Annotated in this window: 51 protein-coding genes (2 of these 51 only partly in view); 25 read left to right on the plus strand and 26 right to left on the minus strand. The window is 64.5% G+C overall.

The window, feature by feature from the left end; all coding sequences use genetic code 11:
- Together alaS and ACTIEZ_RS03345 are read left to right on the plus strand one after the other, a co-directional pair.
- On the plus strand, positions 1-1951 hold the 3' portion of the coding sequence (gene alaS / locus ACTIEZ_RS03340; protein WP_439545229.1) for an alanine--tRNA ligase. 695 nt of this gene lie to the left of the window's left edge; only the last 1951 of its 2646 coding nucleotides appear in the window; its start codon lies off the left edge, out of view; the stop codon is at positions 1949-1951.
- Between the two features lie 70 nt (positions 1952-2021).
- Positions 2022-3773 (plus strand): SLC13 family permease, encoded by a 1752-nt coding sequence (locus ACTIEZ_RS03345; protein WP_439545230.1) that lies wholly within the window; start codon positions 2022-2024, stop codon positions 3771-3773.
- Position 3774: 1 nt separating this feature from the next.
- Here the strand turns inward: ACTIEZ_RS03345 and ACTIEZ_RS03350 are convergent, their stop codons facing one another.
- The 5 genes from ACTIEZ_RS03350 to ACTIEZ_RS03370 all read right to left on the minus strand — a co-directional run bounded on the left by ACTIEZ_RS03350 (position 3775) and on the right by ACTIEZ_RS03370 (position 11218).
- On the minus strand, positions 3775-5529 hold the full coding sequence (locus ACTIEZ_RS03350) for a cation:proton antiporter domain-containing protein (protein WP_439545231.1): 1755 nt from the start codon (positions 5527-5529) through the stop codon (positions 3775-3777).
- Positions 5530-5589: 60 nt separating this feature from the next.
- Entirely contained in the window at positions 5590-7413 is a 1824-nt protein-coding gene (locus ACTIEZ_RS03355) for a DUF885 domain-containing protein (RefSeq protein ID WP_439545232.1), read from the minus strand.
- Positions 7414-7483: 70 nt separating this feature from the next.
- Positions 7484-9313 carry a DUF885 domain-containing protein gene (locus tag ACTIEZ_RS03360; RefSeq protein ID WP_439545233.1) on the minus strand — a complete coding sequence of 610 codons (1830 nt, stop codon included), beginning with the start codon at positions 9311-9313 and terminating at the stop codon, positions 7484-7486.
- Positions 9314-9373: 60 nt separating this feature from the next.
- A complete protein-coding gene (locus ACTIEZ_RS03365) occupies positions 9374-10597 on the minus strand; it encodes an NADP-dependent isocitrate dehydrogenase (protein WP_439545234.1) in 1224 nt (407 codons plus the stop codon).
- A 63-nt stretch (positions 10598-10660) separates the two neighbouring features.
- Entirely contained in the window at positions 10661-11218 is a 558-nt protein-coding gene (locus ACTIEZ_RS03370) for a TIGR00730 family Rossman fold protein (protein ID WP_439545235.1), read from the minus strand.
- Positions 11219-11312: 94 nt separating this feature from the next.
- Between ACTIEZ_RS03370 and ACTIEZ_RS03375 the strand changes: the two genes are divergently transcribed.
- From ACTIEZ_RS03375 to ACTIEZ_RS03390, 4 genes are all read left to right on the plus strand, one after another.
- Positions 11313-12188 (plus strand): phosphatidylserine decarboxylase, encoded by an 876-nt coding sequence (locus tag ACTIEZ_RS03375; protein WP_439545236.1) that lies wholly within the window; start codon positions 11313-11315, stop codon positions 12186-12188.
- 40 nt (positions 12189-12228) lie between these two features.
- The gene (locus ACTIEZ_RS03380; protein WP_439545237.1) at positions 12229-13071 is read left to right on the plus strand and encodes a CDP-alcohol phosphatidyltransferase family protein; all 843 of its coding nucleotides are present in this window, start codon (positions 12229-12231) and stop codon (positions 13069-13071) included.
- Between the two features lie 288 nt (positions 13072-13359).
- The gene (locus tag ACTIEZ_RS03385) at positions 13360-14985 is read left to right on the plus strand and encodes a long-chain-fatty-acid--CoA ligase (protein WP_439545366.1); all 1626 of its coding nucleotides are present in this window, start codon (positions 13360-13362) and stop codon (positions 14983-14985) included.
- Positions 14982-15533, plus strand: coding sequence for an MOSC domain-containing protein (locus tag ACTIEZ_RS03390; RefSeq protein WP_439545238.1), 552 nt, complete (start codon positions 14982-14984; stop codon positions 15531-15533). The genes ACTIEZ_RS03385 and ACTIEZ_RS03390 overlap by 4 nt, the downstream gene beginning before the upstream one ends.
- Positions 15534-15548: 15 nt before the next feature.
- Here ACTIEZ_RS03390 and ACTIEZ_RS03395 read toward each other — a convergent pair whose 3' ends face one another.
- The 3 genes from ACTIEZ_RS03395 to moaB are packed head-to-tail and all read right to left on the minus strand — an operon-like array spanning position 15549 to position 17655.
- Positions 15549-16622 carry a PA0069 family radical SAM protein gene (locus tag ACTIEZ_RS03395; protein ID WP_439545239.1) on the minus strand — a complete coding sequence of 358 codons (1074 nt, stop codon included), beginning with the start codon at positions 16620-16622 and terminating at the stop codon, positions 15549-15551.
- 51 nt (positions 16623-16673) lie between these two features.
- Positions 16674-17123 carry a hypothetical protein gene (locus ACTIEZ_RS03400; protein WP_439545240.1) on the minus strand — a complete coding sequence of 150 codons (450 nt, stop codon included), beginning with the start codon at positions 17121-17123 and terminating at the stop codon, positions 16674-16676.
- A 4-nt stretch (positions 17124-17127) separates the two neighbouring features.
- A complete protein-coding gene (gene moaB, locus ACTIEZ_RS03405) occupies positions 17128-17655 on the minus strand; it encodes a molybdenum cofactor biosynthesis protein B (protein WP_439545241.1) in 528 nt (175 codons plus the stop codon).
- Positions 17656-17706: 51 nt separating this feature from the next.
- Between moaB and ACTIEZ_RS03410 the strand changes: the two genes are divergently transcribed.
- Positions 17707-18117 (plus strand): VOC family protein, encoded by a 411-nt coding sequence (locus ACTIEZ_RS03410; protein ID WP_439545242.1) that lies wholly within the window; start codon positions 17707-17709, stop codon positions 18115-18117.
- A 64-nt stretch (positions 18118-18181) separates the two neighbouring features.
- Positions 18182-18580 carry a GFA family protein gene (locus ACTIEZ_RS03415; RefSeq protein WP_439545243.1) on the plus strand — a complete coding sequence of 133 codons (399 nt, stop codon included), beginning with the start codon at positions 18182-18184 and terminating at the stop codon, positions 18578-18580.
- Between the two features lie 5 nt (positions 18581-18585).
- Here ACTIEZ_RS03415 and ACTIEZ_RS03420 read toward each other — a convergent pair whose 3' ends face one another.
- Positions 18586-20475 (minus strand): lytic transglycosylase domain-containing protein, encoded by a 1890-nt coding sequence (locus ACTIEZ_RS03420; protein ID WP_439545244.1) that lies wholly within the window; start codon positions 20473-20475, stop codon positions 18586-18588.
- Complete coding sequence (locus ACTIEZ_RS03425; RefSeq protein ID WP_439545245.1) at positions 20475-21200, minus strand: hypothetical protein; 726 nt, start codon at positions 21198-21200, stop codon at positions 20475-20477. The genes ACTIEZ_RS03420 and ACTIEZ_RS03425 overlap by 1 nt, the downstream gene beginning before the upstream one ends.
- A gap of 133 nt (positions 21201-21333) precedes the next feature.
- Here ACTIEZ_RS03425 and ACTIEZ_RS03430 point away from each other — a divergent pair, with 133 nt between their 5' ends.
- The 6 genes from ACTIEZ_RS03430 (at position 21334) to ilvD (ending at position 29062) form a co-directional block, all read left to right on the plus strand.
- On the plus strand, positions 21334-22983 hold the full coding sequence (locus tag ACTIEZ_RS03430) for an electron transfer flavoprotein-ubiquinone oxidoreductase (RefSeq protein ID WP_439545246.1): 1650 nt from the start codon (positions 21334-21336) through the stop codon (positions 22981-22983).
- A gap of 258 nt (positions 22984-23241) precedes the next feature.
- Positions 23242-24933, plus strand: coding sequence for a hypothetical protein (locus ACTIEZ_RS03435; RefSeq protein ID WP_439545247.1), 1692 nt, complete (start codon positions 23242-23244; stop codon positions 24931-24933).
- A 41-nt stretch (positions 24934-24974) separates the two neighbouring features.
- Complete coding sequence (locus ACTIEZ_RS03440) at positions 24975-25814, plus strand: 4-(cytidine 5'-diphospho)-2-C-methyl-D-erythritol kinase (protein WP_439545248.1); 840 nt, start codon at positions 24975-24977, stop codon at positions 25812-25814.
- A 302-nt stretch (positions 25815-26116) separates the two neighbouring features.
- Positions 26117-26401 (plus strand): hypothetical protein, encoded by a 285-nt coding sequence (locus ACTIEZ_RS03445; protein WP_439545249.1) that lies wholly within the window; start codon positions 26117-26119, stop codon positions 26399-26401.
- A gap of 171 nt (positions 26402-26572) precedes the next feature.
- A complete protein-coding gene (locus tag ACTIEZ_RS03450) occupies positions 26573-27292 on the plus strand; it encodes an N-formylglutamate amidohydrolase (RefSeq protein ID WP_439545250.1) in 720 nt (239 codons plus the stop codon).
- Between the two features lie 51 nt (positions 27293-27343).
- Positions 27344-29062, plus strand: coding sequence for a dihydroxy-acid dehydratase (ilvD, locus tag ACTIEZ_RS03455; RefSeq protein WP_439545251.1), 1719 nt, complete (start codon positions 27344-27346; stop codon positions 29060-29062).
- Here the strand turns inward: ilvD and ACTIEZ_RS03460 are convergent.
- On the minus strand, positions 29059-29559 hold the full coding sequence (locus ACTIEZ_RS03460) for a GNAT family N-acetyltransferase (RefSeq protein WP_439545252.1): 501 nt from the start codon (positions 29557-29559) through the stop codon (positions 29059-29061). The two genes, ilvD and ACTIEZ_RS03460, sit on opposite strands and share 4 nt — an antisense overlap.
- A 44-nt stretch (positions 29560-29603) precedes the next feature.
- Between ACTIEZ_RS03460 and ACTIEZ_RS03465 the strand changes: the two genes are divergently transcribed.
- Together ACTIEZ_RS03465 and ACTIEZ_RS03470 are read left to right on the plus strand one after the other, a co-directional pair.
- Positions 29604-30998 (plus strand): NAD(P)H-hydrate dehydratase, encoded by a 1395-nt coding sequence (locus ACTIEZ_RS03465; RefSeq protein ID WP_439545253.1) that lies wholly within the window; start codon positions 29604-29606, stop codon positions 30996-30998.
- 32 nt (positions 30999-31030) lie between these two features.
- Positions 31031-32218 carry a class I SAM-dependent RNA methyltransferase gene (locus ACTIEZ_RS03470; RefSeq protein WP_439545254.1) on the plus strand — a complete coding sequence of 396 codons (1188 nt, stop codon included), beginning with the start codon at positions 31031-31033 and terminating at the stop codon, positions 32216-32218.
- On the opposite strand, the gene ACTIEZ_RS03475 is transcribed toward ACTIEZ_RS03470, so the two are convergent.
- From ACTIEZ_RS03475 to ACTIEZ_RS03485, 3 genes are all read right to left on the minus strand, one after another.
- A complete protein-coding gene (locus ACTIEZ_RS03475) occupies positions 32209-32655 on the minus strand; it encodes an MAPEG family protein (RefSeq protein ID WP_439545255.1) in 447 nt (148 codons plus the stop codon). The two genes, ACTIEZ_RS03470 and ACTIEZ_RS03475, sit on opposite strands and share 10 nt — an antisense overlap.
- A gap of 131 nt (positions 32656-32786) precedes the next feature.
- Positions 32787-33866: a 1,9-bis(guanidino)-5-aza-nonane synthase gene (locus ACTIEZ_RS03480; RefSeq protein ID WP_439545256.1), complete on the minus strand. Its 1080-nt coding sequence runs from the start codon at positions 33864-33866 to the stop codon at positions 32787-32789.
- 125 nt (positions 33867-33991) lie between these two features.
- The gene (locus ACTIEZ_RS03485; RefSeq protein WP_439545257.1) at positions 33992-35194 is read right to left on the minus strand and encodes a type III PLP-dependent enzyme; all 1203 of its coding nucleotides are present in this window, start codon (positions 35192-35194) and stop codon (positions 33992-33994) included.
- 262 nt (positions 35195-35456) lie between these two features.
- On the opposite strand from ACTIEZ_RS03485, the gene ACTIEZ_RS03490 reads away from it, so the two are divergent.
- Positions 35457-36443, plus strand: coding sequence for a threonine ammonia-lyase (locus ACTIEZ_RS03490; RefSeq protein ID WP_439545258.1), 987 nt, complete (start codon positions 35457-35459; stop codon positions 36441-36443).
- 81 nt (positions 36444-36524) lie between these two features.
- Complete coding sequence (locus tag ACTIEZ_RS03495) at positions 36525-37310, plus strand: DUF2189 domain-containing protein (RefSeq protein WP_439545259.1); 786 nt, start codon at positions 36525-36527, stop codon at positions 37308-37310.
- A 39-nt stretch (positions 37311-37349) separates the two neighbouring features.
- Here the strand turns inward: ACTIEZ_RS03495 and ACTIEZ_RS03500 are convergent, their stop codons facing one another.
- Positions 37350-39440, minus strand: a complete 2091-nt coding sequence (locus ACTIEZ_RS03500) for a catalase (protein WP_439545367.1) — start codon at positions 39438-39440, stop codon at positions 37350-37352.
- 46 nt (positions 39441-39486) lie between these two features.
- On the opposite strand from ACTIEZ_RS03500, the gene ACTIEZ_RS03505 reads away from it, so the two are divergent.
- Together ACTIEZ_RS03505 and ACTIEZ_RS03510 are read left to right on the plus strand one after the other, a co-directional pair.
- Positions 39487-39696 (plus strand): hypothetical protein, encoded by a 210-nt coding sequence (locus ACTIEZ_RS03505; protein WP_439545260.1) that lies wholly within the window; start codon positions 39487-39489, stop codon positions 39694-39696.
- Positions 39696-40277: an SAM-dependent methyltransferase gene (locus tag ACTIEZ_RS03510; RefSeq protein WP_439545261.1), complete on the plus strand. Its 582-nt coding sequence runs from the start codon at positions 39696-39698 to the stop codon at positions 40275-40277. The genes ACTIEZ_RS03505 and ACTIEZ_RS03510 overlap by 1 nt, the downstream gene beginning before the upstream one ends.
- Positions 40278-40280: 3 nt before the next feature.
- On the opposite strand, the gene ACTIEZ_RS03515 is transcribed toward ACTIEZ_RS03510, so the two are convergent.
- The 6 genes from ACTIEZ_RS03515 to ACTIEZ_RS03540 form a co-directional block, all read right to left on the minus strand.
- A complete protein-coding gene (locus tag ACTIEZ_RS03515; protein ID WP_439545262.1) occupies positions 40281-41420 on the minus strand; it encodes a hypothetical protein in 1140 nt (379 codons plus the stop codon).
- A 5-nt stretch (positions 41421-41425) separates the two neighbouring features.
- The gene (glf, locus tag ACTIEZ_RS03520) at positions 41426-42544 is read right to left on the minus strand and encodes a UDP-galactopyranose mutase (RefSeq protein ID WP_439545263.1); all 1119 of its coding nucleotides are present in this window, start codon (positions 42542-42544) and stop codon (positions 41426-41428) included.
- On the minus strand, positions 42537-43703 hold the full coding sequence (locus ACTIEZ_RS03525) for a hypothetical protein (protein WP_439545264.1): 1167 nt from the start codon (positions 43701-43703) through the stop codon (positions 42537-42539). The genes glf and ACTIEZ_RS03525 overlap by 8 nt, the downstream gene beginning before the upstream one ends.
- 214 nt (positions 43704-43917) lie before the next feature.
- Positions 43918-45705 (minus strand): sensor histidine kinase, encoded by a 1788-nt coding sequence (locus tag ACTIEZ_RS03530; RefSeq protein ID WP_439545265.1) that lies wholly within the window; start codon positions 45703-45705, stop codon positions 43918-43920.
- Positions 45705-46343: a sigma-70 family RNA polymerase sigma factor gene (locus tag ACTIEZ_RS03535; protein WP_439545266.1), complete on the minus strand. Its 639-nt coding sequence runs from the start codon at positions 46341-46343 to the stop codon at positions 45705-45707. The genes ACTIEZ_RS03530 and ACTIEZ_RS03535 overlap by 1 nt, the downstream gene beginning before the upstream one ends.
- Positions 46344-46369: 26 nt before the next feature.
- Complete coding sequence (locus ACTIEZ_RS03540; RefSeq protein WP_439545267.1) at positions 46370-46513, minus strand: NepR family anti-sigma factor; 144 nt, start codon at positions 46511-46513, stop codon at positions 46370-46372.
- Positions 46514-46746: 233 nt separating this feature from the next.
- Between ACTIEZ_RS03540 and ACTIEZ_RS03545 the strand changes: the two genes are divergently transcribed.
- Both ACTIEZ_RS03545 and galE read left to right on the plus strand, forming a co-directional pair.
- Complete coding sequence (locus tag ACTIEZ_RS03545; RefSeq protein WP_439545368.1) at positions 46747-47511, plus strand: response regulator; 765 nt, start codon at positions 46747-46749, stop codon at positions 47509-47511.
- Positions 47508-48566, plus strand: coding sequence for a UDP-glucose 4-epimerase GalE (galE, locus tag ACTIEZ_RS03550; RefSeq protein ID WP_439545268.1), 1059 nt, complete (start codon positions 47508-47510; stop codon positions 48564-48566). The genes ACTIEZ_RS03545 and galE overlap by 4 nt, the downstream gene beginning before the upstream one ends.
- A 216-nt stretch (positions 48567-48782) precedes the next feature.
- Here the strand turns inward: galE and ACTIEZ_RS03555 are convergent, their stop codons facing one another.
- The gene (locus ACTIEZ_RS03555) at positions 48783-49484 is read right to left on the minus strand and encodes a PEPxxWA-CTERM sorting domain-containing protein (RefSeq protein ID WP_439545269.1); all 702 of its coding nucleotides are present in this window, start codon (positions 49482-49484) and stop codon (positions 48783-48785) included.
- A gap of 282 nt (positions 49485-49766) precedes the next feature.
- Positions 49767-50879, minus strand: a complete 1113-nt coding sequence (locus tag ACTIEZ_RS03560; protein ID WP_439545270.1) for a sensor histidine kinase — start codon at positions 50877-50879, stop codon at positions 49767-49769.
- A gap of 427 nt (positions 50880-51306) precedes the next feature.
- Between ACTIEZ_RS03560 and ACTIEZ_RS03565 the strand changes: the two genes are divergently transcribed.
- A complete protein-coding gene (locus ACTIEZ_RS03565; RefSeq protein WP_439545271.1) occupies positions 51307-52443 on the plus strand; it encodes an extracellular catalytic domain type 1 short-chain-length polyhydroxyalkanoate depolymerase in 1137 nt (378 codons plus the stop codon).
- A 44-nt stretch (positions 52444-52487) separates the two neighbouring features.
- Here the strand turns inward: ACTIEZ_RS03565 and ACTIEZ_RS03570 are convergent, their stop codons facing one another.
- Both ACTIEZ_RS03570 and ACTIEZ_RS03575 read right to left on the minus strand, forming a co-directional pair.
- Positions 52488-52985, minus strand: a complete 498-nt coding sequence (locus tag ACTIEZ_RS03570; RefSeq protein WP_439545272.1) for a YciE/YciF ferroxidase family protein — start codon at positions 52983-52985, stop codon at positions 52488-52490.
- 63 nt (positions 52986-53048) lie between these two features.
- Positions 53049-53438, minus strand: coding sequence for a hypothetical protein (locus tag ACTIEZ_RS03575; protein WP_439545273.1), 390 nt, complete (start codon positions 53436-53438; stop codon positions 53049-53051).
- 260 nt (positions 53439-53698) lie between these two features.
- On the opposite strand from ACTIEZ_RS03575, the gene ACTIEZ_RS03580 reads away from it, so the two are divergent.
- Positions 53699-54424 carry an alternative oxidase gene (locus tag ACTIEZ_RS03580; RefSeq protein WP_439545369.1) on the plus strand — a complete coding sequence of 242 codons (726 nt, stop codon included), beginning with the start codon at positions 53699-53701 and terminating at the stop codon, positions 54422-54424.
- Here ACTIEZ_RS03580 and glpD read toward each other — a convergent pair.
- Positions 54421-55938 carry a glycerol-3-phosphate dehydrogenase gene (gene glpD, locus ACTIEZ_RS03585; protein WP_439545274.1) on the minus strand — a complete coding sequence of 506 codons (1518 nt, stop codon included), beginning with the start codon at positions 55936-55938 and terminating at the stop codon, positions 54421-54423. The two genes, ACTIEZ_RS03580 and glpD, sit on opposite strands and share 4 nt — an antisense overlap.
- A 48-nt stretch (positions 55939-55986) precedes the next feature.
- Between glpD and glpK the strand changes: the two genes are divergently transcribed.
- Positions 55987-56777: the 5' portion of a glycerol kinase GlpK gene (gene glpK / locus ACTIEZ_RS03590; protein WP_439545275.1), read on the plus strand. The gene runs 676 nt beyond the window's last position; only the first 791 of its 1467 coding nucleotides appear in the window; its start codon is at positions 55987-55989; the stop codon falls past the right edge of the window.

Genomic DNA, 56777 nt, shown 5'->3' on the forward strand with positions numbered 1-56777 from the left:
GCGCATTGCTGCCGTGCTGCAGGGCGTACACGACAATTATGATACCGACACGTTCAAGACGCTGATTGCAGCCAGCGAAGACAAGGTTGGCCAGGCGCTGACCGCCGAAGCGCGCGCGTCGCATCGGGTGATTGCCGATCACTTGCGATCGTCGGGTTTTCTGGTCGCCGATGGTGTGCTGCCGGCCAACGAAGGCCGCGGCTATGTGCTGCGCCGCATCATGCGCCGCGCCATGCGCCACGCGCATCTTCTGGGCGCCAAAGAGCCGCTGATGCACCAGTTGGTGCCGGCGCTGCTTGGCACCATGGGCCAGGCCTATCCCGAACTCGGCCGTGCCAGCGCGTTGATCGAGGAGACGCTGAAGCTGGAAGAAACCCGCTTCCGGCAGACGCTGGAGCGCGGGCTCGGCTTGCTCGATGATGCCACGGCGCAATTGCCGAGCGGTGGCACCTTGCCCGGCGATGTGGCCTTCAAGCTCTATGACACATTCGGCTTCCCCTATGATCTGACCGAGGACGCGCTGCGGGCGCGCGGCATTGCGGTGGATCGCGCCGGTTTCGATGTTGCCATGGCCGAGCAGCGCCGCCAGGCCCGCGCCGCATGGACGGGTTCGGGCGAAGCCAAGGACGCGGCAGTGTGGTTCGACATTGCCGATGCCCATGGCGCCACCGAATTCGTTGGCTACACCAGCCTGACCGGCGAAGCCCAGGTGGTCGCGATGGTCAAGGATGGCAGCCAGGTGACCGAAGCCACGGCGGGCGACAGCCTGGTGGTGATCACCAACCAGACGCCTTTTTATGCCGAAAGCGGTGGGCAGGCCGGCGACAGCGGCATGATGCATTGGGGCACTGGCCATGCAGCGCGCGTTACCGACACGCGCAAGGCCCTGGGCAAATTGCATCTGCACGATGTCACGCTGGAAGCCGGTTCGCTGGCGGTGGGCGATGTCGTGCGCTTGAGTGTCGATGCCCCGGAACGTGCCGCGCATCGCCGTGCGCACAGCGCCACCCACTTGCTGCACGAAGCGCTGCGCCGCCGCCTGGGCACGCACGTGACGCAAAAGGGCAGCCATGTTGGCCCGGATTATCTGCGCTTCGATTTCTCGCACCAGAAGGCCGTCACGGCTGCTGAACTGGCGGCTGTTGAAGCTGATGTGAACGCGCAGGTGCTCGGCAATCGCGACGTGACCACCACGTTGATGACGCCCGAAGACGCCATTGCCGCCGGCGCCATGGCGCTGTTTGGCGAGAAATATGGCGACGAGGTGCGTGTGCTGGCGATGGGCGCCAATGATGGCAGCACCTATAGCGTTGAGCTGTGTGGCGGCACGCATGTCAATGCGCTCGGCGATATCGGCCTTTTGAAGATCACCAGCGAAAGCGCGGTGGCATCCGGCGTGCGCCGTGTCGAAGCCAGGACCGGCATCGCGGCCCGCGCATGGCTGAACGAGCGCGAGGCGCTGCTGCTGGAGGCCGCTGCCACCATCAAGGTACGCCCCGACGAACTGCCCGCCCGGGTCGCCACGCTGGTGGAGGAACGCAAGCGCCTGGAGCGCGAGCTGGCCGACGCCAAGAAGGCGCTGGCGCTGGCCGGCCCCGCCACTGGCAGCAAGGCCGGGCTGAGCCAAGTGAACGGCATTGCGTTCCAGGGCCAAGTGCTGAACGGGCTCGATCCCAAGGCGCTGCGCGGCTTGATCGACGAAGCCAAGGCCGCAATGGGCAGCGGCATCGCGGTGATGATCGCGGTGAACGATGGCCGTGCCAGTGTCGCGGTGGGCGTCACCGCCGGTTTGACGGGCCAGCACAGTGCGGTTGACCTGGTGCGCGTGGCGGCGGCAGCGCTGGGCGGGCAGGGCGGCGGCGGCCGGCCCGACATGGCACAGGCAGGTGGGCCCGATGGTGACAAGGCCGCCGAAGCGATCGCGGCGGTGAAGGCAGCATTGGCAGGCTGACATAATCGCTTCGCGGTGAGGCAATATTGCAGTCATTGTGCGCTCTGCCGGCTACGCTAAGGTAGCGGCGATGGTCTCCGATGGCGTCCTCGTGCTGATGATCTTTGCGGCGGGGCTGGTCGGCTTTGCCACAGAACGCGTGCGTCATGATCTGGTCGCTCTGTTGATGCTGGTGGCCAGCGTGCTGCTGGGCCTGGTGCCGGCGCGTGATGCCTTTGCCGGATTTGGGGATACCGCCGTGATCACGGTCGCGGCGGTGATGCTGCTCAGCGCGGCGGTATCACGATCCGGCATGCTGGAATGGTTGCTGCGGCCGCTGCAACCGGTGTTGGGCACGGTGACCGGCATCGGCATTGTCTATGCCGGTCTGGCTGGCGCGGCATCGGCGGTGATGAACAATGTCGGCGCGGTGGCGCTGTTCTTGCCGGCGGCGCTGACCAGTTGCCGGGCGGCGCGCGTGTCGCCCAGCCGGGTGTTGATGCCGATGGCCTTTGCCTCGCTACTGGGCGGTCTTGTCACGCTGATCGGCACACCGCCCAACATCCTGCTCGCTCGGCTGCGGGCGGATTATGGCGGCAAACCGTTTGAAATGTTCGATTTTGCCTGGGTGGGTCTGCCGCTTGCCGTGGTCGGCATCGCGCTGACGCTCCTGCTGGTGCGGCTGTTGCCAGTGCGCAATGAGCATACCGAGGAGCCGCTGAAGTTCCGGGTTGCCGATTATCTGTTCGAACTGCGCGTGCCGGCCGGTGTGTCGGCGGATCTGACGGTTGATCGGCTGGCGGCGACCGGCGCCGGCACGGATCGGCTGGCCGTACATGCCATTGATCGCGGCGGGTTGCTCGTCACCGTGCCGCGCGCGTCGCGCCGGTTGCTGCCGGGCGATATCGTGCAGGTGGAAGGCCGCACACCGATCGTGGAACAGGCGCTGCTGCGCTGGGGCCTGCAACTGGCCAGCGAAACCGAAGATGATCTGCTGGAGGCAGCCTTCAGCGAATATGTGATCACCGATGCCTCGCCGTTGATCGGCGCCTTCGATGCGACCGCAATGCTGGGCAAGCAAGGCGCGGCGCTGGTTGCCGTCAGCCGGCGCGGCAAGTCCATTGCCGAGGCGCTGTCGGCGCTCACGCTGGAGGCCGGCGATGTCGTTTTGCTGCAAATGGCGGCCGATCGCATTCCGGCGATTGCGGCCAATATGGCGCTGCTGCCGCTGGCCGAGCGGCCGTTGAACCTGCGGGAGGCGTCGCGCGATGTCCTGCCGTTGCTGGCACTGGGCGCGGCGATCATGGCAGCGGCGTTGGGCATCGCCGATCTCGGGCTGGCGCTGGTGCTGGCGGTGATTGCCCTGGTGCTTACCGGCCGGCTGAAGGGTGATGTCTATCGCGATATCGATTGGCCGGTGATCATGTTGCTGGCGGCGCTCATTCCGGTGGCGCAGGCGTTCGGCAACAGCAGCGCGGCCGCGGCGCTGTCCGGCATGATTTCCAGCGTGGGGCAGGGTCAGGCAACCTGGCTGCTGGTCGGGGTGGCGCTGGCGGCGACGATGGCCGTCACGCCGTTCCTCAACAATGCTGCCACGGTGCTGATCATGGGGCCGATTGCGGCACAGGCCGGCATTGCCAGTGGCGTGCCGGTGGATGCCATGTTGATGGCAGTGGGCGTGGGCGCCAGTTGCGATTTCCTGACCCCGATTGGCCATCAATCCAACGTGCTGGTGTGGGGGCCGGGCGGTTATCAATTCAGCGATTATGCCCGCATTGGCGCACCGATCAGCGTGTTGGTGCTGCTGATGGGCACGCCGCTGATTGTGTGGGCCTGGGGATGAATTAGTCCGGCTTGGGCACGCCGCGGCGCAGGGTGCGCAAGGGCTGCCGCTTTGGTGCAGCACCGGCACCGCGGATGCGCCCGCGCAGTTCGTCGCGCTTTTCGTGGATGGAGGCGATCACCGGCCCCATCGGCACGCCCAGATCGACAAGCACGGCTTCGGCCAACTGCAGGCTGCTTTCGACCGTTTCGGGCACGGCATCGGTTACACCCAACGCATAGAGCTGCCCGGCATGATCGGCATCGCGGGCGCGCACAACGATGCACAGATCGGGGTTGGCGATGCGGATGCGGCGGATCAGCATATCAAGCATGTGCATGTCGTCGATCGTCAGCACCACAGCCTTGGCACTGTCCAGTTTCAATTTGTCGACGAGTTCGGGTCGGCGGGCATCGCCATAGACCACCGGTTTGCCGGCGCGTTTCAGGCGCTGCACTTCATCGGGATCGCTGTCCACCGCCAGCCAGGGTTGATCGTGCATGTCGAGCATCTGCGCCACCAGCCGGCCGACCCGGCCATAGCCGATGATGATGGTGCGCGTGCCACCATCACTATTGTCCGGGATAGCGTCGCCGCGGCCGGGATCCGTCTTGTGTTCCAGCCGAGCACCGAGCAGCCCGAGCAGTGGCGCCAGCGCCAGGGTGAGGGACGCGATCGCCAGCACCATCTGCGCATCCGACCCACCGATCAGCCGTGCCGACACGGCAGCACCGAGCACGATAAGCCCGGTTTCCGACGGTGCAGCCAACAGTAGCGCAACATGGCGGGCAACCCCTTCGCGGGCCTTGCGCAGCCGCAGCAGGCCATAAATGGCAGCGGCCTTGACCGTGATGATGATTGCGGCGCCGCCGAGCACCGGCAGCGGATTGGCCGCCAGCGCGCCGAGATCGAGGCCACTGCCCACCCAGATCAGGAACACGCCAAGCAGCAGGCCTTCAAAGGGCTGCACGGCGGCCTCAATCTGGCGGCGATAGTCGCTGGTCGCCAGCATCAGCCCGGCAATCAGCGCGCCGACGGCGGGCGACATGCCAGCCAGCGCCGCTGTGGCGGCCGACCCGATCAGCACCACAAGGGCGGCTGCCAGAAACAATTCCGATCGCCGGGTGCGCGCTGCCTGCAAAAACAGCGGCGGCACCACATATCTGGCTGCCACAGCGACTGCAGCCAACGCCAAAATGCCTTTGGCCAGGCCACCCCAGAAGCTGCCGCCGGCCGCGGCGCCGATCAGCAGCAGCATCGGCGCGATGGCGATGTCCTGAAACAACAGGACGCCGATTGCCATGCGCCCGGCCTGGCTGTTGACCTTGCCCGATGCCGACAGCAATTGCAGGCCAACCGCAGTGGATGACAAGGCCAGCGCACCGGCCATCGCCAGCACCGGCACCAGCGCCAGGCCAAACCCGAGCAGCACCAGCGCAATCAACGCGGTGCACAACAGCATCTGCAAGCTGCCAAGGCCCAGGATATACTCACGCATGGTGCGGATGCGATCGGGGCTGAGTTCCAGGCCCAGCGCAAACAGCAGCAACGAGACACCCAATTCGGCCGGTGCCGCCAGTGAATCCGGATTGGAAAGCGCCAGCCAATCCAGCCAGGGCAATTGCCCAAGGCCGAAGGGCCCGGCCGCGATGCCGATCAGAATGAAGCCGATGACCGGCGAGATGCGGAGCGCGGCAAAGGCCGGAATCACCAGCCCGGTGGCACCCAGCACCAGCGCCATGTCCTTGAAGGCTGAAGATTCCAACGGGAGCGCCATGCCCACACCATGGCGGGTCATGGCCGGGGAGTCACGCCGCGATAAGCCCCTACGCCCCCCTCAGGCGCGGCGCAGCACCTCGCGCTCCAGCAGCACCAGCGGCATGGCGCCCAGCCGCAGTATCTCGTGGAACTGGCGCACGTCAAACGCGGCGCCCTGCTTGGCCTTTACGCGATCGCGCAGCTCCACCCATTTGGTGTGGCCGATCTTGTAGCTGAGGGCCTGGCCCGGCGATGCGCAATAGCGCACGATCTCGCGGGTGGCGCGGCCTTTGGCGAAGCCGATGGTGTCGACCATGTACTGAATGGCCTGATCCTTGCCCCAGCGCTTGTGGTGGATGCCGGTATCGACGACCAGCCGCGTGGCGCGGAACAGCAGGCTTTGCAGATAGCCGATGCGGCCCAACGGGTTGCCGTCGTAATAGCCGATCTCGTCGGCCAGCGTTTCGGCATAGAGCGCCCAGCCTTCGGTATAGGCGCTGTAGCCGGCGCGGCGGCGGATCGGCGGCACGTCCGGGCTTTCCAGCGCCAGCATCACCTGGAAATGATGGCCGGGCACGCCTTCGTGGAAGGTGACGGTGGGCAGGCCGAACCTGGGCCGATCGAAACTGTCGGTCAGGTTGATGAAATAGGTGCCGTTGCGGGCGCCATCGGGGGTGCCGGCGCTGTAATAGGCGCCGGCGCCGCCTTCCTGGATGGCGACCGGCACGCGGCTGACATCCAGCTTGGCGCGCGGCTGCGTGATGAACAATTTATCCAGCCGCGGGTACATGGCGGCGACATGCCCACGCAGTTCGATGAGCAAATCCTCTTTGCCGGCATCGGTATTGGGGTAGGTTTGATCCGGCCGTTCATTCAGCGCCACCAGCCGTTGGCCGACCGTGCCTTGGGTGAGGCCCTGGCCCTTCAGCAGCACATCGAGTTGCGCGGAAAGGTCCGCAACCTGAGCGAGGCCAAGCTGATGCACTTCCTCGGCGCTGTAGTTGGTGGTGGTGGAGGATTTGACCGCGGCGTCATAATAAGCGGCGCCTTCCGGCAGTTTCCACACACCGGCATCCATCGTGGCGGTCTGGCGCAGGGCGGTGAGGGCGGCGATCTGCCGGTCGAGCGCCGGGAACACGCGCTGTTCAACCAATGAAGTCGCCTGGGCCGCCCAGTCGCCTTCTACATGGGCGGCCCGGGCCTTGCGGACCAGCGTGGTGACGAGAACATTCTCTGCGGCTGGCGTGGTGCGCAGACGGGTGATCTGCGGCAAGGCCAGATCGAACAGGAAGGCCGGCAGCACGACGCCCATGGCGGCTTCCTCCTGCATGCGGCCGGTTTCCTGATCGAGCGCGGTCGCGAAGGCGGCCACGCGCGCCAACCAGGCTTGCGCATCGGTGGTATTGGTGATGCGATGCTGATTTTCGAGGACGCTCGGCACCGAACGATAGGCGCCGTCGCTGTGGGTCAGCACATAGGGGCTGAAATTGCCGCCCGCGCTGCCAAAACCAAAGCGGCGTTCGTTGGCAACGCGGCGGGCAAGATCATATTCGACCACATCGCGATCGAGCTGGCGCGGGGCCGTCAGTGCGTCGCGATCGATGGCCTGCAGTCGCTGCAACTGGCTGGCGGCGCGCGCCAGATCGGCATCACGCCCGGCGCGGCTGTAATCGGAAAGCTGCGATTTCAGGCCAGCGTTGGCACCTGTGTCCTGCCCCAGCGTCGTGGCGCGTTCCGGGGAGGCGGCGATGCCCTCGGCGTACATCGCTTCGAACAGCTTCAGCAGGCGATCATCTGCGCTGCCTGCGGCGGGGGCGGCTATCTGGGCGATTGCAGGCGTAGTGGCGGCGAGGGCCGCGGTGCCGGCGAGGAGCTGGCGGCGGTTCATCGTTTCGGTGCGCATGGCAAATCCTTGGCAATTCAAGCAATATCGCAGGCTGGCGGTATTGAGGGGCGATCAGCGCCCCTCAACGTCATGCGCGCCGCATCACCTCGCGCTCCAGCAGCACCAGCGGCATCGCGCCGGCGCGCAGAATTTCGTGGAACTTGCGGGGATCGAAGTCCGCCCCCTGCTTGGCGCGCACCGCGTCGCGCAGCTTGGCCCACTGCATGTGACCGATCTTGTAGCTCAAGGCCTGACCGGGGTTGACGCAATAACGCTCGATCTCGCGCTGGCTGCGGCCCTTGGCATAGCCCAACGTATCGACGAAATATTGTGTCGCCTTGTCCCGGCTCCAGCGTTTGTGGTGCAAGCCGGTGTCGGCCACCAGTCGCGCGGCGCGGAACAGGAAGCTTTGCAGATAACCGATGCGGCCCAGCGGATCCTGCGCATATACGCCGAGTTCGTCGGCAACCTGTTCGGCATAGAGCGCCCAGCCTTCGGAATAGGCGCTATAGCCGCCGCGACGGCGCAGCATCGGGATGTCCGGGCTTTCCTGGGCGATCGCCACCTGCATATGATGGCCTGGCACGGCTTCGTGATAGGTCAGCGTAGCCAGGGTGAAGCGTGGCCATTCGGCGGTGTCTTTGAGGTTGATGTAGAAGGCACCCGGACGGCTGCCATCCGGCGCTGGGCCCTGATAATAGCCATTGGCGGCGCCATCCTGGATGAAGGCCGGCACGCGGCGTACTTCGATATCGGCCTTGGGCAGGGTGATGAACAGATTTTGCAGGCGCGGCATCGCGTCTTTCACTTGTTCGTTCAGCAGCTTGATCACATCGGCGCGGCCGGCGTCGGTGTTGGGGAAGACCTGATCCGGCCGCTCGCTCAATGCCACCAGACGGGCGCCGACGCTGCCCTGGGTCAGGCCCTGCGCCTTCAACATCGTGTCGAGCTGCGCCGTGATGTCCGCAACCTGCGCAAGCCCAAGCTGATGCACTTCTTCGGGGGTCAGATTGGTGGTCGTGGCGGATTTGACCGCGGCGTCATAATAGGCGGCGCTGTCGGGCAATTTCCACACGCCAGCATCGCTGCTGGCCTTGGCGCGCAGTGCCCGCACGCCGGCAATATAGCGATCATAGGCCGGAAACACGGTCTTTTCGACAAGTGTGTTGGCGCGCTGGCCCCATTCGTCGCCCAGACCGGCGGCTTTTGCCTTGCGCACCATGCTGGTCACCAGCACCGTGTCGGCCGCCGCGGTGCCACGGATGGCTTCAAGCTGCGACAGCGCCAGATCGAGCGCGAAATCCGGCGCGATCACGCCCTTTGCGGCATCGGCATTGGCCCAGGCCAGATTATCGTCCAGCGCCGTGGCATAGGCCGACAGGCGGGACAGATAGGCTTCGGCGTCGTCGGTATTGGTGATGCGGTGCTGCGCGTCGAGGAAATCCGGCACGCGCGTATAAGGGCCGTTCTGCTGGCTGATCACATAGGGCTGGAAATTGCCGCGCGCCGAACCGAAGCGGAAGCGTTCGCTGCTGGCGACGGCGCGCTTCAGATCAAATTCGACAACATCATAATCAAGCTGGCGGCTGGCCGACAGCGCCGCGCGATCCACACCGTTCAGCCGCTTGAGCTGATCGGCGGTGCGCGCCAGACGCCGGGCCTGGCCGGCCTGGGATTGGTCGGAAAGTTGGCCCTTCAGCGCCGCGCGCGCGCCCTTGTCCAGGCCAAGCGACGTCGCCTGCTCCGGGCTTTCATCAACGCCTTCGTTGAAAAACGCATCGAACAGCGCCAGCAGCTTGCCGTCTTCGCCGCTGGCGGTCGGATTGGCCATTTGCGCGAAGGCGGGCAGGGCGGTGGTCGCCGCAATTGCGGCTGAGCCGGCCAGCAGATGGCGGCGGCTCAAGGTCATTTCGGTCATTACATTCTCCCTTGCGCGCCCTTCTGGCGAGGGCGACGAGGGAGCGCAAGGGGTTGACGATCAAAGCCCCTTGGCGATCTCGGCATCCAGATTGGCGCGCACGGCCTCGAAAAATTGCTCCGTGGTCATCCAGGCCTGCTCCGGGCCGATCAGCAGCGCCAGATCCTTGGTCATGGCGCCCGATTCCACGGTTTCCACGCAGATCCGCTCCAGGGCGGCGGCGAACTTGGTCACTTCGGGCGTGCCATCGAGCTTGCCGCGATGCTTCAGCCCGCCGGTCCAGGCAAAGATGCTGGCGATCGGGTTGGTGCTGGTCGGCTTGCCTTCCTGGTGCATGCGATAATGGCGCGTAACCGTGCCGTGGGCGGCTTCGGCTTCCACGGTCTTGCCGTCGGGCGTCATCAGGATACTGGTCATCAGGCCCAGGCTGCCATAGCCCTGCGCGACCATGTCGGATTGCACGTCGCCATCATAATTCTTGCAAGCCCAGATGAACTTGCCCGACCATTTCAGTGCAGAGGCCACCAGATCGTCGATCAGGCGATGTTCGTAGACGATGCCGGCCTTGCGGAAGCGTGCCTTGAATTCCTCGTCATACACCTCCTGGAACAGATCCTTGAAGCGGCCGTCATAGGCCTTCAGGATGGTGTTCTTGGTGGAGAGATACACCGGCCAACCGCGATCGAGGCCATAATTGAGGCTGGCGCGGGCGAAATCGCGGATGCTGTCGTCCAGATTATACATGCCCATCGCAACGCCGGCGGACGGATATTCGAACACTTCATGTTCGATCACCTGGCTGCCGTCCTGCGCTTCCCAGCGCATGGTCAGCTTGCCGGGGCCGGGCACCTTGAAATCGGTGGCGCGATATTGGTCGCCAAAGGCATGGCGGCCGATCACGATCGGATCGGTCCAGCCCGGCACCAGGCGCGGCACCGATTTGATCACGATGGGTTCGCGGAACACCACGCCGCCCAATATGTTGCGGATGGTGCCGTTCGGCGATTTCCACATCCGCTTCAGGCCGAATTCCTTCACCCGGTCTTCGTCCGGGGTGATGGTGGCGCATTTCACGCCCACACCGAATTCGCGGATGGCGTTGGCCGATTCCACCGTCACCTTGTCGTTGGTGTCGTCGCGGTTCTCGATGCCGAGATCAAAATAGCGCAGATCGATGTCGAGATAGGGCAGGATAAGCTGTTCGCGAATCCACTGCCAGATGATCCGGGTCATCTCGTCGCCATCGAGTTCCACGACGGGGTTTTCGACCTTGATTTTCGGCATTTTTGAACTTCCTGCAGTGCTGCGACCGTATGCAGCAGTCTTAGGGGTGCGCGCCCGCGCTGGTCAATGGCTGCATGCCTCATCGCCCACCAGCTTTTCCGTCAGGGCAGCCAGATCGGCCAAGGGTTCGGCCAGCGTATCGAGGTGCGGCGGCCCAAAGCCGGACTGAGCGATATGGCCCAGCAAGGCGGTGAGCGGTTGCCAATAGTCTTTGCTGCCCAGCAGCCAGATCGGCTTGTCGTGAATGCCGAGCTCGCGCCAGGTGAGGCTTTCGAACAGTTCGTCCAGCGTGCCGATACTGCCAGGCAGGGCGATGATGGCGTCTGCCCTGCGGTGCATCAGTGCCTTGCGCTCATGCAGGGTCTCGACGACATGCAGTTCATCCAGGCCGTCCTGGGCGATTTCGGTGGTCATCAGCAGGCGAGGGATGATGCCCACCACACGCCCGCCGGATGCCTTGGCGGCGCGCGCCGCCATGCCCATCAGGCCAACCCGGCCACCGCCATAGACCAGGGTGACGCCAAGCGTTGCGCACAATCGGCCCAGCCCGGCGGCCAGTTCGGCATGGGCCGGATCATGGCCTGGGCGCGACCCGCAGAACAGCAGCAACGATGTGATCATCGCGTGGCTTTGGCGCAAAGCCCGGCGGCGCGCAATCGCATGGGCGCTCCGTGCGAATTGCCAAGCGGCGTATCACGGGCGTAAAGCGGCGAACATGAATGATCCCGACGACAAGACCCCGCCAGCCGATCCCGTCACGCCGCCGGTAATGCTCGACAAGCGACCAGCGCAGCCGGCGCCGGCGCCGGCCGAGCAACCCTTGGCGTCCGTTGTGCCACCGGAGCTGCCGCCCGCACCAACTGGCCCATTGCCGCTGGTGCCAGGCGAATCGGCCAAGTATCGCTTGCCCGACATGCATCCCGAAGGCCGCAAGTTCTTGGGGATTGCGCTGCTGGCCGTGCTGCTGAGCGGCTTGTGGCTGGAATGGACGGCGCTCAGTTTCGTGCTTTTGGGCATCGCCATCTGGGTGGCGGCATTTTTCCGCGATCCGGTGCGGGTGACGCCGGTCGGCGAGGCGCTGCTGGTGTCACCGGCCGACGGTCTGATCAGCCTGATCACCAATGTCGAGGTGCCGCGGCAGTTGCTGGGGGAAGGCGGATTGGCGCCGGGGCAGATGACGCGCATCTCGGTATTCATGAATGTGTTCGATGTGCACATCAACCGCGCGCCGATCCCCGGCCGTTTGACCCGCATCGTCTATGTGCCCGGCAAGTTTCTGAATGCCGATCTCGACAAGGCGAGCGACGAGAATGAGCGGCAATATTTCGTGATGGAGGATGCGGCCGGTGTTCGCGTCGGCTTCACCCAGATCGCCGGCCTGGTGGCGCGGCGCATCATGAAGTGGGTCGAAGTCGGCCAGATGCTGAAGGTGGGGGAGCGTTTCGGCCTGATCCGCTTCGGCAGCCGCGTCGATGTGTTCCTGCCTGCCGGTTATGTGCCGGCCGTTGCCGTGGGGCAGCGGGCGGTGGCCGGTGAGACCATCCTTGCCGTGAAGGGCACGCCATTCATGCAGGGTGCGCAGGCGCAGTGAGCGGCATGGTCACCGGGGTCGGCATGGCCATGGACTGCCGATGATCGAACCGGGGATACCCCCCTCCCGTCTGCCGCGCCGCCGCGGCATTCCCCTGCGGGCGCTGGTGCCCAATGCCGTCACCGTGCTGGCGCTGTGCTTTGGCCTGACCGGCGTGCGCTTTGCCATCGGCGGCGAATGGGAGAAGGCGGTGGGCGCGATCCTGATGGCCGGCGTGCTCGATGGCATCGATGGCCGCATTGCCCGCCTGCTGAAAGGCGCCAGCCGCTTTGGCGCGGAGCTGGATTCGCTTGCTGATGTGACGGCGTTCGGTGTGGCGCCGGCGCTGGTGCTTTATTTGTGGTCGCTGCAGCATCTGCCAGGCAATATGGGTTGGGTGATTGCGCTGTCGCACGCCATTGCCTGTGCGCTGCGGCTGGCGCGGTTCAATGCGCAGATCGATGCTGCCGAAGGGCCACACAAAAAAATGGGCTTCCTTACCGGCGTACCAGCCCCGATGGCCGCCGCGCTGACACTCAGCCCGATGTTCGTGCAGTTCTGGCTGGCGCCGGCTTTCATGGACGATCTTGCCGTGCGCGCGACATTGGTCGCGGTCACCACACTCCTCGTGGCCTTTACGATGGTGTCCAGCCTGCCGAGCTATAGCTGGGGTGCAATCCGGCTGCGGCCAGCCTGGCGGTTCCCGGCGCTGGCCGGCGTTGGCCTGTTTGCCGGCGCGTTGTTCACCAACCCCTGGGCAACACTTGCCGTGGTAACCGCGCTTTATGCTGGCGGGTTACCGTTCGCCGTGCGGAGTTATCGCCGGCGGGTTACGCGCGATGGGGGAGGGGCCGCACGTACCGGGGCCATCGGCAGTGGCGACGGCACCCAGCCACCAGTCTGAACCTCGCCGTCAATCGCCGAGCGCAACGCCTGGCGCGCATCACCCAGCATCAGCCCGACCAGCGCCCAGGCGGCCAGGCAGGCCAGCAACATCAGCATCATCGTCATATCGTGTACCCTTCCGGCCGATTCGGCCAATCATGTTCCACATATGTTCGCATACTTATGTTCCATACTTGTTCCTTTCGTCAAGCGCCTCTTTCGCACCTGAAACTTGGGCGGTAAGAAGGGGGAGAAGGATGCGCCGCCGTCGGAGTGTGGTGCGCCGCCATGTCTGGGGAGACGCATGATGTTGGGAACGATGCAGGATTGGCCGCTGTTGGTGTGGAAGCTGATCGACCATGCGGCGATCTATCATCCGACCCGCGAGATTGTTTCGCTGAGTTGTGAAGGCCCCAAGCATCGTACCAATTGGGCCGAAGTGCGCGGTCGGGCGCGGCAGGTGGCTGGCGCGCTCCGCCGGCTTGGCATGCAGCCGGGGGATCGGGTGGCGACCCTGGCGTGGAACACGTGGCGCCATGTCGAAAGCTGGTACGGCATCAGCGGCATGGGCGGGGTGGCGCACACCATCAACCCGCGCCTGTTCGAAGAGCAGATCATCTACATCGCCAACCATGCCGAAGACCGGGTGCTGTTCTTCGATCTGACGTTTATCAAGCTGGTGGAAAAACTGGCGCCAAGCCTCTCCACGATCGAACATTTCGTGCTGCTCACCGATCGTGCGCACATGCCCGCGGACAGCAGCCTGAACCTGCTGTGCTATGAAGATCTGCTGGCGGGCGAAAGCGTGGATGAACCCTGGACCGAGCTGCCGGAAACGGCCCCAGCCGGCCTGTGTTACACCAGCGGCACCACCGGCAACCCGAAGGGCGTGCAATACAGCCATCGTTCCAACGTGCTGCACGCCATGGCCGCCAGTGCCACCGACACGTTCGGGATGAGCGCCAAGACCACGGTGCTGCCGATTGCGCCCATGTATCACGCAAACGCCTGGTCCATCCCCTACACGGCCGCCTGTTGCGGCGCGAAGCTGGTGATGGGTGGGCCGAATTTCGATCCGCCGACCCTGCACAAGCTGATCGTGGAGGAAGAGGTCGATCTGGCGCTGGCGGTACCGACGATTTGGCTGGGCATGATGCAGTATCTTGAGAAGAGCGGCGAAACGCTTGGAAAACTGAACCGAACGGCCATCGGCGGTTCGGCGGTGCCGCGCGCGATGATCGAGCATTATGACAAGATGGGTGTGCGCGTGTTGCAATTGTGGGGCATGACCGAAATGTCGCCACTGGGCACGGTTGGCGCTGGGGTTCCAGAAACTGATTCAATGAGTTATGAGGCAGAGCTTGATATCCGTATCAAGCAGGGACGCGGCGTGTTTGGCGTCGAGATGAAGATCGTCGATGATGCTGGCCAGGAACTGCCGCGCGACGGTGTCGCCTTTGGTCGCCTGCTGGTGCGCGGGCCGTGGACGGTGGGCAGCTATTTCAAGGGCGACGGGCAGAATGCCTTCACGCCCGATGGCTGGTTCGACACCGGCGATGTCGCGACGCTTGATCCGCTGGGGTATATGCAGATCGTCGACCGCGCCAAGGATGTGATCAAGTCCGGCGGCGAATGGGTATCGTCGATAGACCTGGAAAATGTTGCCGTCGGCGCGCCAGGCGTCGCGGAAGCCTGCGTGATCGGCGTTTACCATCCGAAATGGGATGAACGTCCGCTGTTGCTGGTGGTGCCAAAAGAAGGTGCTGCCGTGACCAAGGACAGCGTGCTGGCCTATCTGGACGGCAAAATCGCCAAATGGTGGACGCCGGACGATGTCATAGTGGTGCCCAGCCTGCCGCACACGGCGACGGGCAAATTGCTGAAGGTGGCGCTGCGCGAGCAGTACAAGGACTACAAGCTGCCGACCGCATGATTGGCGCTCAGCCCTGCGTCGCCGCCCTGTCGCGCAGCCCCGTGCATGGCTTTTCGAAGCAGCCGGTGCAGGCGATCAAGCTGATCGCTGGCATTGGCATTGCCGGCGATGCCCACGCCGGTGTGACGGTGAAGCATCGGTCCCGGGTGGCGGTTGATCCTGCCCAGCCCAATCTGCGCCAGGTATCGCTTCTGTCGCTTGAACTGATCGCCGACTATGCGGCTGCCGGATTCGAAATTGCGCCAGGCCAGCTTGGTGAGAATGTCACCACCGCCGGCATTGATCTGCACGCACTGCCGCGCGGCACCAAATTGCAGTTCGGGCGCACCGCAACGATCGAACTCACCGGGCTGCGCAATCCCTGTGTCCAGATCGAAAATTTCCGTCCGGGCCTGCTGAGCAAGGTTGTAAAAAAGGGCGCTGGCGGTGAAATCGCGCGCCGGGCCGGCGTCATGGCCATTGTGATTTCGGGCGGCGATGTGGCGGTGGGTGACGCTGTTGCCGTTTTGCTGCCGCCGAAGCCATGGGCGGTGATGGAGCGGGTCTAGTCGCCCAACTGTCAGCTAGAACAGGCTGAACTGATGGCTGGGGCTGCGAAACTGCGTGCAGTCGAGCACGATACGTTCGCGGCGCAGGCCGTGGGTGGCGCATGCCTTGTGAAAGCGCTGGCGCATAAGGGCCGCATAAGGGCCTTGCGCCTGAAAGCGCGCGAAGAAGCGCGGGTCATTGTCCTTGCCGCCGCGCATGGTGGTGATGTGGTGCATCACGCGGGCGGCGCGGTCGGGGAAGTGGGTGGCCAGCCAGTCGCGGAACAAGGGCGCCACTTCGTGGGGCAGGCGGATCGGGATGCTGGTGGCACCAACGGCACCGGCTGCGGCGCCGGCGGCGACGATGGCTTCGATTTCGTGATCGTTGATCGCCGGGATCATCGGTGACAGGGAAATCCACACCGGGACGCCGGCGGCGCTTAGCTTGGCAATGGTGGCGATGCGGCGTGGCGGGGTGGCGGCGCGCGGCTCCATGATGCGGGCAAGGTGGGGATCAAGAGTCGTTACGCTGATCATCACCGCCGCCAGGCCGCGTTCCGCCATGGGGCCGAGAATGTCGAGATCGCGGCATACCCGGTCCGATTTGGTGGTGATGGTGACGGGGTGATGGCAGTCGTGAAGTATCTCAAGCACTTGCCTGGTGATCTTCCAGTCGCGTTCGATGGGCTGATAGGGATCGGTGTTGGTCCCCAGCGCGATCGGCTGGCAGACATAACCATTTTTGGCGAGTTCGGCCTGCAGCAGCGCCGGTGCATCGGGTTTGGCGAACAGCCGGCTTTCGAAATCCAGGCCCGGCGACAGATCGTGGAAGGCATGTGTCGGCCGCGCGAAGCAATAGACGCAGCCATGTTCGCAGCCGCGATAGGCGTTGATGGACCGGTCGAATGGCACATCGGGGGACTGGTTGCGGGTGATGATGCTGCGCGGGCGCTCAATGGTGACAGTGGTGCGCAACGGCGGCGGCGCGCCGTCCACCATGGTTTTGTCGTCCAGCCAATCGCCATCTGCCGCGCGCGCGGCAAGGCCGAAGCGTGCCGTTACGTTGTTGTGCGTGGCGCCGCGGCCGGACGGGGCAGGAGGACTGGCCATGCACGGACCATAGCGTGTTCGCGAGAACATAAAAAGAACAAACTATCCGTTTCAGGCCGGTGCACCACCTGAGTGCGCCTCCCTTGCCAGTACCTCAGTGCGCAAAGCGCGCGCATCAGCCAGGGCATTGTGGGGCAGGCTGCTTGCCGTGGCGGCATCAAAACCGGGGAGATTGAGCAGATTGAAGCGCACATGCGGAACCAGGCAGCGGCCCTGAAAGGCGAGCAGGCTGGCGGCGTGAGCGATATCTTCTGGCCAGTCGGCGACAATCAGCGGATCGGGATCGAGCAACAGATAGGCGCTGAGCGCTGCCACCACATCGGCGCGGGGATGCGGCGCTGCGCCCAGCACCGGCATGACATGATCGGCCACCCAGCGCCGCGGCCGATGGCAGGGCAGCACGGCGTAGAAATCGGGGCGGATCTCGGCCTCCGGCACCAGCGCAATCGAGATCAGCGGGCCATCGAAGCCATTGAATTCGCAATCGAGGAAATAGCGCACGCCCTTATCGTTCCTGCAGGCGCGGGATCAGATCAGCAAAGTTGCAGGGGCGGTGGCGGCTGTCGAGCTGGCTTGCCAATATGCCGTCCCACCCGTCCTTCACGGCGCCGGTGGAGCCGGGCAGGCAGAAGATATAGGTGCCGCGCGCCACGCCGGCACAGGCGCGTGACTGGATGGTGCTGGTGCCGATGGTCTGGAAGCTGAGCCAGCGGAACAGTTCGCCGAAACCTGGAATGGATTTTTCGATGACCTGATCGAGCGCTTCGGGGGTGACGTCGCGCCCGGTGACGCCGGTGCCGCCGGTGGTGATGATCACATCAATGGCCGGATCGTCGATCCATTGAGTCAGTTGCGCGACCAGGATCGGTGCTTCGTCCTTGCAGATGGTGCGGGCGGCCAGCGTGTGGCCGGCACTGGTCAGGCGATCGACCAGGGTGTCGCCACTGCGATCGGTGGCGGCCTCGCGCGTGTCGCTCACCGTCAGCACGGCGATGTTGAGCGGAACAATGGCAAGCGACTCGTCAATGGGCATGCAGGCAGGCTAAACTGTGTCGCGGCACAAAGTCATGGTGGAAGAACAGCCATGCGCTCCGCCGCAGCGGAGGCTGTGGTGGCAGCAAGGTTGATGGCGATGATCAACGTGGTCGATCAGCTGCGCGCCCGGGCGTTTTATGGCGATGTGCTGGGGCCGGTGTTTGGTCTGGGGCCGGCGCAAATCGATCATTTCGGCGATCAATTTGCGTGTGGCGATGGTTTCATCCGGCTGACTGCGCTTCCCGACATTGCACCGGGGCCGCATCCGGTGCTGGGCTGGCAAGTCGATGATGCTGCCGCCTGTGCGACTGGGCTGGCGGCGCACGGTGTATCGCTGATCATCTATCCCGGCATGGGGCAGGGCGAGGATGGTTTGTGGGCTTCGCCCGGTGGGCAAGCCCGCATCGGTTGGTTAAATGATAGCGAGGGCAATCTGCTCAGCTTCACACAAATTTGTTGACCCAAAGCACTTGCCAGGCGAGAATGTTCCTTATACGTTCTCTGCGGCAGTCGAGGAGGCGGGCGTGACTCAAGCAGGCGGATGCCATTGCGGGGCGGTGCGGTATGAAGTCGAGGGCGCGCCGATGCATGTCGTGCTGTGCCATTGCGCCGATTGCCGAAAATGCGCGGGCGCGCCGATGGTGGCGTGGGCGATGTTTGCTGACGATGCCTTTCGGGTGACCCGCGGTGAGGCCAAGACCCGCAATTCGTCGGGCGCAGCGCTACGCAGCTTTTGCGGCGATTGCGGGACCGGTCTCACTTATCGCAATGCCGAAATGCTGCCGGGCATTGTCGATGTCCAGGCCGTCACGTTGGATGATCCGGAAGCCTTTCCGGTCGGCGCGCATATCCAGACCGCGGAGCGCGTCGGCTGGATGGCAAGCGCGCACGAACTGCCGGCATTCGAGCGGTTTCCGGACTAGCCAGGCTATTTCCCGCCGGCAACAGCGCGGTCGTCATCCGGCCAGGCTTCCGGGGCAAAGCTGCCGGGCAATGGCCGCGGACGGATGGCGAGTGCTTCGCGCTTGATGGCCGCCGGCCCGCCGATGCCAGGCAGGCGTGGCCACAGCCCTTGCGCTACCGCTTCCAGCGAAGCCGGCGCGCCATGCTCGCGCAATTCGTACATCCACAGGTTGCGCATCACCACGCGCACATAATGGCGGGTTTCGCGGTAGGGGATGGATTCGATGAACAGCAGCGGATCGCCTTGATCGTCCAGCGTCGTGTTCCATTTCAGCACGGCACCCGGCCCGGCATTATAGGCCGCCATCACCTTGGGCAGCAGGCCATCGGTGATGCCCATCCGGCCCAGCATTTCCAGATAGGTTTGCCCGAGTTCGAAATTATAGGCGGGATCGGTGATGTCACCCACCACGCTGGCCGCGTCGGGTGTTTCGCGGCGGATGCGGTTGTGCACCAGGTCGCGCGTATCGGGCATCAATTGCATCAGGCCGCGGGCGCCGACCCGGCTGCCGGCGGTGGTGATGAACGCCGATTCCTGCAGGGCATGCGCAAAGATCAGCGCGCGCGGCAGCCGCCAGCCACGAAATGGCACCCAGTCCGGCGCGGGATAGCGCGCCGACAAGGGCGCCTCCAGCCCGACCGGCGACCGCACCGCAAGGCTGTATTGCGTGGCCGGCAGATCGAGCCGCGCCGCCAGCCGCAGGATCGCCGGATAGGCATCGGCCGGCGCCGTGGCGGCCAGGTGGCGCAATTCGCGATCAGCCAGGCCCAATTGGCCGATTTCCACCAGCGCGGCAGCGCGGCGGGCGCCGGGCACGTCCTTCAGATAATTCCAGTCGGCGGTGATGAAATCCGGTTCGGCCCAATCAAGCCCCTGGTCCACGCCCAGGGTCCGGCGCGCCAGAATGCCATAAAATGTGTTGGGTGAGGTGGCGGCGCGTTCCAGCCGGTCGCGCTGCGCCATGATATCGCCGGTGCGTTCCCAACTGCGCGCAGCCCAGAAATTGGCGGCAGCCCGGCTATCCTCGGGGCCTTCCTTGACCAGATCGAAGGCAGCGGCGGCATCGCGCCAGCGGCCCAGCCGGAATGCCGCCAGCCCGGCAGCCCAGGCGCCATCGGCGGCGCCCTGGCCCAAGCCCGCCGCCGCATCGAGCCCGATGCGCCACGCCGCCAGATCATCGCCCATGCGATAATGATTCCAGGCGATGCGCGCAGCCCATTCGCTGCGTGCCCAGGGGGACAATTGGCCGGAACCGGCCAGCCACAGTCGCTCGGCTTCGTCGTTGCGATCGGCGGCGAGCAGCGGCTTCAGTCGGGTTGCCAGATCGGCATCCCCCGGTCCACGCTCAATGGTATATCCAGGCGCGCTGGCGGTACGGAAGGGCCGTGCTTCCGGCAGCAATGGCATCGGCGCAGAATCAGCAGCGGGCAGGGCGGCGGCCCGCGCCGCGACCTTGTTGGCCAGCGGCTGATCGGCATTGGCCGCCAGCCAGGCCGCAAGATCGGCTCGGGTCAGGCGCCCCGGGCCGCGCGCCGCGATCAATGCCGCGCGCAGGCTTTCGCTCAGCAGCCCGGCCGGGTGGGCCGCCAGCGCGGCTTCGGCCTTGCTATACCGGCCGGCGTCGAGATCGCGGAACATGGTGCGGAAGGCCATGCGTTCGGCTTCGGTCAATTGTGGCGGCACCAGACGCTGGCGCGGGGTGATGCCGGCACGCTGCCCGTTCACGACCATCATGGGCGTGGCAGGGGGCGGCAGCGGCTGCAGCAACGCCGGCGGTTGCAGTTCAGGCGGGACGCTGATGGCAGTGGCCGGCGCGGCCAGCAGGCAGGCCAGAACGGGAAACAGGGTACGCATCAACCAACAACCGATCGAAAAAGCTTAAGATGGACAAAGGCTTGCTCGCGCAACTCCTTGCTGCCCCGCATGGTACGTGGGTGGATGGATGGCAGCAATTGCGCGCCAGCCCAATCGAACCAGTGGCCGCGACTGCTCGCCAGACGGGCCTTGCTGCCAGCCAATTCCGCGGCAACCTGGCCCAGCGCCAGCACATGGGTTGGCGGTGCCAGCATGGCCAGCCGCTCCAGAACCGGCGCAAAGCGCGCCAGCAGATCGGGCGTCGGGTCGCTGTCCCCAGGGGTCGGGAAGGCGAGACGACTGACCAGGGCAGCCCGGGACCAGTCGAGATCGATGGCCGCCATCATGCGATCGATGGTGTCGCGGTGGGTCGGATCAAGATCGGGCCGATCGATGAGCACCCACAGCCGGCTGTCGAGATTGCCATGGAACAGCAGCGGCGGATGCTGGCGCGCGGCCGGGAAACGGCCGAGCAAGGCGAGCAGCGCCGGAATGTCATCACAGGCGAGGGCAGGGTGGGGCGCTGCAGGATCACGGGCCGGTGCTTTGGCCTGCGCACCTGCCGGTTCGGCACGTGGTTCGGACATTGGTGCTGGCGGTGCCGGCGCCGGTTCCAGCCAGCGCCGCGGCGCCGGGTCCACCGGCACATCGCAACCGGCCGCAATCAGGAAGGCCAGCGCATCGCGGGCAGCGAGCAGATCGGGGGGAGCGACATTTGGTGGCACAAGCCAAGTACAAGCCTCAGGGTACTGAGTCTGGTCAAGCTCTGTCGGCATCGCTATCTGTCTATTCATGTCGTAATTGCGCCAGCCGGAGCGCCGGCAGCGCGGGATGGGGCCATAAGATGGGAACTGACACGTGAGCGAACGGGAATCCATGCCCTATGATCTGGTGATCGTGGGTGGCGGGCCGGCCGGCCTGTCGGCAGCGATCCGCGCCAAACAGGAGGCGCAGCGGCTGGGACTCGAGCTTTCGGTCTGCATCCTGGAAAAGGGCAGCGAGATCGGCGCGCATATCCTGTCGGGCGCTGTGGTCGACCCGCGTGCGCTTGATGAACTGCTGCCGGATTGGCGGAACATGGATTCGCCGATGACGGTGCCGGTGACGGAAAATCACCATTGGATCCTCAGCGAAACCGGCAAGACCGAATTTCCGCACGCGTTGCTGCCGCCGTTCATGCACAATGTCGGTTGCTACACGGTCAGCCTGGGCAATCTCACGCGCTGGCTGGCGACGCAGGCCGAAGGATTGGGGGTGGAGATTTTCCCCGGCTTTGCCGCCGCCGAAGTGCTGTACAATGATGATGGCAGCGTGAAGGGCGTGGCCACCGGTGACATGGGGATTGCCAAGGATGGCAGCCGCAAGCCGAGCTGGACACCGGGCCTGGAAATCCATGCCAAATACACCTTCTTTGCCGAAGGGGTGCGCGGGCACCTGTCGAAGCAGGTCATCGCGCGCTATGACCTGCGCAAGGACAGTCAGCCGCAGATCTATGGCATCGGCATGAAGGAATTGTGGGACATACCGGCCGAAAAGCATGTGCCGGGCCGGGTCATTCACAGCCAGGGCTGGCCATTGAGCGATGCCAATGGCGGCGGGTTCCTGTATCATCAGGCCAACGGTCAGGTGGCGCTCGGCTTCTCCGTGTGGCTGAACTACGACAATCCGCATCTGTCGCCGTTCGAGGAGTTTCAGCGTTGGAAGACGCATCCATCGATCCGCGCGATATTGGAAGGCGGCCGCCGCGTGTCCTATGGCGCGCGGGCGATCAATGATGGCGGCTGGCAGGCGGTGCCGAAGCTGACGTTCCCGGGCGGCGTGCTGATCGGCTGTGCGGCCGGTTTCCTGAACGTGCCGCGCATCAAGGGCAGCCACACCGCCATGAAGTCCGGCATGATGGCTGCCGAAGCCGCCGTGGCGGCGATCGCGGCGCAGCGCGGCGGTGATGAACTGACGGCCTATGAAGCGGCCTACAAGAAGAGCTGGGTGTATGAAGAGCTGAAAATGGTGCGCAACGTGCTGCCGGCGGTCGAGAAATTCGGCAACACGGTGGGCACGGTGCTGGGCGGCGTGATGATGTGGATGGAATATCTGGGCTACACGCTGCCCTTCACGTTCAAGCTGACGCCCGACAACACGCACATGCGCAAGAAGGACCAGGCGCCCAAGATCGCCTATCCCAAGCCCGATGGCGTCATCAGCTTCGACCGGCTGACCAGCGTGTTTCTTTCCAACACCAACCATGAAGAAGACCAGCCCTGCCACCTGACACTGAAGGACCCGTCAGTGCCGGTCGAGGTCAATTACGCGCTCTATGACGAGCCGGCGCAGCGTTACTGCCCGGCCGGCGTCTATGAGATTGTTGGTGTTGAAGAAGGCACGCCGCGCCTGCAGATCAACGCGCAGAACTGCGTGCACTGCAAGACCTGCGATATCAAGGACATGACGCAGAATATCAATTGGGTGGTGCCGGAGGGCGGCGGCGGGCCGAATTATCCGAATATGTAATGCGCAGCGCGGCCAGCGACCATCGCGCAGCGATGGGCGCGGACTCGCGCCAGCTCGGCCGGGCTGGCGGTTGGCCCTCAGGCCAACCGAACAGCTTCGACGGCGCGGCTCCGCCGCGTACTTCCCTTTCTTCCTTTACCTCCACCAAAACGGACTCGGCGGCTCTGCCGCCGGCCGTGCCCCGGCAGCGACCACCCCGTCGCACACGCCCGCATCCCCCCTCGACAACCCCCACCCACCACGCCACACTCGGCACACATGCGCATCACGCCCCTCCTCATTGCCCTCGCCCTGACGGCCCCCGCGCACGCCGCGCGTCCCACGAAAGCACCCGAGCCGGCGCTGCACGCCTACGTCATCGGCCGCTATGCCGCGCTCGACAATGAACTCGGCCTGGCGTCGCGCCTTATGGAGGAAGCCCGGGTGGCTGACCCGACCGCAGCCACGGTGACGCGGCGCGCCTGGGATCTGGCCGTGGCGGCCGGCGATCAGCAACGCGCCTTCAAGCTGGCGAAGAGCCTGGCGGCTGCCGGCAGTACCGATGCGGAAATCACCATGACCCGGCTGGCCGAAGCCGCTGCGCGCAAGGATTGGACCGAGGTGGCGGCGCTGCGGGCCAAGCTGGGCGGGCAGGGGTGGCCGCTGGTGGCTGGGCCGATCATCGATGCATGGACGGCGGCGGCACGCGGCGATCACGCGGCGGCACTGGCCATGCTCGATCCGCAGCGCAGCCAGGGTTTCATGCGCTCTTATGTTATCGAACAGCGCGCGCATATGCTGGCTTGGCTGGGCCGTTGGGATGAAGCCGCGGCAGCCTATCGCCAGGCACGCATGGTGGGCGGTGTGGCGGCGATGTTCCTGAAGCAGGGCCAGGCCGATGCGCTGGTGATGGCTGGCCGCCGCGATGAAGCGCTGTCGGTGCTGTTCCCCAGCGATCAACCCACTGCTGCGGCGCGGGAACGGCTGCTGGCCGGCAAGCGATTGGGGTTGATGGCGGCGGAGCCGCGCCACGCCCTAGCGTGGCTGTCGGTGCGTCTCGCCGGCGATCTGACGCGCGAACGCGCCGAGCCGCTGGCGCTGCTGTTTGCCCGCCTGTCCAGCTTCATGGCGCCCGATCTGCCGGCGAGCTGGCTGACGTTGGGTGATGTGCTGGGCCGGTCAGGCCGGAGCGAGGCCGCACTGGCCGCCTTGGCGCGCGTGCCAACGGGGCTGGGGTTGGGTGAAGCGGTGCGGGCCCGCCGGGCCAACGTGCTGGAGGCAGCCGGCGACGCAGCGGCCGCTGGGCAGTTGTTGAAGGCGGCGGCAGACGCGCCGGGTGCATCGGCGGAAGATTGGTCGAGCCTGGCGGCCTGGCACCAGCGCGCGGAACGCTATGCAGACGCTGCGGCGGCTTATGGCGTCGCCATTGATCGGTTCGGGGCAGGCCTGGGGGCGACGGCCTGGAACCTGCATTATCTGCGCGGCATGATGCGCGACCGTGCCGGCGACTGGCCGGGCGCCGAGGCGGATTTCCGGGCGGCGCTGGTGCTGGTTCCGGATGAGCCGAGCGTGCTGAATTATCTGGGCTATACATTGCTGGAGCGTCATCAGCAGGCCGGGCCGCGGGCCCGTGAAGCGCGGGCGTTTATCGAAAAAGCGGCATCGCTGCGCCCCGGCGACGGCGGCATCATCGATTCACTGGGCTGGATGCAGTTGCGGCTGGGTGATGTCGACAAGGCGGTAATCTCGCTGGAGCGCGCGGTCAGCCTGGAGCCGCAGGACCCGGCGATCATGGGCCATTTGGGAGACGCGCTGTGGCAGCAGGGTCGCCGCATCGAAGCGCGCTTCCGCTGGCGGCAGGCGCTGACGCTGACAGCTTTGGGTACAGCGGCTGCCGACGAACGGCGCCAGTTGCAGGCGCGGCTGGATTATGGCCTGGATGCGGCCAGCGCGATGCTGGCGCTCCGTTAGGGCCTTGCGCCGCAGCTCAGGCCGCGCCAATCGCAGCCGTTATGATCAGCGAACATGCCCCGGCCAAGATCAACCTGGCGCTGCACCTGCGGCGGCGGCGGCCGGATGGTTATCATGATCTGGAGAGCATCTTTGCCTTCACGGCGTTCGGCGACACGCTTTCGGCCGATGCCGCTGACGGGCTGAACCTGACGCTGGCCGGGCCAACTGCAGCGTCGGCCGATGTGGGGGACGATAATTTGGTGCTGCGTGCGGCGCGGGCCTTGGCGGCGGCGGCTGGCGTCACTGCTGGCGCGCGATTGCATCTCGACAAGCAGATCCCGGTTGCCGCCGGCCTTGGCGGCGGCTCGGCCGATGCGGCGGCGGCGCTGCGCCTGCTCAATCGATTGTGGGGGCTGAACTGGCCGCTGGAACGCCTGGCGACCCTTGCCGAACCGCTTGGTGCGGATGTGCCGGTGTGCGTGCACAGCCGGACCATGTTTGGCGCCGGCAAGGGGGAGGCGCTGTCGGAATGGCCGTACAACCAGGCCGGTACGCCGGTGCTGCTGGTCAATCCGCGGGTGGCGGTGCCGACGGGGCCGGTGTTTGCCGGGTGGGACCAGCAGGATCGTGGCGGCATATCCGCAGGGATCGGTTTGGACCGGCTGCGCAACGACATGACGGCAGCGGCAGTGGCGATCCAGCCCGTGATCGCAGACGTGCTGGCCGCGCTGACGGCGGCTGGCGAGGCCGAATTGGTGCGGATGAGCGGTTCGGGTGCCACCTGCCTCGCGCTTTATGCAGATGATGCGGCGCGGGATCGGGCCGCTGCGGGCTTGGCGGGTCGCGGCTGGTGGCTATGTCCGACGCGGATCATCGGACCCGACTCGGGGTTGCGCTGAGTCGCGCTCACAAGATTGAAGTACGACTCGAAAATCGGGGTGTGCAACTTGGGTGCAGTGCCGAAATCATAGGTACGTCATTTGCACAAAGCATTGAAAATACGATGCTGCAACGCACCAAGCTGATTTGCACTCAAAATTGCTGTTGACGACGAACTGAGCGCCGCTTAATCCGGTGACAGTTGATTTGAGCACTGCTCAGTCAGCGCTCAACCCTCCCCCCTCGGGCCGGCGGGCGGCGCTCAAGTCAGCCCGTTTTACGAACCGCCACCGGCGATGCTCGCCGACTGAGGAGACACACGATGTTCAAGCGCCTGATCGCCCTTCCGTTCGCCATTCTCGCTTTTGCCGCTGTGCCCGCCACGGCCGGCGCCCAGGTGAGCTGCACCGAAACCCCCGCTCAGATCCGCACCCTGGCTGATGCCAAGGGTGGCGAAGAAGCCGTCAAGGCGCTGAAGCTGGTCGCCGTTGGCGAGAAGCTGTGCGCCGCTGATGCCAAGTTCGAAGCTGGCAAGAAGTTCGCGTCGGCCGCCAAGCTGCTCGGCACCGAACTCGCGGCACTGTCGACCGGCACCACCGGCTACTGATCTTGCCGGGGGCGTCTGCCCCGACTTTCCCTCTCCATCCTGACCCAGGATGAACCTGAACGCCCGGTGGCCCCCACCGGGCGTTTTTTTGCTCACGACGCGGGTGGTTGCCGCCCGCCGGGTGATTTTTGCCTTCTTTAACTCGTTGGGCACCCCGGCTATGTCTGGTGGATGCATCGGCCCGAAATCCTGCCCGGCACTGCCGATATTCTGCTGGTCGCCGATCATGCGGCGGCGCATGTGCCGCCCGGCATCGACCTTGGCGTGCCAGCGGCGCTGATGGGCGATCATGTGGCCGTGGATATCGGCACCGATGCATTGACGCGGCGCCTGGCGCGCACGCTGGCGGCACCGGCGATCATTGCCACCGTGTCGCGCCTGGTGGTCGATCTGAACCGGGAGCCCGACGATGCGGGCGCCGTGCCGGCCAGCAGCGATGGGCATATCATTCCCGGCAATTGGGATTTGCCCGCCGCCGAACGCGAGCTGCGCATTGCGGCCATTCATCGGCCCTATCACGAGTGCGTCGCGGCCCAGATTGCCAGCCAGCGTCCGGCGCTGATCATTGCAGTGCACAGCTTCACCCCGAAGCTGGCGACCCGGCCGAGTGAAGACCGGCCGTGGCCGGTGGGGATCCTGTATAATCAGGATGATCGCGCCGCCAGCGCCGCCATCGTGGCGCTGGCCACGCGCGGCCTCCATGTGGGCGACAATCAACCCTATTCGGGCCGCACGCTCAATTACACCCTAGACCATCACGCTGAGGCAGCCGGGATTGCCTATGTCGGGATCGAAGTGCGCAACGACGGCCTAGCGGGCAAGGAAGGCATCGCGCGCTGGACCCATATCTTGGCCGATTGCATCGTCAGCGTGCGGCGCAGTCTGGCTTGACGGGAGCCAAACACTGAGGCACGGCAATTTTATTATCTCTTGAGGCTATTCATGATAAGATTCGAAAAGTCACGCCTGCCGTCACGCCACGTTTCGGTCGGTCCGGAGCGCGCGCCGCATCGCAGCTATTATTACGCGATGGGGTTGAGTGAAGAGGAGATCGCCCGGCCGTTCGTCGGCATTGCGTCGGCCGGCAATGACAGCGCACCGTGCAACACGACGCTGGATGCGCAGGCCGATGCGGCGCGGATCGGGGTGAATGATGCGGGCGGCATGCCGCGTCGGTTCAACACCATCACCGTGACCGACGGCATCGCCATGGGCCACCAGGGCATGAAGGCCAGCCTGGTCAGCCGGGATTGCATTGCCGACAGTGTCGAATTGTCCATGCGTGGCCATTGTTATGATGCGCTGATCGGCTTTGCCGGTTGCGACAAGAGCCTGCCCGGCATGATGATGGCGATGCTGCGGCTGAACGTGCCGAGCATCTTTGTGTATGGTGGTTCGATCCTGCCCGGTCGGTTCGAAAACAACGACGTTACTGTGGTGGACGTGTTCGAAGCGGTGGGCGGGTTTGCGGCCGGCAGTTGTCCGCTTGCGCGGCTGACAGCGCTGGAAAAGGTCGCGTGCCCCGGCCATGGCGCCTGTGGGGGGCAGTTCACGGCCAACACCATGGCCTGTGTGGGCGAAGCCATCGGGCTGAGCCTGCCCAACAGCAACATGACACCGGCGCCCTATACCAGCCGCGCCGACATCGCGATTGCGGCGGGCAAGCAGATCATGACCCTGATCGAACGCAACTTGCGGCCGCGTGACATCTGCACGCGCGAAGCTTTTGAAAATGCAGCGCGCATTGTCGCAGCGACCGGCGGTTCCACCAATGCTGCGCTGCACCTGCCGGCCATGGCCAATGAATGCGGCGTGGCGTTCGATCTGTTCGACATGGCCGAGATCTTCAAGACAACGCCCTACATTGCCGACCTGAAACCGGGTGGCCGATATGTTGCCAAGGACATGTATGATGCTGGCGGTGTCTATATGGCCTTGAAGGCGCTGTTCGATGCCGGGTTCCTGCATGGCGATTGTCTGACGGTGACCGGCAAGACGCTTGCCGAAAACATCGACGAGGTGACGTGGAACCCGGACCAGAAGGTGATCTATCCGGTGTCGAGTCCGCTGTCGCCCACGGGCGGTGTGGTCGGCCTGAAAGGCAGCCTCGCCCCGGACGGCGCCATCGTGAAGGTGGCGGGCATGAAGACGCTGCAGTTCAGCGGCCCGGCGCGGGTGTTCGATTGTGAGGAAGATGCCTTTAAGGTGGTGGAACAGCGCGGCATTGTGCCGGGCTGCGTGATCGTCATCCGCTATGAAGGGCCAAAGGGCGGGCCGGGCATGCGCGAAATGCTGTCCACCACGGCGGCGCTTTATGGCCTCGGCCTGGGTGAACATGTCGCGCTGATCACCGATGGCCGCTTTTCAGGCGCCACGCGCGGCTTCTGCATCGGCCATGTCGGCCCCGAAGCGGCCGAAGGCGGCCCGATCGCATTGGTGCAGGATGGCGACATAATCAGCATCGATGCCGAAGCCGGCACCATTGATCTGGAAGTGGACGCCGAAACCCTGGCCGCCCGCCGCGCCGTGTGGCAACCGCGCGCCACCAATTATCAATCCGGCGCGATCTGGAAATTCGCACAGACGGTCGGCCCGGCGCGGCACGGGGCGGTGACCCATCCCGGTGCAAATGCCGAAACCCATGTGTTTGCCGATATCTAGAGCCGATAGCGCTTGATGATGCGATCCACCGGAGTGCCGTCCTGCAGCGGCACTGCCGGCAGGATATCGTGATCGACGAAGCCCTGCCGCGAATAAAAGGCGAGGCCGCCTATATTGTCCGCCCGGATCACGGCATTCAGCGCGAACAGGCCGAGCGCACGCGTACGCGCCACCGTGGCCGCAAACAACGCGCTGCCGACGCCGCGCTGGGTGCCGCCCATCCGCGCGAACGTGCCGATGTCGCCGATATTGTCAGGCAGCGACGGCAATCGACCCACCGTTTGAAAGCCCTCGATCCGGCCTGACGCTGTGTGGACGGCGACAAGGCAGCAAAAGACATTGGGGCCATTCAGATAAGTATCGGCCAAATTCTCCGGGCTGAATGATTGCTGCAAGGCGGTGGTGCAACCTGCCGCAATGATGGCGTTGAGCAGTTCCGCCAGTTCGGTGGCATCACTGGCCGCCACCGGGCGCACGGAGATCAAAGCATTCACCATCGCAGGCACTTGTGCCGCCGGTCCGGCTTTGTGACAACGTCGGGATGTTCGTAATCGATTCGGGTCAGCCGCTGCTGACCGCCGCGGCCATGCGTACGGCCGAATCCACAGCCATCGCGGCGGGCACAGCCGCGATGACGCTGATGGAGCGCGCGGCGGCGGGGGCGGCAAGGGCGATTCTGGCCTATGCCCCGGCGCGGCGGGCGACCATCCTGTGCGGGCCGGGCAACAACGGCGGCGATGGCTATGGCATCGCGCTGCTGCTGGCGCAGGCCGGCGTGACCGTGACCGTGGCCGCCGACGCGCCGCCTGCCGCTGAGCCCGCCGCCACGATGGCGCAGCGGTGGCGGGCGCACGGCGGCGCGGTGGTGCCGTTGATCGAAGCGCCGCCGGCGCCGCTGATCATCGACGCTCTGTACGGCATCGGCCTGTCACGTCCCGTGCCCGAAGCAGTGCAGGCCGCGCTGGATCGGCTGCGCGGCGTCGGTCGGGTGGTGGCCATCGATATCGCATCGGGCCTGCATGCCGACACTGGCCAGTTGCTCGGCCAGCCATTGGCTGCGGAACTGACGGTGGCGTTCGGCGCAGCCAAGCCTGGCCATGTGCTGGGCGAAGGCGCGTCGGTGAGTGGGCGGCTGGCAGTGATCGACATCGGCGTGCCGCTGGCGAGCAGCTTGCGACTGACCGCGCCGCCGCGCCTGATTGGCCCGGCACCGGACGCGCACAAATATTCGCGTGGCTGGGTGATGATGGTGGAGGGCACCAGCGGCCATGGCGGCGCCGCGGGCCTGTCCGGGCTGGCGGCGCTGCGATCGGGCGCCGGGCTTGTGACACTGGCAGGGGAAGCCGGCGGACGAGCGCCGGCGATGGCACTGATGCGGCGCAGCGATGATGAGGCTGCTGCACTGCTTGCCGATCCGCGCATGGGCGCGGTGGTGATCGGCCCCGGCATGGAGTCCGGGCCGCGGGCGCGGGGCTGGCTGCGCCGCCTGCAATGGGCGGGCCGGCCTACGGTGATCGATGCCGGCGCACTGCGGCTGCTCGATCCCGCGATCTTGGGCATGCCGGCCGTGCTGACGCCGCATGAAGGCGAATTTGCGCAATTGTTCGGCCCAGTGGGTGATGATCGGCTGGGCGCTGTGCTCCGCGCGTCCGCCAAGACGGGTGCAGTGGTGCTGCTGAAAGGCCGCGCGACGATCATCGCGGCACCTGACGGCCGTGCTGCGATCAACGCCCATGCCGCGCCGTGGCTGGCCACGGCCGGTTCGGGTGATGTGCTCGCCGGGATGATTGCCGCGCTGTTGGCGCAGGGCCATCCCTTGTTCGAAGCGGCTTGTGCAGCCACCTGGTTGCATGGCGAGGCCGGGCGTCGGCTTGGCCCGGGCGGCATTGCCGATGATCTGATCGCCAGCCTGCCGGCGGTGCTGTCCAGCTTGTGAGTGACCTGCGGGTGCCAGATTTGCAGCCTATCGTGCGGCTGGCAGCACGCGGCGACGGCATCACGGCCGATGGCCGCTTTGTGCCGCTGGCCGCGATCGGCGACAGCGTGGATTTTGCGGTCGATCCGCCGCGCATCATTCCTGGCCCACATCATGCCGATGCCGCGTGCGCGCATTATCCAGCGTGTGGCGGCTGCCAGTTGCAGCATCTGAACGACGGCGCCTACACGGATTTTGTCATGGATCGGCTGCTACGCGTGCTGCCGGCCGGGTTGCCGGCGCAGACGCATCCCGTCGCCCTGTCGCCGCCGCGCAGCCGGCGCCGCGCCAGCCTGAAAGCCCTTAAACGCAATGGTCGGCTGAGCCTGGGCTTTCACAGCGAGGGCACCCATGCGCTGGTCGATATTGCCGATTGCCCACTGCTGGTGCCGGAATTGATGGCGCTGCTGCCGCCGCTGCGGGCCTTGCTTAAGGCGCGTTTGAAGGACGGGCAGGGGGCCGGCATCGCCATGACGTTGTGCGATGATGGCGTTGATCTGCTGCTCGCCAATGTCTCGGCCGAAGGGCTGGCCGCTATCGAGGCGCTGAGCGAGTTCGCGGCGACGCATGATCTGGCGCGGCTGAGCGTGGAAGGGCCGGGCGGCATCGACACGCTGGTGGAACGCCGTGCGCCGACATTGATCATGGGCGGGGTGGCAGTCCCGATGCCGGTGGCGCCATTCCTGCAGGCGACGCGCGAAGGCGAAGCGGCGCTGGTGGCGGCGGTGCTGGCGGCGGTGGGCGATACCGCGCGAGTCGCCGATCTGTTCTGCGGGTTGGGTACCTTTGCGTTGCCGCTGTCGCAGCACGCTGCGGTGCTGGCGGTCGATGCCGCCGGGCCGGCCGTGATGGCGCTGGGCGTCGCGGCGCGCCGCGCCGGCCGCCGGGTGGAGGTGCAGCACCGCGATCTCTTCCGCCGGCCGCTGGCGGGCAAGGAACTGTCGGGATTTGACGCCATTGTGTTCGATCCACCACGGGCCGGCGCCGAAGCACAGGCCCGCGCACTGGCGGCATCTGCGGTGCCGCTGGTGGTCGCCGTCTCGTGCAATCCCAACAGCTTCGGACGTGATGCGAAGATATTGGTGGAGGGCGGCTACACGCTCACCTCGCTATGGCCGGTGGCACAGTTCCGCTGGTCCAGCCATGTCGAACTGGTGGCGCGTTTTGACCGTCAGCCCTGAGTGGTGGCGATCGACAGCGCCAGCAGCACCAGGGCGATCAGGCACAGGCTGGCACCGGCGAACAGTGCAAAACGGATCACAACGCGGTTGACCAGAATCTGCACCATGCTGTGGGCGATGCGCAAGCCGGTGTAGGCCCAGGCCAGATTGACGGCGAGGCTGCCGGCGTCCCCCATGACCGCCAGCGCCAGCGCGGTCGCATAGAAGATGGTCGGCTGTTCCATCAGATGATTGTAATTGTCGGCCACCCAGCTTGCGCGTTCCTCCCCGGCCGCAACCATTTGATCGCGCAGGCCCTTGCCGGTGGAACCGACCAGCTTAGTGCCATCGATGCCGGCGCGGCTCATGGCGGGCAGGCGGGTGGCGTACATCCAGACCCAGACGATCATCGTCCAGCCGGCCAGCACCAGCATCGGCAGCAATATGGCGTTTGCCATGAAAAACCCTCCCCGTGTGTGACGGGGAGGGTTCTTTCGTTTGGGGCGGTTTGTCAAACGGGGAGAGGCAACCCCTCACCCCGCTCGCCTGCGGCGAGTCGTCCTCACCCGCAAGGGGAGAGGGGACCTTGTCAGGCGAACAAGGAAGCCCATTTGCGCTTGGCGCGGGTCTGCCAGTGGCCGCGATGGTAGGCGTCGCTGGCCAGCAGCGGCATGACCGAACCGGCTTCGGCGAACACCATCTGCTCGATGCCGGTGTTGACCTTGCCCCAGCTCGCCGCTTCCTGCAGCGTCGAGGAGGAACAGGCGCCATCGCGCACGTCCGCCACGGTGATCTGCACGGCATATTTGTGCACTTCCACGTCGTGATGGCCCAGGATTTCGGCGCAAACGACCGTATCCTGGATGAAGTTCTTCGGCACGCCGCCGCCGATCATCAAAAGGCCGGTGGTGCCGGCCTTGATCTTGATTTCGGTCAGTTCGCGGAAATCGGCGATGGCATCCAGCATCATGTAGGGCTGGCCGGTCTTGGCGCGATCGACCTGATGCTTGACCAGGCCGAACCCGGCCGAGCTGTCGACGAAGGCCGGGCAGAAGATCGGCACATCATGTTCATAGGCCAGCTTGACCAGGCTGTTGTCCTTCTTGCCATGCTCGGCCAAGTATTTCCCCATCTCGCGGATGAAGGCGCGGCTGGAATAGCCACGCGGTTCCAGCGTGTTGGCGATTTCATAAATGGTGTGATCGGTCTGCTGCAGCGCTTCTTCGTCGATATAGGTATCGTAGATGCGATCGATCAGCAGCGACCGCAGCGTGTCGTCATCCGGCACTTCCAGGGCCTGATAATGTTTGTGGCCCAGGCCTTCGAAGAAATCCATGTCCACGATGCTGGCGCCGGTGGCGACGATGCCGTCCACCATGTTGTTGCGCACCAGTTCGGCATAGAGATCCATGCAGCCGCCGGCGCTGGTCGAACCGGCGATGACCAGGAAGATGGTGCAATCGGGATCGGCCAGCATCTGGTTGTAGATGGCGGTGGCGCGGGCGAGATCGCGCGAGGTGAAGCTCATCTTGGCCATGCCGTCGATGATCGGGCGGGCGTCGAAGCTCTTGATGTCGATATGTTCGACCAGCGTGGACAGAAGTTCGGCCTTGCGCTGGCGCTCGGCCGGCGTGAGCTCGGTGACAACAGCGTTCAATGTATCGGTCATGGATTGCTCCCGGTGTCAGACTATGGCCCGGCATGCCCAAACGGCAATGCCGCCCGCGGCCGGGGGAGTCCGGCGCCGAGCGGGGGAAATCATGCCCCCACTGCGAACAGTGGGGGCATGGGAAATCAGATCGACCGCAGCTGGATAACCTTGTCCGGCGACTCTTCCGTGACACCATAGAGCGTGTCCATCGGCTCGTCGGTCATGAACACCGTTTCGCCGGCGGTGAAGCCATTGAAGCCGGTGCGCATGGCCTGGCCATAGGCGCCCAGCATGCCGATCTCGATATAGTCACCGGCCTTGATATCGGCCGGCAGGGCGAACGGCCCGCGCATGTAATCCATGTCGTCGCAGGTCGGGCCCCAGAAGCTGAAATCGATGTCACGGGCCCGGCTGGCGGTTTCGCGCACCAGCTGCACCGGGAAACGCCAATCGACATGCGCAGCATCGAACAGGGCGCCATAGGCACCGTCGTTGATGTAGAGCACATCTTCCTTGCGGGCTTCGACACGCACCAGCACGGAGGCATATTCTGCGCTCAAGGCCCGGCCCGGCTCGCACCACAATTCAGCCGAATAGGAGATCGGCAGCGATTCAAAGGCGCGGTGGATCACCTCGAAATAGGCTTCCAGCGGGGCTGGCGCCATGCCGGGGTAGATCGACGGGAAGCCGCCGCCGACATCGACAATATCGACGGTGACACCGGCCGCCACGATTGCCGTGCGCACCTGCGCCATGGCATCGCCATAGGCCTGCGGGCTCATCGCCTGGCTGCCGACATGGAAGCAGATGCCGAGCGCATCGGCGACCTGGCGGGCCGCCATCAGCACGGGCGCTGCCTCATCGGCATGCACGCCGAACTTGGACGCCAGGCTGAGCTTGCTGTGCGAAGACGAGACCCGCAGCCGGACGCACAGCGTCAGGTCGGTCGCAGCGACGCCATCCGTGGCGGTGGCCGCCACGATCTTTTCGAGCTCATCGAGCGAATCCAGGCTGAATACCCGCACGCCATGGCGATGATAGGCCTCGGCGATGGCTTCGGGCGCCTTGATCGGATGCATGAACCCAAGCGTGGCGTTGGGCGCCACTTCGCGGACCAGACGCACTTCGGCAATGGAGGCGACGTCATAATGCGTCAGCCCCGCATCCCAGAGGGTGCGGATCAGGTCTGGGGACGGGTTGGCCTTGACCGCATACATCGGTGTACCCGGAAACTTCTCGAGGAAGAATCGGGCAGCACGACGCGCCGCATGCGGGCGGACGAGGGTAACCGGCTGCGTGGGACGCAGGGTGCGCGCTACGTTGAGCGCAGTATGATGCTTGAGCAAGTCAAGGGACCTCCGGGTGGGCAAAGAATGACGATGCTGCGCGCTTGTCGGGATTGTTCCAGTTGGAACAGTCTCGGCCGGTCGCCGGCATTGACACCAAAGCTGCCTTGCGGTGGAAGTCCCATGGGGCAGCGAGGTGCTAGCTATGAGACATGACCCCTCGTGTAAAGAAGATTTTTGTTACAGTGAAAACTGATGTTTTGCCGTGGCCTTTCAAAGGCTTGCGCAATCTGTGACGTTTTTGTGAAAGGGCCATATTTCAATGACTTCGCTTGAATCAAGTCCCGTCGTGCATGCCGATGTGCTGGCTGCGGCAAATCGGCTTGGTGATTGGCCGGTACGCACGCCGCTGCTCAATTTCCCGGCGCTGGACGCGGTTTGCGGCGGCCGGGTGTGGTTGAAGCCGGAGAATCTGCAACACACCGGCAGCTTCAAGTTCCGCGGCGCCATGAACCGCCTGCTGGCGATCCCGCCCGAAGGCCGGCGCGGCGGGGTGGTGGCCTATTCATCGGGCAACCATGCCCAAGGCGTGGCGCGGGCGGCGAAATTGCTCGGGATGCCGGCGCTGATCGTCATGCCGTCCGATGCACCGAAGCTGAAGGTGGAGCGGACCCGCGCCGATGGCGCCGAGGTCGTGTTCTACGACCGGCTGACTGAATCGCGGGAAACCATCGCCGCCCGCCATGCCGAAGTGCGCGGCGCGCTGATCGTGCCGCCGTTTGCCGATCCGCTGATCATTGCGGGCCAGGGCACGGCCGGCCTGGAAGCCGTGCAGGATCTGGCAGCAAAGGGCGAGACGGCCGACCTGGCGCTAACCTGTTGTGGCGGCGGCGGCCTGTCGGGCGGTTTTGCGGCCGGCAGCCAGTTGCCGTTGGTGGTGGTCGAACCGCAAGGCTATGACGATGTCTGCCAATCGCTGGCCGCCGGCCATATCATCCCGGTGGCCAATCCCGGCCCGACCCGCTGCGATGCGCTGCAGACGCTGCGCATGGCCGAGATCACCTTCGCGACGCTGACCCATCATGGCGCGACCGGCGTGGCGGTGAGCGAGGCCGAAGTGGCGCGCGCCGTTGCCTTTGCCTTTCGCGAACTCAAGCTGGTCGTCGAGCCCGGCGGGGCGGTCACGCTGGCTGCATTGCTCGCCGGGCGAGTGGATGTGCGGGGCAAGACCGTGATTGCGATCCTGTCTGGCGGCAACATCGATCCCCAGGTGATGGTGGATTGCCTGACCGAGGCCGGCGCGCTCTGATCCCGACACTCTGACCCCGAAGCTCTGACACTTGCCGCCGCGTCCACAAAGGCGCAGCATTGTCGAAGGGGAGGCTGAACGATGGCAGCAGCGAAGCAAGCCGGCACGACAAAGCGCGCACGGGCCGCTGTACGTCGCGATCTTGCCATCGCTGATCTGCGCCACGCGCTGCTGGCGGGCTGGCAGGATTATCGTGCGCATCCGGGCTTTGGCCTGTTCTTCGGCGGCATTTATGTGGTTTCCGGCTGGCTGCTCACCTGGGTGACGCTGGCGCGCGGTGAGGTGGCGTGGCTGGTGCCGGCGGCCGCTGGCTTTCCGTTGCTGGCGCCGTTCTGCGCGGTCGGGCTCTACGAAGTCAGCCGGCGCCGCGAGGCCGGTCTGCCATTGCGCTGGGGCGCCGTGCTGGGTGCGCTGCGCGGCCGCGGTGATGAGCAGATCCTGTCGATGGGCGTCATCCTGTTCGTCGCCTTCGGCTTCTGGTTGATGATCGCCCATGGCATTTTCGCGGTGTTCCTGGCGCAATCCGGCGTCGGGTCGGAATCCTGGGCGTTGCTGCAGACCAGCGCCGGCCTGATGATGCTGGGTGTGGGCGGCGCAGTCGGCGCACTGATTGCCTTAAGTTTTTACACGATCACGGTGATCAGCCTGCCAATGCTGCTGCATAGCGATGTGGATTTCATGACGGCAATGATTACCAGCGTGCAAGCCGTGTTGGCCAATCGCCGCGTGCTGCTGGCCTGGGCGGTCGTGATCGCCGTCAGCCTGACGCTGGCGTTGCTGCCGGGCTTTCTGGGATTGCTGGTGGTGCTGCCCGTGCTTGGCCACGCCACCTGGCATTTGTACCGCCGAACTGTGCTGTTGGCGTAATCAGGGCGGCATCCGCAGGACGGCGCCGCCCGTCTGGTCTCAATATACCGATCGCACCGCCGCCTCGCGGTCCCAGATGCGGCCGGCGCTGGCGGCATCGATGAAGGCATCGGCTTGGGTATCAAGCCGGACGACGCCTTCATCTTCCTTGACGTTGGCCATCGCCAGCAGGGCAGCACCCGCCTCGTTGTAACCGATCACCTTCAGATGGGCATAGGCATCGTGCACCCAGGCGATGGCTGCGGATTCGCCCAGCAAGGCGGCGCTGCCGTCTTGGCTGGCCAGCACCACGACGGCATCGAACAGCACGGACGGCCCGCCGGCGAGCTGGAAATCAGCCATCAGCCAACTGCCGTCATCCAGCGTCACACCGCCGATGGTCGGGCATATGATCTTGACCTGTGCATCCACATCCGTCGCAACGTCGAACAAGGCGGTCACGGCTTCGGCACTGGCGCCATCGGTGACCAGCGCACCGATCTTGCGGCCCTTCAGCGGCGGCGGATCGCGCGCCAGGATCGACAGGCTTGGGGCGATCTCCAGATCGTCGCGCACTGGCACAGCCGGCACGGCAGCGATGATGTCGCCGCGATGGCCGAGTCCGGCGGCAACCCGTTCGCCCAGTTCCTCGTCGACGGTGACGAGATGCCCCAGCATGGTGGTGCGCACGATATCGGCCTCCACCTTCGACAATTCGAACACCAGCGCAGCGACGATATGATCCTGTTCGGGCACGGTCTGGCTCAGGAAGAATTGCCGGGCCTGGCTGTAATGATCGGCAAAGCTTTCCGGGCGCTCGCGCACCTTGCTGGCGTCGAGCGGGGTCGGGAAGCTGCGGAAACCCTGGTCGTGGCTTTCGCGCGGCCCGGTCGGGTCGAGCAGGCTGGGCGTGTAGGTGACGCGCTGCGGGTGCACGCGCGTCTGCATATGGCCGTCGCGCTGCATGTTGGCGAACGGGCATTTCGGCGTGTTGATCGGGATCTGATGGAAATTGGGGGACCCCAGCCGCTTGAGCTGCGTATCCAGATAGGAAAAATTGCGGCCGTGCAGCAGCGGATCGTCGGAGAAATCGATGCCGGGCACGATATTCTGCGTGCAATAGGCGACCTGTTCGGTCTCATCGAAGACATTGGCCGGATTGCGGTTCAGCACCAGCCGGCCCACGTTGCGCAGCGGGATGATTTCCTCCGGGATCAGCTTGGTCGAATCCAGATGGTCGAAATCCAGCGCGTCGGCTTCCTCCTGGGTAAACAATTGCACGCCCAGCTCCCATTCCGGGAAATCGCCTTCGTTGATGGCATTCCACAGGTCGCGGCGGTGGAAATCGGGATCGGCGCCGTTGATCTTCACGGCTTCGTCCCACACGACCGACTGAATGCCGAGCACCGGCGTCCAGTGGAATTTGACGAAGGTCGACTGGCCTTCGGCATTCACCAGCCGGAAGCTGTGCACGCCAAAGCCCTGCACCATCCGCAAGGAGCGCGGGATGGTGCGATCCGACATCTGCCACATCACCATGTGCATGGCTTCGGGGGTCATGGCGATCCAGTCCCAGAAGGTATCGTGCGCCGATGCCGCCTGCGGGAAGCCGCGATCTGGCTCTTCCTTCACGGCGTGCGCCAGATCGGGGAATTTCATGGCATCCTGGATGAAGAACACCGGGATATTGTTGCCGACCAGATCCCAATTGCCCTGTTTGGTGTAGAATTTCACCGCAAAGCCGCGGACATCGCGGGCCAGATCGGCCGATCCGCGATTGCCGGCCACCGTTGAAAACCGCACGAACACCGGCGTCTGTTCGCCAGCCTCGCCCAGCACCGTGGCCATGGTGAGATCGGCCAGACTGTCGGTCAGCTCGAAATAACCGTGCGCCGCGGTGCCGCGGGCGTGGACGACGCGCTCCGGGATGCGCTCGTGATCGAAATGGAAGATCTTTTCGCGCAGCACCATATCCTCGAGCAGCAGCGCGCCGCGCGGCCCGGCGCGCAGGCTGTTGTGATCGTCGGAAATCGGCATGCCGTGGTTGGTGGTCAGCATGGCCTGGCCGGGCGCTGCAACCTGGTGCAACTCGCCGCCGGGGCCGGTGTGGAGCGTGGGCAGCGCTCTGGCGGCGGCTTTGCCCTGTGCCATGGTCGTCGCCAGCGTATCGGCTGCAGTGTCGGCGGGAATCGTTGCCATGAAGACATCCTCGGGTTGCACAGGGTTTCAAAAGCAACCGGCCGGGCCAAGCGGCGTTCCGCTGTCGGCAAAAGAAAGCCGCCGCCGTGACGTCTTGCAACGATTGTTAGGCATCTGGGGAACGGTCGGCGTGTTGGCTGGTTCAACAGCCATGCCGTCATGGCCGGGCGTGTTCGGCATGACAGGCATCGTGTTGAGGAGACGATGATGAGCAGTCTGCCAGCCGCCTATTTCGATGCCCTGTACGAAGCCGATCCCGATCCCTGGCTGTTCGAGACCAGCGCGTACGAACAGGGCAAATACGCCGCCACGCTGGCGGCGCTGCCCCGGCCGCGCTACCGCCATGCCCTTGAGGTCGGCTGCTCGATCGGGGTGCTGACCGAACGACTGGCGCCGCGTTGTGACCGGCTGCTCGGTATCGATGTGGCGCAGGCGGCGATCGCGCAGGCGCAGGCACGCCTGCAGGATGCGCGGCATGTGCGTTTTGCCGGCCGCGCCTTTCCCGAGATGCAGCAGGAGGTTACCCCCGACGGATTCGACCTGATCCTGTTGTCGGACATGCTTTATTATCTTGATGAGTTGGCGCTGCTGCGGGCTGCCCGGATGACGCGGGCGCTGGCGGCCAGGGGCGCGCATGTCATGCTGGTGCACGGCCTCGGCCCGACGCCGGACTATCCGTTGTCGGGGACGAATGCAGCCCAAGGTTTCATCGCGGCCTTGCGACCGGTGGCGCCGATCCTGCTGCAACTGCGCACCGCCGATTACCGGATCGATGTGCTGCAACTATGACGATCAGGCTGCGGCCGACAGGCTGGACGGCGCGCGAAACCGGGCGGATTGGGCGCGAATTTCGTCGGACAATGGCGCATAGGCGGTGCGGGCAACATCGGCGCCATGGCCATCCAGCAGGCCATTCAGGCAGCGCCGGTCATCCGCCCAGCCCAAGTGGCTGATGATCGGATAGAGGCAGATGCCGCCGATGCTCAGCCCGCGCGCCTTGGCTGTGCGCACTTCATCGCAAACGTAACGCAGCCAATAGGGGCGGAACACCCCTTCGGTGCCGGTCTCAGCGATGTAGAGGGGCTGTGAATATCGCGGCGCTGCTGTTTCCACCAATTGGTGCAACGGCTTGTGCAGCCAGTCCCCCAGAAAGATCGGGCGGCCATGATCGACCCATTGATTGTTGTAATAATAATTCAGCCCGATGATATCGACGGCGGCTTCATGCCCGCCTAGTTCCGGTTCCTTGCGGCCGAGCAGCATGTCGAGCGCCTCGAACTGGCTTTCGGTGTGGCGCGCAGCCTGGGCGATGGCGTCTGGCGTGTCATCGGCTGGAAACACATGGATCAACGGCTCGGCGCAGGCGATACGGGCGCGGGGATCGACGGCACGCAGTTCGGCGCTGGCGGCCAGCATGGCACGCACCAGTTGGCGCTTGAGTTCGCCGCCGCGGCCCGTGGCAAACGGGTTGAGATCGCCGCAGTCACCGCCGGCAAAGGCCCAATAGCTGATCTCGTTGATCGGCGTGAACAGCGGCGGCGTGTCGGTTTCGGACGCGATCACCCGCGCGGCTTCGCGTGCGAACGCAGCGAAGCGGGTGATGAAACGCGGCGAAAACACGTCGACACCGGCCGGCAGACCGTAATGCAGCAGATCCCAGATGATGGTGATCGGCATGTCGCGCGCGGCGCGCAGCATCGGCAGGAAGCTCGACCAGTCATACTGGCCGGGCCGCGGCTCGATCAGATGCCAGCGCAAGCCATCACGGGCAGCAGTCATGCCGTGGGCGGCCAACAGGCGATAATCCTCGGCCGCGCGGACGTCGTGGCCGGTCGCGGCGGCGATATCCAGCCGCCGGCGCGAGCGCAACTGCTGGGCGGCACATTCAAAGCCGCCCATCAGCATGGAGCCAAACAAGGCCTGTTCCGGCATGTGGTTCAGGCAGCCTGGGCTTCGGTGCGCGGTACCGCCGCGTCCAGCTTCAGGAAGCTGGCCAGCGCCTGGCCCACCACCTGATCCATATTATAATAGCGGTAGGTGGCGAGCCGGCCGACGAACCAGGTGTCGGCTTCGGCGCGGGCCAGCGCTTCATACTGCTTGAACAGCGCTTCGTTTTCCGGGCGCGGTATCGGATAATAGGGATCGCCGGTGGCGCTGGGATATTCATAGGTCAGCATCGTGCGCGGATGTTCCTGGCCGGTCAGATGCTTGACCTCGGTAACGCGGGTATAATCCTGATCCTGCGGGAAATTGATGGTCGCCGCCGTCTGCGCGAACTCCACATCCTGGCTGACATGGCAGAATTGCAGGGATCGATAGGGCAGGGGGCCGAAGCGCTGATCGAAATATTCATCGATCGGGCCGGTATAGACCATGCGCGCCGGACGTTCGGCGGCCGGAATGGCCAGGGCATCGACGCCAAGTTGCACCGTGATCAGCGGGTTGGCCAGCATCCGCTCAAACATGGCAGTATAGCCATCGCGCGGCATCTGCTGGAAGCTGTCGGTGAAATAGCGATCATCGTCATTGGTTCGCGTCGGCACGCGGGCGGTCACTGATCGGTCGAGCTCGGACGGATCGAGGCCCCATTGCTTGCGCGTGTAACCGCGGAAGAATTTCTCATAAAGCTCCCGACCGATCTTGCTGACCACGACATCTTCGGAGGTGCGGATATCGGCGACATCCTCGGCACGGGCAGCCAGAAACGCCGCGACACCGGCTTCATCGAGATCGAGCCCGTACAGCCTGTTGATGGTGGTGCGGTTGATCGGGATCGGCACCAGTTGGCCATCGACGCTGGCCAGCACGCGATGTTCGTACGGCCGCCACTCGGTAAAGCGCGAGAGATAATCGGAAATGGCGCTGCTGTTGGTGTGGAAGATGTGCGGGCCATATTGATGGAACAAGATGCCATCGGCATTGCGTCGATCATGCGCATTGCCGGCGATATGGTCGCGCTTGTCGACCACCAGCACGGTTTCGCCGCGCACCGCAGCGATACGTTCGGCCATGACGGCGCCGGCAAAGCCAGCGCCAACGACGATCCAATCATGCATGTGCGATCTCCAGGGCAGGGGTGGTGATCGCGGCGATCTCGCCGCGCATGAAGGCCCAGGTGCTGTCCCACGAACCACTGTCGAGTTGGCGCTGCACGCGCCGCTGCCAGCCGGGATCGGCCGCGGCGAGGATGGCGGCATCGATGGCCAGTGCAAAGCCGTCAGCATCGGCGGCAATGCCAACCAGGCCGAGATCGCCATAGGGGTGCTGCACATCGGTGATGGCGGAGGACACCACGCCCAGCCCGGCGCTGAGAAATTCCGGCGTCTTGGTCGGGCTGATGAAACGGGTGGAATCGTTCAGGGCGAACGGCATGAACCCGCAATCCCAATGCTGCAGATAGGCGGGCAGGTCGGCATAGGCCTTGCCCCCCAACCAGTGCAGATTGGGGCGCTGTGGTCGGCTGGCAGGATCGATCTTCACCACCGGGCCAACCATGATGAACTGCGTGTCGGGGCAGCGGTCGGCAAGTGCGCCAACCAATTCCAGATCCATGCGTTCATCGATCACGCCGAAGAAGCCGACCCGCGGATGCGCAATGTCCACCTGATCGGCGGGGTCGGCCAGCGGTGCCGCCGGGTTGGGTGCGAAATGTTGGCGATCGATGCTGGACGGCACGCCGTGGATATTGTCGTGCAGGTGGCGTTTGGCCTGATAGAGGCTGTGGCCACCGGTGAAGACCACGTCAGCCCGCGCCATCAGCCGGGCTTCAAGCTGACGGATGCGGCTGTCGGCACCGTGGAACAGCGCCAGTTCGTCCATATTGTCATAGACGGTGACGGTCGGCACCAGCGTGTCGCTGAATTCCAGCGCCATGGGCGTGTAATACCAGGCGATATCGGGCATGCGCGTATCGAGCAGATCATTGAGCAACGCGGCCTGCGTTGCGACACGTGTCGCATGGCTGCCACCGGCCGGCAGGATCGGCGTGGCAATGGTGATGCCGCGATCCCGGGCGATCTTCCAGCCGGCGCTGTCTCCGTCTTCCGGTTCCTCAATATAGATCACCTCGTGATCGACCGCTGCGCGGGTCATAAGATGCTGGGGGCGCTGAAACACGAAATTCCAGCGCAGATGCGAAAAGCACAGCAACAAGGGACGACGGGTTTCGCGTGGTTGCTGGAGCTGGGACCCGCCGGCAAAGGGAAGTAGCTTCATGTGCAGCGACCTTTCTGAGGGGCCTGAATTCGGCTTCACTGGTCCAGCGCGGCGAACGGCCGGGCAGATGGCAGTGGGCCAAGGGCGGCCAAGCGGTGATCAGGCCCTTTCTGTCCCGGATTTCGTCCGGACAGCGGCCTGATGTGAACACAAGCAGTGATCTGGGGGATAGTTCCGCTGCAGCAAAGATATGGTGCCGCTTGGGAAATTGCGCTCAAGCGGCGGCACTGTCTTCCGGCAATTGCTGCGCTTCATGGGCTAGGGCCTCATGGGGCAGGCACAGCACGATCCGGCCAGCTTTTGCGCCAACATCGTCGATCCTGGCGCGGGCGCCTTGCTGATTGGCGATGGCAACAACCAGCCGACGGTGCAGCGTCTGCTTTGCACTGTCCGGCAGCAGGCCGGCCATGCTGACATGGATGCACATCACATCATCTTCGTTGTTCATCGCTATGCGGAATTCATTGGGGCGCACGGCCGGATCGGCGCGTTCGCACAGGCACAGGGTTGCCTCGATGATCCAGAGCACCAGCGGGATGGCGCGGTCCACGTCGACAGTGCGCGGCGATAATATGTGGTTCACTTCGACGATGGCCTCGACACCCGTGTGCCTGGCCAACATGTCGGCCAAGGGATCGAGCAATTGCGCCATTGCCACCGTGGTGACTTCGGCATCGGCATAAAGCAGGCCATTGACCATCGCCATGCCGGCAACCCGCAGCCGCGCCTGCTCCAGGGCGCCTCGCGCATCACCCACGGCAATGCCCTCGGCCTGCAGGCTCAGGAAACTGGCGATCACCTGCAGATTGTTGCGCACCCGGTGGTGCAGTTCCCTCGCGACTTCGGTCTGGGCCGCGGCGGCGCCGCGCAGCCTTTGTTCGCGATCGACAATGGTGCTGCGCATGCGCAGCAGGTCGGCCGCCAGATCGCGCACTTCGGCGGGGGCATCGGCAAAGCCCAGTCGCTGTTGCATCTGTGGCCGCTGGCTGTTGCCAATCTGCCGCGCCAGCGCGCCGAGTTGTGACACCCAACTGAGGATGGCGCGATTGGCACCCACCCAGATCGCCATGGACGCCAGCAGCAGTGCCAGCAACGGCACCAGGAAATAGAAGGCCACCGACCACCACTGCGAACCAAAGCGCGGCGGCTGGGCCGCGGCATAGACGATATGAAAACGCTCGCCGCCCTGGTTGCCGACATGCAGTGGCGCGACTGCATAGGCCCAGTCGCTGCCGTCGGCGCTGCGCACCGTGAACACGCCGGTCTCGTTTGGCTGTGTCAGTGCCAGTCGCCGCGCTGGCAGCGGGCGATTGCTGGCCACCGCATTGCCGCGGCCGTCCACCAGCGCCACCGCAATATCGCCGGTCGGATGTTGATCGTGCAGGCGTTGCCGCAGCCAATCGAGATCGATGGAGGCGGTGATGACGCCATCGAATGCCCCCGTCGCGGTTTTCAGCGGCAGCATGGCGCGCAGCACCAGCCGTTCCGAGATCGTACCCCACACCGGTGCCGTCACCAGAAAGCCGCTGCGCTGTAATTGATCCCACAATTGCTTGCTGCTCGTGGCGGCCACACCGATCGCGCCGGGATCGCTGGCGCAGGCCAGTCGGCCATCGGCGGTGGACACCGAAAAATGGCGATAGGCGGGCTGGCTCTGCACGGCCGCGCGCAGGATGGGGCCGCACATATCCTGGTCACGTGCACGCACATTGGGTGCCGCCGCCAGCACCGCCAGGATGGTCTGGGCGCTGGTGATGACATTGCGTTGTGACGCAGCCGTCAGTTGGGCCGCTTCGAGCAGCTTGCGATGTTCGGTATCGCGGTCACGCTGAATACGGGCCAGGCCCTGCCATATGGACAGCGCCATCATCGGCAGCAACGCCACCAACAGGATCGCCAACAGGATACCGCGGATCGAGCTGCGCCGGGTCAACCGATCCAGCAATTGCAGCGACCGGCCTGGATTGCGGGGCGGCGGGGCGGCAGCTGGCGCTTGCAGCATCAGTTTGCCGTGGCGCGCCGTGGTGCAGCCAACGGGGGAGCCGAATGGGGAGACGGGTCGGACGGCGCGTCGTCTGCCGCCGGCGGCAGACGACGTGACGGTCCGCTCAGCTTGGCCACCGTCTTGCCGCTTGCCGGCAGTGCGCGGCCTTGGCCATCCATATACAGGCGCAGCGCGGCGCGGCCGCGGCTGATGCGGCTCTTCACTGTGCCGACAGGTGTCGACATGATGCCGGCGATATCTTCACAGCGCAGGCCCGATTCCATCAGCAGCAGGGCCTCGCGCTGTTCGGCGGGCAGGGTGGCGAGGCCGCGCTGGAGATCCTCCAGATTGAGCCCGGCTTCCTGCGTGGCTGGCGTGACCAGCAGACGCTCGATCACTTCGGTGTCCAGCGTCACGAAGCGCCGCGAGACCTTGGTGGTCGAAAAATAATGATTGCGCAGGATGCGGAACATCCAGCCACGAAAATTGCTGCCCGGCAGATAGGAAGCACGCGCCGCCCAGCTTTTGGTCAAGGCTTCCTGGGTCAGGTCGTCGGCCAGATCGCGATTGTAGCACAGGCTGCGGGCATAAGCCCGCAGCGACGGGATGACCGCAAGCAGATCAGCGCGAAACTGGCGTTCATCCGCAGGGCGCATTGCCGGTCGAATCTGGGATGACTTTGTCATTCTGCATCCCCCGATTTGGGGTCAGGCAGCGGCGGTGGCGCGTCGTCACTGCGGGCAGCATCGATCTGATCCAGCAGGGCCAGAAATGCGTCGGGCACAGGTTCCTTCTCGACATGTTCCCACAATTTGCGCAGGCCCATGCTGATCTGATGATCGCCATCGCGGCCCGTGCGCCGCCGCGCTGATGGGCCTGAAGGTGCGGCGGTAGCTGCGGTGGTTCGAGGCGCTTTGCGCGGCATTGGGCGGTTGTCCATTGGCATGATAGGGTTGCAACGGTTGCGAAACGCGATGGTTCCCGACATGGAACCAACGTCAGTCTATGGCGTTGTCGTGCTGGATAAAATTAGATATGGAGCATGGCGTGGCTGACGGAATTTCGATACGGGCAGATTTCGCCCCTCATCTGCCGCATTTGCGGCGCTATGCACGTGCACTCACCGGATCGCAGCGCAGTGGCGATGCCTATGTGCGCCAGGCCCTCGAAAGCCTGTTGACCGCTCCGGTCAATGACGATCAACTGAGCAGTAAGTCTGCCGTTCTGCCGCCCAAGCTGGCGCTGTTCCGCCTGTTCTGCACCGTTGCGCAGAGCGCCGAAGTGGTCGGGCCCGACGATATGCCGGCCGGCGCCATGCAGGCTTTGCTGTTGATGGAGATCGAAGGCTTCAGCGACAGTGAGATTGCCTTGATCCTCGGCACGACGCCGCACGATGTTGCGGTCAGGGTGAATCGTGCCAAGGCGGCGATTTTCGAAACCATCCGCTCGCGTGTACTGATCATCGAAGATGAACCAATGATCGCCATGCATCTTGAGCAGATTGTCGAGGACATGGGGCATGATGTGTCGGCGATGGCGATGACCCATGCCGATGCGCTGGCGCGGGCCCATGAGGTGCGTCCCGAACTGGTGCTGGCCGATATCCAGTTGGCGGACGGTTCGTCGGGGTTGGAAGCGGCGCAGGAGATCTTGCTCAGTTTCGATGTGCCGGTGGTCTTCATCACGGCCTTTCCGGAACGGCTGCTGACCGGCGAACGCCCGGAGCCGACGTTTCTGGTCACCAAGCCGTTCAAGATCGAGACGGTTATGGCCACGATCGGCCAGGCACTGTTGACGCGCAGTTTCACGACGGTGAATCAGTGATCGCACCACCCGCAGGCCAGATACTGGCCAAGATCGCCATTGCCGATTGCCCGCCGGTGCTGATCACCGGCGGCGCCGGCTATATCGGCAGCCACGCCGCGCTGGCGCTGCTTGATCTGGGCGTACGCGTGATCATCCTCGACGACATGTCCACCGGATCGGCGCTGCTGTTACCGCCCGATGCGCTGTTCGTGCAGGGGCGCGCCGGCAATGGCAGGCTGGTACGGCAACTGATTGCCGATCATGGCATCGGCGCGGTGATGCATTTTGCCGCCAGCATCAGTGTTGCTGAATCCGTTGCGCAGCCCGCCATCTATTATCGCAACAATCTGGTCGAGACGCTGGCCCTGGCCGAAGCCGCCGTGGACGCCGGCGTCAAGGCGCTGGTGTTTTCATCGACTGCGGCAGTCTATGCCGAAAATGATGGCCGGCCGCTGAAGGAGAGCGATCCAATCGGCCCGATCAATCCCTATGGTGCCTCCAAGGCGATGGCCGAAACCATGTTGCGCGATATCGCCGCCGCATCGCCGCAGGCGATGTCGCTGGGTATCTTGCGCTATTTCAACGTGGCAGGCGCCGATCCCCAGGGCCGTTCCGGGCAGAACAGCAAGCATCCGCATCATCTGATCGAGATCGCCACCCAGGTGGTGACCGGGCAACGCCCGCAAATCACGGTGTTCGGCAATGATTACCCAACCGACGATGGCACCGGCGTGCGCGACTATGTGCATGTCAGCGATGTGGCGTCGGCGCATGTCGAGATGTTGCGCGCCTGCCTGGCAGCAAGCGGGCAATCGCATCTGTTCAACCTTGGCTATGGCCATGGGCAGAGCGTGCTCGATGTGCTGGCGGCCGTCGCGCAGGCTAGCAATGGCCGGCCGGTGCCGTACAAGATCGGGTCGCGAAGGGCAGGCGATCCCGCCAATCTGGTGGCCGATGCCCGCGCCGCCGGCGCCTTGGGCTGGCAGCCGGCGCATGATGACATCAACCGGATCGTCGCGCATGCGTTGGCGTGGGAACAGCGCCGGCAGCAGCTTCTGGCGTCTGTCGACTGATTGGCAAGAACCTGTAAAAACGTCGACCGCCGATCCCGAACCCGTAACATGACTGTGTCGGGAGGTTCAGAACCGGCGGTCTTTTTTGCGGAATCAGCTTCTGCGTGCACGACAGCGGAGGGTGCTGATCGGCAGGGCAGGGTCGAAAACCGCTCTGACAACTCCCCGGCAATGGGGGCGCATAATGCCGGGGACGCGCTGCCTCAGTATGGCAGTTCAGCAGGCAACGACGCGGGTTGCCTTGCGACGGCGCAGCGTGACACCCGTCAGGCCGAAACCGATGATCATCATCGCCCACGATGCTGGTTCAGGAATTGCGGCACCGATGGTGCCATCCGCTTCGGAACCTGCGAACGATCCGGCGATATTGGCATTGAAATCATTGCCATAGCCGTTTGCGGCGACTGAGAACGCCGGCGACAGGCCGGTGAAGGCCAGCGAGAAGTTCTTGAATTCGAAATTCGGCACGTTCAGAAATGTCGAGCTGTAGTTGATCGTGCTTGACGGATCAGTGGAGATCAAGCTGGCCGAGCCACCGGTGCTGTCGAAGCTGAAGGTGGCATCGACGAAGTTGGTGGTCAGGAAGTTGGTGGCATTGCCGAACTGGATGCTGCCGGTCCAGCCGCGCTGTTCGAATTGCTGACCCACCGTGGTGACCATGGCAGATGAAGCCGCAGTCATCGACATGACCGTACTGTAAACGCCCGGCGCGCCGTAAGCGAACACGACAAAATTGGCTGGCGCCAGCGTGATATCCAGCGTGTTGCCACTGCCGGTGTTGCCGTATTGTGCTACCTTGTCGGCGCTTTGCTGCGTGAACTGCGCAAATGTCACTGACGATGAATCAACGGCCAGTGCCGGCGATGCCAGCAATGCGGAAGCCGCCGCGGCGCCTGCCAGAAGCTTGTTGATGGTCATGCTACGCTACCTCCACTTTTTTCATTATCCTGAACGGACATGTTCTCGCCCCGGGTAGGGACGTGACAGACATTCCGTGAAGGGATGCAGTGATGAAAGCGCCGGATTATACGCTTGGTAATATTTACCTGCCGGTCACATGCCCCCTGCAGGATATTCCGACTGGGCGACTGCCGGGAACCTTCTGTCTTTTTCGTGGTTTGGCCATGTTGATCCGAAGAGCCCGGCCACAACGGACCTGAACGAACCAGGCAGGATTTGGCACGCAGGATCAAGCCGGGATCAGTTTGCCAAACGGTCGCGCCGTACCGAAATTGTGACAACCAGCCCCGATGGTGCCCACGCATGTTTCACCGCAGCCCCCAGGGGCAGGCCAAGCGCACGATCGGCCAGCAGCGTGCCAAAGCCTTGACGGCTGGGCGGTCCCGCCACGGCCGGACCGCCCGTTTCCGTCCATACCAGGTGCAATTGGTGATCATCCAACGCAGTCACCACCCTCAATTGCCCGCCAGCACAAGCCAGCGCGCCATATTTGGCCGCGTTGGTGGCCAGTTCGTGGATCACCAAAGCCAACAGCGTTGCGGCCGCCGCGCCGATGGCAAGGTCCGGGCCCGACATGTCAATGGCCGGTTGTCGGCCCTGCCGCATTGGATCGGGTTGATAGGGCGCCAGCACGGTTTGCAGCAGGCCGTGCAGCGTGGCTGGAAGCGCTTCGTTCATGCCCGGACCGGGGGAGGGCCGCATATAGTCATTGGCGCGCGCCAGCGCCTTGATGCGCGCACAGGCGGCTTCGGCGAAATCCCTGGCCAAGGGTTCATCGCGAGACGACATCATCAGCATGGCCTCCACCACCGCAAAAATATTGTGAATGCGGTGGTTGAGCTCGCAAGCCAGGAAATCGCTCTGGGCTTCATGCGCCTTCAGCGCATGGATGTCCGTGAAGGTGCCGCACCAGCCGGTGATGACGCCATCGCAATCTCGCAACGCGACTGCGCGGGCCAGCGCCCAATGAACGGTCCCGTCATGGCGGCGGAGGCGATGTTCCGCCTCGTAGGTATCGCCGCTGATCAGATGCTGCTGCCACACGGCCCAGGCCTGCGCCTGTTCGTCGACATGCAATATTCTGGTCCAGCGGTCGGCGTGGCCGGCTCCGGCAAAATTGTACCAGCGATCATTGCAGTAGGTCAGATGACCGACCGTGTCGCTTGACCAGACAAGGTGCGGCTGCGCGTTGAGCAACGCCCTGTGATCGGCAACAAAATCGGGTTCGGGCTTGGCTGGCGCAAGTCCAGCCGCAGCCCGGTCGGTGCGGGCAGCCAACCTGGCCCGCCGGTTAGGTACCTGCCAATCCGGATCGAGCCCGGCGATGGCATCGCAATGCTGCAGAAGCCGCATTCGCGCCACATCATCCGAATCCGATTGCAGTTCCGGCAGTTCGCTGGAGCTGCTACATATATCCTCGATATTTTCTATTTTCTGACGATGATCTGCATATCTTGCATAAAAAGTCACGTGCGATGCAATAAGGTTCAAAGCCTGTGCATGTACGTTGCGGTCAATTCTGTTGACACATGTTACATGGTTTGGAACAATATTGAACATCAATCGTTCATCCCCTGCTGAGGCTGAATTCATACTGCAGAGATGGCCAAAAATCGCGTTCGGGAACTACTTCAAACTTTCAGGATGAATTGGGCGAAATTACCTACGCAAGTCCCTTGCGCTCAGCTCCGGCGTTGATAAATGCTGCAGTGCAGCAACGATTGGCGCCCGGCCATGTTGTCGGTCTGTACCGGCGTTCGTCGCCGAAGGAGAGAGATTGATGGCACGCCTTGGAAGCACGATCGCCAAGCTGATGCAGCAGAAGCGCAGAGCCGAATTCAACGGCCCGGCCAAGCCCATGGCCGAGAAGCCGGATCGGCTGGGGCAACTGACGGCGTTCGGCTCAAACCCCGGCGCGCTGCTGGCACGCACCCATGTGCCTGCTGGCCTGGCGCGCGGTGCCGCGCTGGTTGTGGTGTTGCATGGTTGCACGCAGACGGCGCAGGATTATGCCCATGGCTCCGGTTGGGCCGATCTGGCGGACGAGCAAGGCTTTGCGGTGCTGCTGCCGGAACAGCAGCGCGCCAACAACATGAACCTGTGCTTCAACTGGTTTTCCAGCACCGACACAAGGCGCGACGCGGGTGAAGCCCTTTCGATCCGGCAGATGATCGACGCGATGATCGCCAGCCATGATTGCGATCCTGACCATATTTACATCACCGGGCTGTCGGCCGGCGGTGCCATGGCATCGACCATGCTTGCCACCTATCCGGAATTGTTCAAGGGCGGCGCAATCATCGCTGGGCTCCCTCATGGCAGCGCAGCGTCGGTGGGCGATGCCTTTGCCCGCATGCGCGGTGAAGGTCATCCGTCTGATGTCGAACTGGCGGCTCTGGTGCGCCGTGCGTCGGATCATGATGGCCCGTGGCCAGCGATATCGGTGTGGCAGGGCGGCGCCGATACGGTGGTGGACCCGTCCAACGCCGAACGCATCATTGCGCAATGGCGGGCAGTGCACGGCATCGATGGCGCCGCACCGGCCCATGATCATGTCGACGGCAGCCGTCGCCGCACCTGGCGCAACGCCGCCGGAGAGCCTGTAGTTCAGGCCTGGCATATCGACGCCATGGGCCATGGCACGCCACTGAGCACCCGCGGCGCCGAGGGTATCGGCGTCAGCGGACCGTTCATGCTGGATGTGGGGATTTCCTCTACCCGCCATATCGCGGCAAGCTGGGGCCTTGGCCCGGTGCCGGCAGCGGTGCCATTGACTCGCGGCGCAAAGCCGGCGGCGGCTTCGGCCGGACCGGCGTTCAAGATGCCAATCGGTGCCGGACAATTGCCGGAGCACAAGCCGGGCGGAGTCTCTGCCATCATCGAGGACGCCTTGCGCGCCGCCGGTCTGAGACGCTGAACGGCCGCGCCCGCCAATCATGGCGGGCGCGGCAGCCGGGCAGCTTATTGCGCGTTGATGTTGACCGACATTTCAGCCAGCTTCGTCAGATATTCGTCGCCGCTGTAGATGTCCTTGGTCGCCTTATCGAGCGCCTTGACAGCGTCCTTCAGGCCCAGCGTGCCAGCGAACGAAGCGGCCGTGCCGAAGCCGGCGATGCCATAATGGCTCATCCGCTGATATTGCGCGATGATCACGGCATCGAGCACCGGGCCGTTGTCCGGCGCTTCGTCACCGGTGTGTTTGGTGGCTTCGGCAACCAGGCCTTCCATGCCCTTGCAATGCTCCTTCTTGACCTTTTCGCCTGAGGTTTCGAGCAGGCCCTTCAGCATTTCGGTGTGCTGGGCGATGCCGTCCTGGGATTTGGTGAGCATTTCCTTCAACTTGGGATCGCTCGCCTTGCTGGTCATTTTCTTGATGACCTTGGCCATCTGATCGTTGGCGGACCACAGATCCTGCAGTTCGCCGGTGTAGAGTTCGTTCAGATCCTGGGGGGCTGACATGTAAATTCTCCTGCTGGAATGCGCAGCGATAGTGCCACAGTCGGGAAACCGCTCGGGCGCCGCTCAGTTCCCGGCTGCCTGGCTGTCATCGCTTGACCATTGTTCGGCGCGGTGGAGGAGGGACAGCATGTGCGATGCGGCGCTGATGGTCAGCGCATGCGGCGTCTGCCCGTCACGCGGCGTGATATGATCGGCCATCGCACGCACCTTGGCCAATTGCCCCTGGCTGACATCAGCGAGCAGCGCGATCAGCAGATTTTCCAAAGCAATCACCCGCACCCGCAGTTTGACCAGTTCGGCATTGGTCAAGTCGGGCGCCCCGGATTCAGTGCCGGTTGCGGGAATGGCCGCATTCTTGGCAGGCGGCACGGCGCCGCCATCATCGCCCCAGCGTGTCATGGCGTCCACTTGCACCTGTTGCGGGGCCGGGGACATGTCGATGGCCTCGGTCATTTGATGGGCCGTACCGGTATCAGTTGGAGGGCCTCTTGGCTTGTCTCTGGGGGGGTCATTGGTCATCGCGGCGCCTTTCGGCTGCAGGGTGCAGCTTTGGTGGATCAAGCGCCTCAACCCGAATATGTTCCTTCCGGGATGCGCGCTTTCGTCCTGACGCGTGCCGGCATCAATTGTGCTACCAAACTGTAACCTTGCTGAGCTGTTCCGGCCTCTGCCGGTTGAACCGCTTCCCGCGTGTCCAACAAAGTGGATTCATGATGGTCAACCAGATCCTGTCACCTTCCGATCAGTCGCTTGCCAATGAACGCGACGCGCAGCCGCGCGTGCATCGCGAACCTCAGGGCTTTGCCGATCATTTCGCGCTGGGCTTCACCAAGGTCCTGCGGTTTCTCGCCGATACGTTCTTTGCCAAACGTTATGGCCACCGGGCCATCGTGCTCGAAACCGTTGCAGCCGTGCCCGGCATGGTCGGCGCCACCATCCAGCATCTAACGTCGCTGCGCCGCATGCAGGATGATCATGGCTGGATCCGCACGTTGATGGAGGAGGCCGAGAACGAGCGCATGCACCTGATGACCTTCATCGCCGTCGCGCAGCCGACCTGGTTCGAACGGTTGGTGGTCCAGTTGGCGCAGGCCGTGTTCTACATCGGCTTTTTCCTGCTCTATCTGGTGTCAGCGCGTACGGCACACCGTGTCGTCGGCTATTTCGAGGAGGAGGCTGTGCTGAGCTACAGCTTCTACCTGCAGGAAATCGACGAAGGTCGCACGCCGAACGTGCCGGCGCCGGCCATCGCGCGCCATTACTGGAAACTGCCGGATGATGCGACGCTGCGCGATGTCGTGCTGGTCGTCCGCGCCGATGAAGCCCATCACCGCGATGTGAACCATAATTTTGCCAGTCAGTTGGCAGGCCAACCGCAGCTGGATCGCCCGGTTGCACCGTATCCGGAACATGCCGGCGACATCAGGCTGGCGGCCTAAAGCACGCCCGGCCGGGCAAAACGATGCCCGGCCGGAATGTCAGCTTCATCAACACGCTCTTCGCCGAACCAGCGCGCCACTTCGGCGCGGGCGGCGGCATCAAGGTGCAGGCCCAATTTGGTGCGCCGCCACAGCACGTCGGCGCTGCTGCTCGCCCATTCGGCGCGGCGGAAATAGTCCAACTCGGCCTCGAACACCCCGCCCAGATTGCGGCCCAGGCCCTGGGCCAGCAGATCGGCCGCCGGGGCGCCGATGGTCATCGCCAGGCGCTTGATCAAATTGGGATCATAATCGGACTGGCTGACCTGCAACTGCTCCAGCCAGCGCTTGAACGCCGCCTGGCCATGCTCGCCGCGCCGCCGCTCGATGGCGCCGCCGGGCAGGGGGGCATCGGCGGTCCAGCGCTTTGATCGCGGCGCAATGCGGGCCAGCACATCTTCGGCGAGCACGCGATAGGTGGTGATCTTCCCGCCGACGATGGTCATCGCATCAAGGCCGGGATGTTCGACCAGCCGATAATCGCGGGTGGTTTCCTTTTGCGCCTTGCCGCTTTCCAGCACCAGCGGGCGCACGCCGACGAACTTGTGCATGACGTCGTCCGGCGTAAGCGGGCGCGCCAGATAACGGTTGGCCGCACCGAGCAGATAATTGACCTCGGCATCCGACACTGCGGCGTCTTCAGTGCGCGCGATATCGGCTTCGGTGGTGCCGATCAGCGAATAGTCGCGTTCATAGGGGATGACGAAGATGATGCGGCCGTCAGGCTGTTGCAGCATGAACGCATCACGGCCCATATGCACGCGCCGCGTCACGATATGGCTGCCCTGCACCAGCCGCAACGGCGGCGCGTCGTTCACGCCCATCACCCGGCGCGCCACATCTTCGGCCCATGGCCCGGCGGCGTTGATCAGCCGGCGCGCGGTGATGGCGCGGCCGTCACTCAGGCTGAGCCGCCACAAGCCGTCGATGCGCTCGGCGCGCTGCACCGGCGTGCGCGGCAGCACGCTGGCACCGCGGGCAGCGGCATCCTTCAGATTGTCGACCACCAGCCGGGCATCATCGACCCAGCCATCCCAATAGCGGAAGGCGCTGCGATAGTCCGGGCTGAGTGCGCGGCCGGCGCGTTCGCTGCGCAGATCGATACGCTGCGATCCTGGCACCACCTCGCGGCGGGCGAGATTGTCGTAGAGCAGGGTTCCGAGGCGCAGCAGCCATTCCGGCCGCATCCCGGCCGCATGCGGCAGCACGAACGCCTGCGGCCAGGTAATGTGCGGCGCGATGTCGAGCAGCACCTCGCGTTCGGCCAAGGCTTTGCGCACCAGACCGAAGGCATAATATTCCAGATAACGCAGCCCGCCGTGGATCAGCTTGGTGGAGGCCGATGATGTGGCGCCGCCGATATCGTTGGCATCGATGATGGCGACGCTGAGGCCACGCCCAGCCGCATCACGCGCAATACCGGCGCCATTGATGCCGGCGCCGATGATGGCAAGGTCGAAGAGCGTGTCGTGCATGGTCATCACCGCTTCCCTATCGGGCTTTGACGCCATAGAAAAGGCGACATGACCGCTCCCCTGCTGCTGGTGCTTGACGCCGGCACCACCTCCACCCGCGCCATCGCGTTCAGTCTGACCGGCGATATTGTCGCCAGTGCCGCACGGCCGATCACGCAGCATTATCCAGCCAGCGGCTGGGTCGAACATGACGCCGGCGAGATATTGGCCTGTTCGCGGGCATGCCTGGATGAGGTTGCAGCGCAGGTTGGGGTCGATCATATCGCCGCCATCGGCATGACCAACCAGCGCGAGACCGTGGTGTTCTGGGACCGAACGACGGGTGAGCCGCTGGCCCGTGCGATTGTCTGGCAGGATCGGCGCACGGCCGCAATCTGCGCCACGCTGAAGGCGCACGAGCCGATGGTGCAGGCCAAGACCGGCCTGCTGCTCGATCCCTATTTCACGGCGACCAAGATACGCTGGGCGATTGCCAATTGGCCAATGGTCGGCGCAGCGGCGCGTGACGGCCGGCTGGCGGTCGGCACGGTCGAATCCTGGCTGATCTGGCATCTGTCCGGCGGCACCACGCATGTGACCGATGCCACCAACGCCAGCCGAACCATGTTGATGAACCTGGCCACCAGCGAATGGGACGCTGGTCTGCTGGCGTTGTTCGGCGTGCCGGCAGCCGCGCTGCCCAGCATTGTCGATTGCGCCGGCGCATTGGCCACCACCAGCATCGCCGGTCGCGCCATCCCGATCACTGGTGCTGCCGGCGATCAGCAGGCCGCCGCCATTGGCCAGGGCTGCCTGACGCCGGGCATGTTGAAGGCAACCTATGGTACCGGCTGCTTCCT

The sequence above is a fragment of the Sandarakinorhabdus sp. genome (assembly GCF_051860625.1).
Lineage (GTDB): Bacteria > Pseudomonadota > Alphaproteobacteria > Sphingomonadales > Sphingomonadaceae > Sandarakinorhabdus.

What these genes read in the sequence shown, in the direction of transcription:
- ACTIEZ_RS03345 (WP_439545230.1), top strand. Translation starts at nt 2,022, where the DNA reads ATGGTCTCCGATGGCGTCCTCGTGCTGATGATCTTTGCGGCGGGGCTG.
- ACTIEZ_RS03350 (WP_439545231.1), bottom strand. Translation starts at nt 5,529, where the DNA reads ATGGCGCTCCCGTTGGAATCTTCAGCCTTCAAGGACATGGCGCTGGTG.
- ACTIEZ_RS03355 (WP_439545232.1), bottom strand. Translation starts at nt 7,413, where the DNA reads ATGCGCACCGAAACGATGAACCGCCGCCAGCTCCTCGCCGGCACCGCG.
- ACTIEZ_RS03360 (WP_439545233.1), bottom strand. Translation starts at nt 9,313, where the DNA reads ATGACCGAAATGACCTTGAGCCGCCGCCATCTGCTGGCCGGCTCAGCC.
- ACTIEZ_RS03365 (WP_439545234.1), bottom strand. Translation starts at nt 10,597, where the DNA reads ATGCCGAAAATCAAGGTCGAAAACCCCGTCGTGGAACTCGATGGCGAC.
- ACTIEZ_RS03370 (WP_439545235.1), bottom strand. Translation starts at nt 11,218, where the DNA reads ATGATCACATCGTTGCTGCTGTTCTGCGGGTCGCGCCCAGGCCATGAT.
- ACTIEZ_RS03375 (WP_439545236.1), top strand. Translation starts at nt 11,313, where the DNA reads ATGAATGATCCCGACGACAAGACCCCGCCAGCCGATCCCGTCACGCCG.
- ACTIEZ_RS03380 (WP_439545237.1), top strand. Translation starts at nt 12,229, where the DNA reads ATGATCGAACCGGGGATACCCCCCTCCCGTCTGCCGCGCCGCCGCGGC.
- ACTIEZ_RS03385 (WP_439545366.1), top strand. Translation starts at nt 13,360, where the DNA reads ATGTTGGGAACGATGCAGGATTGGCCGCTGTTGGTGTGGAAGCTGATC.
- ACTIEZ_RS03390 (WP_439545238.1), top strand. Translation starts at nt 14,982, where the DNA reads ATGATTGGCGCTCAGCCCTGCGTCGCCGCCCTGTCGCGCAGCCCCGTG.
- ACTIEZ_RS03395 (WP_439545239.1), bottom strand. Translation starts at nt 16,622, where the DNA reads ATGGCCAGTCCTCCTGCCCCGTCCGGCCGCGGCGCCACGCACAACAAC.
- moaB (WP_439545241.1), bottom strand. Translation starts at nt 17,655, where the DNA reads ATGCCCATTGACGAGTCGCTTGCCATTGTTCCGCTCAACATCGCCGTG.
- ACTIEZ_RS03410 (WP_439545242.1), top strand. Translation starts at nt 17,707, where the DNA reads ATGCGCTCCGCCGCAGCGGAGGCTGTGGTGGCAGCAAGGTTGATGGCG.
- ACTIEZ_RS03420 (WP_439545244.1), bottom strand. Translation starts at nt 20,475, where the DNA reads ATGCGTACCCTGTTTCCCGTTCTGGCCTGCCTGCTGGCCGCGCCGGCC.
- ACTIEZ_RS03435 (WP_439545247.1), top strand. Translation starts at nt 23,242, where the DNA reads ATGCGCATCACGCCCCTCCTCATTGCCCTCGCCCTGACGGCCCCCGCG.
- ACTIEZ_RS03440 (WP_439545248.1), top strand. Translation starts at nt 24,975, where the DNA reads ATGATCAGCGAACATGCCCCGGCCAAGATCAACCTGGCGCTGCACCTG.
- ACTIEZ_RS03445 (WP_439545249.1), top strand. Translation starts at nt 26,117, where the DNA reads ATGTTCAAGCGCCTGATCGCCCTTCCGTTCGCCATTCTCGCTTTTGCC.
- ACTIEZ_RS03450 (WP_439545250.1), top strand. Translation starts at nt 26,573, where the DNA reads ATGCATCGGCCCGAAATCCTGCCCGGCACTGCCGATATTCTGCTGGTC.
- ilvD (WP_439545251.1), top strand. Translation starts at nt 27,344, where the DNA reads ATGATAAGATTCGAAAAGTCACGCCTGCCGTCACGCCACGTTTCGGTC.
- ACTIEZ_RS03460 (WP_439545252.1), bottom strand. Translation starts at nt 29,559, where the DNA reads ATGGTGAATGCTTTGATCTCCGTGCGCCCGGTGGCGGCCAGTGATGCC.
- ACTIEZ_RS03465 (WP_439545253.1), top strand. Translation starts at nt 29,604, where the DNA reads ATGTTCGTAATCGATTCGGGTCAGCCGCTGCTGACCGCCGCGGCCATG.
- ACTIEZ_RS03475 (WP_439545255.1), bottom strand. Translation starts at nt 32,655, where the DNA reads ATGGCAAACGCCATATTGCTGCCGATGCTGGTGCTGGCCGGCTGGACG.
- ACTIEZ_RS03480 (WP_439545256.1), bottom strand. Translation starts at nt 33,866, where the DNA reads ATGACCGATACATTGAACGCTGTTGTCACCGAGCTCACGCCGGCCGAG.
- ACTIEZ_RS03490 (WP_439545258.1), top strand. Translation starts at nt 35,457, where the DNA reads ATGACTTCGCTTGAATCAAGTCCCGTCGTGCATGCCGATGTGCTGGCT.
- ACTIEZ_RS03495 (WP_439545259.1), top strand. Translation starts at nt 36,525, where the DNA reads ATGGCAGCAGCGAAGCAAGCCGGCACGACAAAGCGCGCACGGGCCGCT.
- ACTIEZ_RS03500 (WP_439545367.1), bottom strand. Translation starts at nt 39,440, where the DNA reads ATGGCACAGGGCAAAGCCGCCGCCAGAGCGCTGCCCACGCTCCACACC.
- ACTIEZ_RS03505 (WP_439545260.1), top strand. Translation starts at nt 39,487, where the DNA reads ATGAAGACATCCTCGGGTTGCACAGGGTTTCAAAAGCAACCGGCCGGG.
- ACTIEZ_RS03510 (WP_439545261.1), top strand. Translation starts at nt 39,696, where the DNA reads ATGAGCAGTCTGCCAGCCGCCTATTTCGATGCCCTGTACGAAGCCGAT.
- ACTIEZ_RS03515 (WP_439545262.1), bottom strand. Translation starts at nt 41,420, where the DNA reads ATGCCGGAACAGGCCTTGTTTGGCTCCATGCTGATGGGCGGCTTTGAA.
- glf (WP_439545263.1), bottom strand. Translation starts at nt 42,544, where the DNA reads ATGCATGATTGGATCGTCGTTGGCGCTGGCTTTGCCGGCGCCGTCATG.
- ACTIEZ_RS03525 (WP_439545264.1), bottom strand. Translation starts at nt 43,703, where the DNA reads ATGAAGCTACTTCCCTTTGCCGGCGGGTCCCAGCTCCAGCAACCACGC.
- ACTIEZ_RS03530 (WP_439545265.1), bottom strand. Translation starts at nt 45,705, where the DNA reads ATGCTGCAAGCGCCAGCTGCCGCCCCGCCGCCCCGCAATCCAGGCCGG.
- ACTIEZ_RS03535 (WP_439545266.1), bottom strand. Translation starts at nt 46,343, where the DNA reads ATGCGCCCTGCGGATGAACGCCAGTTTCGCGCTGATCTGCTTGCGGTC.
- ACTIEZ_RS03540 (WP_439545267.1), bottom strand. Translation starts at nt 46,513, where the DNA reads ATGGGCCTGCGCAAATTGTGGGAACATGTCGAGAAGGAACCTGTGCCC.
- ACTIEZ_RS03555 (WP_439545269.1), bottom strand. Translation starts at nt 49,484, where the DNA reads ATGACCATCAACAAGCTTCTGGCAGGCGCCGCGGCGGCTTCCGCATTG.
- ACTIEZ_RS03560 (WP_439545270.1), bottom strand. Translation starts at nt 50,879, where the DNA reads ATGCGGCTTCTGCAGCATTGCGATGCCATCGCCGGGCTCGATCCGGAT.
- ACTIEZ_RS03565 (WP_439545271.1), top strand. Translation starts at nt 51,307, where the DNA reads ATGGCACGCCTTGGAAGCACGATCGCCAAGCTGATGCAGCAGAAGCGC.
- ACTIEZ_RS03570 (WP_439545272.1), bottom strand. Translation starts at nt 52,985, where the DNA reads ATGTCAGCCCCCCAGGATCTGAACGAACTCTACACCGGCGAACTGCAG.
- ACTIEZ_RS03575 (WP_439545273.1), bottom strand. Translation starts at nt 53,438, where the DNA reads ATGACCGAGGCCATCGACATGTCCCCGGCCCCGCAACAGGTGCAAGTG.
- ACTIEZ_RS03580 (WP_439545369.1), top strand. Translation starts at nt 53,699, where the DNA reads ATGGTCAACCAGATCCTGTCACCTTCCGATCAGTCGCTTGCCAATGAA.
- glpD (WP_439545274.1), bottom strand. Translation starts at nt 55,938, where the DNA reads ATGCACGACACGCTCTTCGACCTTGCCATCATCGGCGCCGGCATCAAT.